Here is a 54,596-nt window from a genome sequence, read left to right on the forward strand (position 1 = left end):
ATCGTTGGCCTGCTGGCGCTGCTCGGTGACCTGTTGGGTGACCTGTTGGGTGACGCTGCTCAAAGTGCTCTGTATGCGCGTGTCGATATTGCCTTCGCGCGAGCGCAGCCGGTTGTTTTCGGTTTGCAGCGCATCGTTGCCTTTCTTCAGCGTCTGCATCTCGCTACGCATCGCCTTGACCTGGCCAATCAGCGTAGCCACGGTGTCGCGCGGGGTATCGCCCGCGATGCCCAGGGCCTTGGCCTGTTCCGCGCTGAGCGTAGTTTTGTCCGGATCGTGCGCGGGCTGGCCGTCCGGAGCAGCCATCCAGGATTTGAAGATGATCAGCCCGATGCCCAGCAGGACCCCGGGCACCAACCACTTCAGCAGGCCGTTAGCTTTCATGGTCGTCAGCCTCCGGTTTTGGCGGGGGTAATAGCAGCGCGTGCTTCAGGTCGCTTCCGCGGGTGACGAGGTAGGCCACGGTGGTGTCTTCAGGCGTGCCGGCGAGGCCAAGGTCTGCGTGCTGGAACGTTGCGGCATACAGCGTGGCCTGCAGGTGACGCGGGTCCAGCGCCACTTTGCCGGGGCCACGATTGACGATCTTCACCGCCGTTACCCAGTAATCGCCCAACCGCCACGCAGCAAGCGCCTTGATCGAAACCCGCTCGGTGGGAAGCAAGGTGCTGAATGCGATGGAGTCGGTTAGCGGCACACGCCGTACGCCAGGCAATGGCGCCACGGTACGCAGAGGCGCATAGAGGTTCTGCGCGGCATAACGAGTAAGCACCACCGCTACCGGCGTCGCGGCGGGTGCTGCATCCTTCTCGGGCTTCGAGTCCGGCGCCTGAGCCTGGGCCACGATCTTGACCGGCTCCAGTGACTCGCTGCCCTCGAGCGCCTCGATATCGATCAGGATGATGTCGCCCGTCTTCACCGACTGCAGCTGCAGCCGGGTAGGGGGGAGCGCTTCGGCGGCGCGTAGATATACCGTCCCGCCGACCGACTGCACACGCAGTTTGCCGGCGATCGCAGTGGGCAGCCCGACGCGAACGTCCTCATCCAGCATCAGGACTCGCTCCTGGCCCACCGTGAGCGGAACGGCCAATGGCAGGCGGTCCCAGTATTTGACCTCGACGGCGCCGACCGCTGAACACCAGCCGCTGGCCATCACCAGAATCAGGATCAAGACACGCATCATCACGCACCTCCCGGCAGCGTCAGCTTCTGCGGTGTACCTACGTAACAGTCGAGGGCCAAGCCCCATTTGTTGCGCTCGGGGTCGACGTCGAAGCGCACCACCCGCAGCGGATAGCGCACCACCACGCGCTTCACCGGCTCGGCGGCGTAGTATTCGTCGGCGTTGAGGTCGAGCTTGACCAGCCAGCTGTGCTTATCCAGCTGCTTCACCCGCAGGTCGGGGTCATCGCTGTAGCCGCGGCCCAGCACCTCATACACCCCGCGCACCCGGCCACGCAGTTCGCCGGCGGCCTTGCGGTATTCGAAGTCGCCGTCGAAGAACGTCTTGCAGGCTGGAGTCAGGTAGGGCTGCAGGGCAAAGATGGCGCGGTGGTAATCAACCTCACCGTCGGTGGGCCAGCGGTTGAGTTGCCCGAAGATGTACAGGGCGAAGGCGTAGATGTTTTCCGGTGGTACATCCCACCACTTGCGCGTGCTGCCTGAGCGCAGATCAGGCGGTACGTGAATGGTGAGCTCGGAGGGCGCGGCCTGCCAGCCGTACCATAGCCCACCGCACAGCAGCGCCAGGATGGCCACGGCCAAACGCAGGCTGAAGATGTGCGCTTGCTGCGCATCCACTTTGTTGCGAAAACGGCTCATGGGTTGGCCCTCCTATGCCGGCGAGTCCGGCGCACGGTCCATGGCCCCGAATGCAGGATCAGTTGGTGCGAACCGATGCCCCAGTGCACTGCCAGGTGCCACTGCAGGCGCCGGTACAACCAGGTTTCCGGGCGGGCGCGCTTGGCCCGGCGCAGCAGCTTGCCGCCGCCGAGCAGCACCAATGCCATGCACAAGAACATGCAGGTGGGTAGAGTCGCTATGGAGGCGATGGCCACCGCCAGCGGCGCACCGAGGATCACGCCCAGCGCGGCACCGACGATCAGGGCGACCCACATCTCGTCGTTGGTGAGGCCGCGCAGGACGGCCGGGTCACGGTTAAGGCGCTCCGGCAGGAAGGTCAGCGTGCCGTCAGGCAGCGTGGCAGGGGGGGCGGACATAAGGAGCTCAAAGAATCGTCGCGGCTTTGGTGAGGAACCACAGGATCACCACCACCAGCAGTGCGCCGACGCCGACCACCGCGCCGAGATCCTTCCAGGTCTTGCGCTGGTTCTGCACATCGGCGTAGACGGTGAGCGAATGCCAGGCCACGCCGAGGAAGGCGAGAGTGGCGATCAACAGGCCGAGCAGGATGCCGCCGTCGTAGGCGTAGTTCTTGATGGTGTCGATCAAGCCCGAGCCCTCGCCGCGAGAAGGTGCCTCCATGGTCGGCAGGTCGGCCCAGGCGAACGTCGAGCTCAGCAAAACCACACCGCCGAACAGTGCTTTTGAACAGGCATGCCGCAGCAGGAGAAGCGGGCGGTGGCAATGGTGGGAGAGTTTCATGGCAAGGTCTCCTGGTTACGACAGCATGAAAAACATCAGCACGATCAGGGCGAGGGCCAGCCGCAGCGTGCTACCGCCCAGCGCGCCGAAATTGAGGTTGCCGGCCGCCCAGCCGCGGTAACCGGTCCGCAGCGCCCAGGCGCACCAGAGCAATGCGAGCACTAACACCGATGAGCGCCACAGCACGGAACTGAGCTGCGGGGTGAACCCGGCAACGGCAGAGAACGCGCTGAGTTGGGCGTCAGTCATGCTCATCGGAAGGGCTCGAGTGCGGCGCTTCAGCACGGTAATCAACAGTCAGCTCGACCAGGTCAGCTGGCTGCGCACGTGAGGGGGATAGGTAGTTGCTGATGCCGTGCCGGACGCGCTCCAAGTCTGCCGTTAACCTGGGATAGTCGAAGCGATAACGAACTCGGTCAGTGCCGGTTGCGCTGCTGTGTGCTCGATCAGCCAACAGCTCGATGGCATCGATCTGCCGCTTCATCAATCCAAGATCCGAGCGCTCGCGCACGTCCTGAGCGGCGGCCGTGAGGGCAACCAAGCAGACTATGAGTAAGGGGTAGGGAGAAAGCGTCATGGCAGAATCCAGCTGGTAACTGGTCTTCACCATGATCAGTTAGGCTGGCGTTGGCATGCGCTAAAGGGAATGTAGAGGGCTCGGTTTTATCGCACCGGCAGCGGAGTCGCTAGCAGGGGCGAGATACCTCAGTCTCAAAAGGGCAGCTCAGCTTGAATCGCGCCTGTGTGTGTGGCCCTTGGTGCTCTGGCAGAGGAGCGCCTGAAGCATTCGCCGCAGCACTGGGTTGAAAAGAAGCCATCCTTTTCTGTCTGGCGTCACTTGTTTTTTTCAAGACGCGCTCTGGTGGTTTAGCAATGTCCGCAATCGACCCATAGCAGACGCTCATGTTGCGGCCTAAAGACCCAATTTCTTGGGCCTGCCACCGGAGACTATCTGAGTTCCATCCGTTCGCTGTAGTAGCCCGGGTTTCAACCTCAGCGCACCGGTGTACTTTTCTGACACCACTTAAGCGCGCGCAGTGCTTCATCTTGGGTTACCAGGGCGTAACGGAAATAGAACGGGCTAAGCTGATAGTTGGCGTGGGACTCCAATCCAAGCAACTGGCCGTCGGCTTTGAAGGGCTCGGTGTCTTCCTGGTCGGCGATGAAGTAGGTCTTGCCACTCTCAACCTGCAGATCGAAAGCGCTATTGTCCCGGCTTGCAAGCAGGGGCGAGGTTGACGACTCGATGTGGTACTTGCCAGCTGGCAGGTGGGTGACGAAATAGCTTCCACCTAGCAGTTCGCCGGCGGTGTTGCCGTTGACGGTGATGGTTGCCGGGACCTTGGCTGCGATGGTGGGCATGACTCGGTAGAAGTACAGGGTGGCCTGGTCGGCGCGTGGCGCTTCGAGTGTGTCGAAGAATGGGCGCCCCTCCAAGGTGGAAGTGCTGCAGCCGGCGAGGAGGAGGGAGGTGGCGACCGCTACAACGGCCAGGAAGTGCTTGATCATCGTGGGGGGATACTCGATCAGAAGTTGCAGAGGCCTTTGCCATTGTCACGGGCATCAGACGTTGGCCAGGGGGCGAAGGGGGCGCTCTCGGCGACGTTGTTGATGGGGCGGTCTTTGAGTATCGGGAACTTCTTCACCAAAGTCTCCACGGCCGTCTCCAACTGGCTGTTGCGGGTCAGACAGTAGCTCAGGGAATTAGCGGTGTAGTTGCCGATGTAGGCTACTTCTCCAGCCTTGACAGTGAAATGGTCGGCGGCGCGCCTGGCCATCGACTTGCCAGCGTAGTACTGGTACTGCCAACCGGTGACTTCATAGGTACCTGGTGGGACCTGGTACATGAAGTGTTCGCCCAGAACGAAACGGCCGTGGACGTCTTTGTTGTTCCCGAGGGTCCTGAGCTGGATACGTGTGGCGGGCTCGCCCTGACGTTGGATGTCTATCTGCAGACCGTGCGGTTGCGTGAGGAAACCTTCGGCGATGCGGCCAACTATGACGGCTTGAGTTGGGTCCAGGGGTTTGCTGTTGTCGTACTGGTTGGCTGTGCATCCGCTGAGGATGAGGGCGACCGTGACCAAGATAAAGCGGGCATACATAGGGCTCTGTTCCTTGAGGTGATCGAGGCCATTAGGCCTGTGAGCGTCCGTGTAGATCAATTCGACCTTGTTCGGGTAACGATTCAAGCGGATATGCATGTCTTGCCTCGCAACGTCTGCGAGGCGTTAAGTTGAATAGCTTTTAGTTTCGTGGGTTCCTCCTACCCTCAAATTCTGGCCATCGTGAGCGTCCGCCCCTGGCCGTTAGGTGCCCATGCTGACGGGCAGCTATGGGTCGATAGCGGACAGTCAAAGGTATTTTTTGAAGGTTGTAGCGGTGATTGCCACCATTCACCCAAGCAACGCAGCGCATGGCAATAGCACCCAATAGGGATTTACGGAGTTGGGAAGGGAGGGGTGGATCACCCCAGGGCTCACCGTCAATGACAACAATGTCCGCTTCGCTTATGTGCTGAAGGGTCGATGGCGTGGGACAGGGGCAGGCATTCAAAGTCAGTACCCGAATGGAGTATGCCGAGAGCCCCAGCCCGCTCTGCCCGCTATCAGTAGCTTCACCGGGCACATGGAGATTTGTTCATGTAGCGCCACGGGCGATACCTCGGCATAGGCTGGCTGACCCATGCCGAGTTGAGGGCATGTTCAGCGACTGAAGTCGATCACCATGCGGCCTTTGATCCTGCCTTCTTGCATCTCGTCGAAAATCTGATTGATGTCTTCGACCGGGCGCAGGGTCACCTTGGGCACGACCTTGCCTTGCGCGGCGAACTCGAACGCCTCGTGCAAGTCTTGTCGCGTGCCAACCAACGAGCCGACCACTTCGATGCCATCGAGCACCAGCCGTGGAATGTCCAGGCTCATGGCTTCTGGCGGCAAGCCTACCGCGACCAGGCGGCCACCGGCACGCAGGGCATCGACCGCGGAGTTGAACGCCGCTTTGGCCACCGCCGTGACCACCGCAGAGTGGGCGCCGCCGGTCTTCTCCTGGATGATTTTCGCGGCATCCTCGCTATGTGAGTTGATCACCAGATCCGCGCCCATCTCGCTGGCAAAGCGCAGTTGCTCATCGTTGACATCAATAGCAATGACCTTGGCGTTGAACACGTTCTTGGCATACTGCAGGGCCAGGTTACCCAGCCCGCCGAGGCCGTAGATGGCGATCCATTGACCGGGGCGGATGTTGGAGATCTTCACCGCCTTGTAGGTGGTGACACCTGCGCAAGTAATGCTACTGGCGGCGGCAGAGTTCAGCCCATCCGGCACTTTGACCGAGTAATCGGCCACCACGATGCACGACTCGGCCATCCCTCCGTCGACGGTATACCCGGAGTTCTTCACCTCGCGACAAAGCGTCTCGTTACCGCTATTGCAGTACTCGCAGTGGCCGCAGCCTTGGAAGAACCAGGCCACGCTGGCGCGGTCGCCTGGCTTGAGCGAGGTCACGCCGGGGCCGACTTCCTGAACGATACCGATGCCTTCATGGCCGAGGATCACCCCGGTCTTGTCACCGAAATCGCCGTTCTTGACGTGCAGGTCGGTGTGGCAAACGCCGCAGCACTGCATTTTCAGCAGTGCTTCACCGTGTTTGAGCGGGCGCAGGGTTTTGTCCACGACCTCGACGCGACGCCCTTGGGCAACAACAGCAGCTTTCATACATGCCTCCGTGTAATGCTGAGTGAGCTTGAGTTATTGCAGGGTCATCATAGCCAATACGCGTGAAGCGTCGGCTGCGAGCACGACCCTGCTCGGGTTTACATCCAGCCCAGCCAGGACCAGTAGGTGCTGGCGAACACCAGCAGCATCGCATAGCCTATCGCCGTGACCCACAGGCCGACCCGGGCAAACTGGCGCGGCGTGAACGTGTCGGTGCCCAAGCAGACCATGTTCTGCGGGGCGTTGATCGGCAAGATGAAGCCAAAGCTGACCACAAAGCCGAGCAACATGGTCATGCCGATGCGGCTGAAGTCGCCCGGCAGGGTTTGCAGCACGGCGATCAAAATCGGCAGCAGCGCCGAGGTCAGCGCGGTGGCGCTGGCGAACCCCAGGTGGATGAGGATCAGAAAGGCGCCCAGCACCGCGAGCACTCCTAGCGAGCTGAGCTGATCCAGGCCGGTGTGCTGCACCACTTGCGCGCCCAGCCACTGCCCAGCCTGGGTGGTGAGTAAGGTGGTACCCAGGCTGATGCCGACGCCGAACACGATCACCGTGCCCCACGGGATGCGCGCTTGTACATCCTTCCAAGTCATCACGCCAAAGCGTGGTAGCAACAGCACCACCAGGCCGGCGTAGGTGGTGGTCGTGGTATCGAACGGGTGCAGGCGACCTTCAGTGGCCCAGGCCAACAGCAATAGCAGCGAGACCACACCCAGGCGTTTTTGCGCGGCGCTCATCGGCCCCAGCTGGGCCAGGCTCTGGCTGACCCCGGCCATGCCGCCGGGCACGCTGTCACTTTCCGGCGGCAGCAGCTTCAACACCAGCACGATCAGCACCACCGACATGATCAGCGCCCAAGGCGCGCCGGCGATCAGCCAGTCGAGCCACGACACCCGCGCGCCCAGCATCTTGTCCATAAAGCCGATGGTCAGCAGGTTCTGCGCCGCTGCGGTCTGGATACCGACGTTCCATATGCTGGTGCCCTGGGCGACGATGATCATGATTCCTGCAGCGATGTTGGAGCGCGCCGGCACCCCGAATGCGGCGATCACCCCCATCATGATCGGCACCACGCAGGCACTGCGCGCCGTTGCGCTGGGCACCACTAGGCTGAGCAGGACGATGACGATCATCGCCCCTAGCAATACCCGTCGGGTGCTGGCACCGACCTTGGTCAGGGTGACCAGGGCGATGCGTTTGTCCAGCCCGGTATGGGTCATCGCCGCGGCGATGAATAATGCGCCGACCACCAGCGCCAACGTCGGGTTGGCAAAGCCTGACAACGCCATCGACACGCCCGCTGAAGAGCCATAGCTCACCGATGGGTCGGCCAAGGTCGGCGCGGTGCCCAGCAGCACGGCCATCAGCGAGGTGATCATGATCGCGCTGGCTTCGTAGGAAACTGCCTCGGTGATCCACACGATCACGGCAAATACCAGGATCGCTAGCATGCGCTGGCCTGCTACAGGCAAGGTCTCGGGAAACGGCAGGAATAAGACCCCGGCCAACGCCAGGCAGGCGATGATCAGCCCGGGTGGAAAGCGCACAGCAGCAGGCGAGTGCTGCTGTGAGGCATGGTCCGTCATGGTTCGCTCACTGGCTGCAATAAAGTGTTAGGCAGCATAGCGCGGGTTGCGCACGATAAAACTGCTTCAGGTCATGGGGTGGCTGAGTGGTCAGACTTACGTGCAAGGCTGCGCCTCGTGGAACCGCAGCGCGGAGGAGAAAACGTTTACCCCGTAGAGGATGAGAACTTGATGAGGCGGGCATTACACTGGCGGTTGTGGTGTCGAACTGGGCTTTGCCACTCATCACGTTCCAGGACGACATGGGTATTTTGTTGGCGTTCATGTTCCAGGTGAAAGTGTTCGATACCTTGATCCTCATTTTTGCTGCTGCCGTAGAAGGTTTTTGCAAAAAAGCCTGAAGCGACACTGATCACGGAGTTAGTCCAGCAGCGCTTCAGCATTTGACAACGTGGCACGTCGCGGCATTGCGCCGTGAGTTCCGCAGCGCTGTCGCATTCGGACCGATTGAACAGCCAAGAGGCTGGCTATGGCCGGAAACATTGGATTCACCAGCTCTAGGCTTTGTCGCAGAGCCTTAACGACAGCAGAGAGGAGCGTTCCGAAAATGATATAGTATGGCTGGCTTTATTCCACCGGACCTTAGAGACTGATAAGCGTTTGGCTAGTACCATGATACTCTGATTCGCTATAAGCTGTGTGAGCTCGCCATAACATGCACCCGAGTGCATGAGAGCGATTTTCCATGCCTGTGTTTCAGACATGTGGTAACGAGACACACGAATTACCTCTTTGTGCCCTGAGCGGATGAAATGGATCTCATATTGGCTATCCATGCATGCTTCCTTCGCTATTTATCAATTCTTACGTTGCCACATTACAGATTAGAGTCAATGGTGGCTATTTACCTTAATCAATGGCGGATATTGGAGTTCTCTATAAGCTGCTATTCGGCTTGTTGGGTGTGACCTCACAGGCGAGGTAAGTGTTATGATCAACCGCAAAAAAGAGGTCAGCTTGGCCCATTGGCGTTAACGTGGTCTGTGGGCGCGCTCAATAACGGTAGAGCGTGACGCAGTAGACTACCTTCGATCTCTTGGTTTTAAACGCTGCTGATGACGGTGCGGGTGTATTTTTGACTTGGGTTGGCAGCACTTTCTCGATCACTTGGCGTTCTGTAAGGATGGACCTGTGTAGATTCGCTAATGCTGAGTAAGCCGTAACCACATCAGTGAATGGTTAATCAAAAATCCCCGTAATCTATTATGAGTGAAGATGCTTTTGAAGGGGTGAGGTTCTCCCCAGTTAGACATGATTACAAGGCGAGCAATGATATTGCAATAAGGGCGGGAAGATAACGCTCATCGCGTTCATATAGCGCGACGCTAGGGCTCCCGTGGGCGGTAGGTGTATCACCGTCGCATCGCTCGACAAGACCCGATATATCTAAGCTTTTTACGAAACCCCGAGAAAATCACCCAGCCGCTAGAAGGCTGAGATTCTGTCTGTCTTCAGTTATCCAAGGGGAGAACTTATGATCTGTGCCAGCATTAACTAGAAACCGGAAGCAATACAACGACGTGCCAACACAAAAAGCTTTAATGTTGTGTTCAAGCGCCAGCGAAAAATTTTTGAGCCCAGGCTTGAGGGCGAGGACACCATGAGCACCTGGTGTACTTATCCAAAAGTCTGGGCTCCGACGTCGTGCGAAAGGAGCATGACATTCCGTTGTAGCTTGTTTAGGTAATCCCTACATTAGTCCTGCACTTATGACCTTTATGTCCAAGTACATCCCGTCTCGTGCGCCTTATCCGACCCAACCTATCGCACTATTGAGAAACGAAATCAGACTCATCCAGCTTTGAAGCAAACATGCTCACAGCCTCAACGGCATCACTCGTTCCAGTGCGGATTTGAAGAATAACGAGGCCGGCCTGATCTGCTAGCGTGACACCTCGCTGCGCTCCATCTTGGGTTGCACTCATACTGGTTACAGCGTCTCTGGTTTCAGAAAGTATCTTGCTGATTAGATCGGCAATTTCGGCTGTTGATCGACTTGTTCGTCATGCCAGTTGTCGTACCTCATCGGCGACCACGGCAAATCCTCTTCCTTGTTCGCCTGCTCTGGCAGCCTCAATGGCTGCGTTGAGGGCAAGTAAATTGGTTTGATCGGCGATGCCTCGAATGGTGTTGACGATGGCAGTTATTTGTTCAGAGCGATCACCCAATTGTCCTACCAGCCGTGCCGAAGTACCAATGTTCTCTGCAATCAGGCGCATCTCTCTTGCCGTCTGTTGAATAACTTCAGCACCTTGTCCGGCGACCTTTTCGGTTTCGCTGGAGATATGGTACGCCCGCGATGCGCGGCGTGCATCCTCTTCAAATCGCTCAACCCGTTCGGTGATATCACTGGCAAACTTTACGATTTTTCCCAATTTTCCATCGGCGTCGTAGACAGGGTTGTAAGTCGCTTCCAGCCAGACAACCCTACCGTGTTTACCGATGCGTTTGAACTGGCCGCTGAAAAATTCACCTGTATTCAAACGACGCCAGAATTCGCCATACTCGTTGCTGTTAACTAAACGGGGCTCACAAAATAATCGGTGGTGTGTGCCCTTCAGTTCCTTGGCGGTGTAACCCATTGTATTAAGGAAATTGTCGTTTGCAGTCAGAACATTCCCGTTCAAATCAAACTCAATCACTGACATGGCGCGATCCAGCGCTGCCAGCTTCGCCCGTGATTCCGCATCCTTAGTCACTTGTTGGGTAACGTCCAGCGCGTACTTGACCACGTTGAAGACCTCCCCGCGCTCATCCTTCACGGGGTTATAGCTAGCTTCCAACCAGATACTCCGCCCTTTCCCGCTGAAGCGTTGAAACGTTCCTGACACAAATGTTCCCGCTCGCAGTTGACTCCAAAAATCGTTGTACTCAGCACTGCGCACCAAGGCGGGGGAGCAGAAATCACGGTGCGACATGCTTGACACTTGATCTGCTCGGTAACCCATGGCATTGAGAAAATTGTCGTTGGCTCGCAGAACCTTGCCATCCAGACTGAACTCGACTATCGCCATTGAACGGTCTAAAGCAGCAATCAACCCTTTGTAAGCAGCAACCTCTGATGTCCTGGCTGCCAATTCACGTTTCAGCGCCCGATTGAACATGACATTACTCCAGAATGTAGATTGGCTTACGGTCTGATTTGGCGGTTAGCAATGAAACCTTATGTGACGTCACCCACCTCACTGCACGGGGTATTCGTTACTCGGTAGGGAAACCGGAATAGACTTCAGTGATTTTGTCGAGGTAGCAGCCAATCGGCATGACTACAATCAATGTATTTAAGCCGCTCTAACAGGTCGAAAAACTCCTGCTCACCGCTGAGTATGCGCGTAAAGGCAGCACACTGACAGACAAGCGAATCCAGCAGCAATCGCTGCTCTAATGCAGTGCTGCACTCTATAACGCCCGAAAGAATGAGCGCGTATGCACGCTCCGCATGAATGCTGGGCTTGGTCGCATTTTCGGCATGATCCATACCGGCACCTCCATGGTTGCTTGAGCCACCGTCGAAAGCGAATGGTGGCGACCCGCAGGGGTGAGAAACCGGCAAGAGTCCACCGGCCAGGCGCGAACGCCTGCCCTGCGGACCGCCATAACGCGACCCGCAGACTCTTGATCGGGTTCTCACACCCGGCGCCGATGAGCGGCGCCTAGCAAGGATTGCACAAGGCCATTTGCCTAAGCAACTAAAAGCTTGAAATCTCAAGGTTATAGTTGGTGATGCAGCCCATCTCTGTCGTTCCAAGTGGTAAGTCCAGCAGGCGGGGGAACTCGCTTGCATTGAATCTGCCGTGAGCTTGTCGAGACTTTCGAATGGCTGGGCTTGGCCACTTGTTGTTCTCAAGGGGGAAGAGGGGCAATAGCAGCCACTCAAAGGTATTTTTTGAATGTCGCCGCTGTGATCCCCACCATACATCCAAAAAGCGCAGCACATGGCAGCAATACCCAGTTGGGATTGAGCGACCATGGGAGGGAAAGGTAGATCACCCAAGGGGTGACGATCAGGGGGAGTAGTGTTCGTTTCGCTCGGTGGTAGACGAAGCTGCTCTCACGGCCTGCCCCAAACTTACGCAGATCGCGGCGCATCAATCCGTCGACCGCGCCGGTGATTGCAGCCAGTAGGAACAGGGGCATGGCCAGCGTCAGGACGGCCACGCGAACTATAAATGTGAGGACGGTGAATAAGGCTGCCAGCAGATAGTCCTGTACCGCAACGTATGCCTGAGCAAGCTCTCCCTGTAGCGACGTCTCGCGGCTGAGTAGCTTCAGTTGGGCGTCGGTTCGAGCCCATCCAGACCGAGCCCAAACCCAGTCATTCAGATGCTCAAGAATGATCGCGATCGCTTGCGCTGGGTCTTGTACGAGCAGCGATCGCTTGAAATGGTCGCTCAGCCAGCCCAGTTCACGCACCCACATTGCATGGCTGTGATGCCAACCTTGTTCTGGCCAGAGCCACAGCATACCCACAAGCTCTGATCCGATGGAAAATAACAGCGAAGCAAACAACAGGCCGAGCATACATAGGCACAGCTCGACGAAGCTGATGATGAGTCCTGGGCGTCGCGGCACTGGACGAGGACTGGCTGCGGTGGTGGGCATAGGAACTCCACATAATCGACTGTTGGCGCAAGGCTCATGAGGCACGTTTGCCCCCAGGTGGTGGTATCCCGGGATCGAAGTTGATCGTCGGCTCACCGCCTCCGCTGCTCCACCAACTGCCCGCGCTGGCGTTGTACGATTCGCGCATACGTGCGACCAAGGTCAGCAGATCCGCCGGCATTGCATCGTCGCGGGCCGGTTTGGGCAGCGGCATTCGCACCTTCCACAGTTGCCCGCCTTCTTGAAAGGAGAACATCTGGCCTTTGGGCAGTGCGATGATGTGCGCGGGCTCGATCAGCGGCACGGCAGTCGTGGTGACCCGATCCTGCGACGACGAGGTGAAGTCAGTACGGGCATCGGGATCGGCGGTATCCGTCGCCCCGGAGACCAAGGTGCGTGTCTGCACGTTGACCTTGGGCAATTGATTGGTCAGCAGTTCAGCCGTCGCTGTTTCCCGTACGCGCAGCATCTGCAGAGTGTTGAAGTTGCCGATGACCTGGCCGGCCTTGGCCCGGTTGCCGATGCGTGCCTCAATGTCGCTCAAGGTCTGGGTGTAGGCGGTAACCTGGATACCGGCACCGCCGCCCTTGTTGATCAGCGGGATGAACTCGTCGCCCATCAACTCGTTAAACTCGTCGGCGTGCAGGTTGATGGGTACCTTGTCCGCCGCGCTGGAGGAGCCAGGCAGGCCATGATCGATACCGTGCTTGTAGATGTGGCCAGCGACGGAGACCAGGTCGGCGAACATCGAGTTACCAACCGCGGCGGCTACTTCGGCATCCGACAACGCGTCCAGGCCGACGTAGACGATGCCGCGTTTGCGGATGACCTGCAGCCAGTCGAAGATCGGTCGCGGGTCGTCCAGGTCGGAATAGTTCGGGGCCAGCAGTTGCGCTGTCTTACCGCTGGTCAGCTTTTCCAGCAGTGGCAGCAGCGACGCCACGATCTTGTCGAAGTAGGTGCGGTCGTAGCGCGCGGCCGAGCGCAGGCCGTCCATGACGGGGTCGAAGATGCGCTTGGCGCTCAGGTGCTGCTCGATGGCGACCACGCGCTTTTCCCGGCCAACCATGTGCCGCGGAATGTTCTTCTCGTTCAAGCGGCCTTCGATCTGCACGATCACTTCCCAGGCCTGAGGATCATGGCGGGCGAAGAAGTGTTGGGCGTACTCGATGAACAGAGCATCGATATTCACCACGTGCCGCTGGATCTGCAGGTAGTCCGGGCGCCGGCCGAGCTCGATTAGCGCCCGGGCGATGATGTTGACGAAGCGCCAGACGAACTCGCGGAAGGCCGCCGAGTTACCCTCGCCACTCAACTGGCCGGCGATCCGGGTGGCCACCTCCGAAATTCGCCCGAAGCGGCCGATGGCGTTGTAGCGTGCGGAGATCTCCGGCCAGCCTAGGTGGAACACATAGAACTCGTGCTCACGGCCGGCGCGACGGGCCTCGACGTACATGCGCTTGAGCAGGTCGGCATCGCCCTTGGGGTCGAAGACGATGACCACTTCCCGGCTCGGTCGATGGATGTCCTGGGTGATATACACCTCGGCCAGGCGCGTCTTGCCCACCCGCGTGGTGCCCAGCACCAGGGTATGGCCGACCCGCTCGCCGAGCGGTAGGCTGGCTTCCTGTTCCTTCGGTTCGACGCCGTGCAGCAATGGCGAGCCACCCACCGGTGGCAGAGGACGTACAGGGTTGAACGGGCTGTCCCAGGCAGTCAGGCGAGGGAGCAGCGACAGCCCTGGCGGGGCCTTCTCCAGCAGATGTTCCATCCGTCGCGCCCACTGGTGGGCAGCTGACTGGTTGACGTAGTGGGCCAGCGCCGGGTCCTGAGCTTCTAGGAGGCGCTGTGTGTGCAGGCGAGTCCAGCGGAAGCCGCGGCCCATGAACAGGCGCTTGCTGCTCACCGGAATCTGCCGGCTGGTCAGCGAGTAGCGCGGCAGGCGGCGGATGTTGCGCCGGTAGCGCAGGACGATCCGCGCCTCATTGAGCCGCTTCAGGCCGAACGCGGTGTAGGCCAGCGCCATGCCTGTCCCTACCTCAGGCGATAGGGCCACGGCCCAGGGCGAATGCAGGCACAGCGCACCGGCGCCGGCGCAGATACCCACGGTGTACAGTTCCACCGCAGGTCGCAGCAGGGATTCCATCGCGTGCTCACTCATGAAGTTCCCTTACTGTTCCAGGCCGGTGGGCGTGATCAGCACCGGGTAGTGCTCCAGATCCAACCGCTCGGCGATGTCGTCACCACTGACTGGCCAGATGTTCAGCCCATGCGCTGCCGTCTGGATGCGACGCAGCGCCCGCACGTCGTCGACCTCGACCGCCAACCCACTGGCACCTAGCGCTTGCAGCGCCTGGGCGTGCCGCGACAGCCACTCCAGCGAAGTGGTGTCCTGGCCAACCAGGAACAGCGGCGTCATGCCGGGCAGGCTCAACGCTCTGGGTGGCACGGCACCTGGCGAGAGGCGTGCGCTGCGCACCGGCAGCACCCAGTTCAGCGTGATGGGGTCGGGTGAGCTGCTGGGTTCAGCGCACGTGGCAAACGACAGCCAAGGGCAAAGGGCCAGGGCCACCAAGCGCAAACCGCTCATGGCTGTGTCCGTGCCGGTGCCGACGCGACAGGCTGGACGCGTTGCCAGTGACGGGTGAACTGACGGCGATAGTGCGCCGCAGGAGGACCACCGGCAGGCCGGTGATAGCGGCCGGCGGCGACAACCCAGTCACCGGTGTCGGCATAGTGCGCGCGCAACAGCTCGGCGGTGACCGCGAGGTTGGTGCGGGGATCGAGGGCATCGCAGGCGCTGGGGTAGCGGTCTGGGTGATAACCCAGATTGGTTTGTCCCAGCCCGACATCGATACGCTTGGAATCGTGGTGGTTGAGCGCCTCTTTCAGTGCGGCACACGCCTCGTCGCGCCGGCCAAACCGTAGTGGTGAACCTGCAACATTCAGGGTCCAGGGCCAAGGCATGAGCTGCCCGCGCAGCGGCGTGCCGCTTTCCTGCAGTGCGATGGCGAACAGCACCGAGGCGGGAATACCGGCGCGCGCGGCCGCTAATTGATACGCCGGCGGCGGCAAAACACCTGCGTGAGCGGCGGTGGCGCCGACCATCGCCAGGGCGAGAATTAGTCGACACGCTGCCATTTTCCGTCCACCTGCTGATAGCGGGCTGGCAGGGGCCGGCTGGCGCCCAAGGCAAACCAGCGGCCGCGGTCATGGTTCAAGGTGACCTGGCCGCCGCTGATCTGGGCGGCAGTGACGCCTGCGCCCTGCGCCCATTGGCGCAATCGCGTGTCGTTGCCTTGGCTGCCGACCAGGTACACATCCAGCCGCGCACCGGCCTGTAGCCATCGCTGGAGGCTGGTCACGCAGGCGGCGCAGTGGTCTTCCACAAAAAGCGCCGTGCGGCTGCTGCTTGAGGGAGCTGCATCGTCGGTCATGCCTTGCACGGGCTGCAGGCCCGGGAACAGCCGCGCCCAGGCAGCGGTGTAGGCTTTCTGGTAGGCCAGTTCGCGCTCGGCACGCTTGGCTTCCAGGCGGACCTGCAGCTCGGCGTAGCGCTGCCGCTCCTGATCCGAGTTGGCCTCGACACCCAGGGTGGTGAGCGGGTCAAGTTGCGGCGACCAGTAATGGCGGGGGCCGGTCTGCAGGCGCTCAAAGGTGGCCCATTCGTCATCTGTCAGACCCCATACCTTGGCCTGGTCTGCTGCAGACGCCTGCCGTGCCAGCGGCGACTGCTCGCTAAACTGCACCTGAGCGTCGACATGCTTGGCGACAGTCGAGCCCTGGTCGGCGAACACGTAGGCCGGCAACAGGATGAGCGCAACCGCGGAGAACCTATGCACGTTCACCTCCTCACGGGATGGGCAGGGTGCGATCGCCATGGCCCGGGACGTGGAACACGGCCTGGCCCTCGCGAATCGCCAGCAGTTGCCAGCCGTTCAAGCTGTCACCGGGCTGGAGCAGGTGCACGGTGGACAGTGCATGGGTGCCGGCAGGCGACGCGGTCACGAACCTGATGGTGCCGCGCGTCTCGATACCCTGCAGGGTGAAGGGTGGCTGCGGCGCCTTGGCTTTTGATTTTTCACGGATGGCGGCAGATTGGGATGCGGCGGTAGCTTCTGGCACCTTAGGAGCGGTCGAGAGCTTCTCGAGCGCCGCTTCTGCCGCCCTCATGCGTTGCGCCAAGCCGGACAGATCGGCGCTGCTCGGTCCTGGCGGTAGCGCTTGCAGGACCCTGACGGAGGTCGCCAGCTCGTCGAGTTGCTGACCGAGCGTTGCTTGCGCACCGGTGTGCTGGTGCTGGGCGTCTTTCAGGGCCGCGACTTGTGACGACAGCGTGGACAGCGTGGTGTGCAATTCGCCGATGTCGCGGCGCAGTGAAGGGCTGGGGTCAGCCGGAGCACTGCGTACGGCGGCCTGCAGCTCAGCCAGTTGCTGGTGCTGGTTGTAGGTTTCGGCGGCTAGGACGGCAGCACTCAGACACAGAGCGCCGATCACCAAGGCCTGAAAATGGTGAACCTTCATGGTGTGGTCTCCAGCGTCGAGAAGGGTGGTTCGGGCGGAGGCAGGCGCAGGGCGTAGCACACTCTCCGCTCGACCGGATCTATGTCGAGTCGCCAGGCGGGGCCGCCGATGATGGTCAAGGCATCCAGCAGCGAGATCGGCCCGAGATCGTGATGCACGGCAGGCAAGGGGCGGTGGAACAACCGCGCCACGGCAGGGTTGTTGGGACAGAGGGAGTAGCCCGAGTGCTGCAGCATGTGGCGCAGCGTCTCACCGACCGTCGCGTGCAGTGCGGGGGTGATCTGGACGTTGATCAGCTGATACAGCGGTTGGCGCTGCTCCAGCGTTGGCCGGGTGCTGGCGAGGGTGTAGCGATCCTGGCGGACCCAGGCGGGTACCGGGGACTTTGGCTTGGCCACTGAGGCCGGTGCGGGTGGTGCAGGGGTGGGCACTGGTGGCGGCGTGCTGCAGCCGAGCAGCGTGAGCATCAGTCCGAGCGAGAATAATGTGGGGGTACGCATGACCAGGTCTCGACAAAAGATGCCGACACCTTGGCGAAAAGCCAGAGCGCGCGCCCACTGAAAAAACGAATCTCGCCGACCGGAATATGCTGGCGCAACCATGAAAAAGGCGCCCAGAAGCGCCTTGAGGTCAATCGTCGGTGAACATGGGTAACTCGGAAAGTGGCGTTGCATCGGTGTCGAAGATCAGCAGGCGGGTGTCGGCCTCACCGGCCAGCAACAGCAGGCGCCGCAGCACCGGTGGCACGTGATCTGCGCGCAGGCGCGCAGTCACTTCCTCGGCGCTGCAGTAGCTGCCGTCTGCGGCGATGTTTTTGAGCCAGGGCGTCGAGTACAGCTTGCAGCCCACCGCGTTGTTGCTGCTCAGCTCGAAGCACTCGAAGTAACCCGACGATGAGCGACACCAGGCGCACACCTGCAGGAACTCGAACTCATCTGCTGGTAGGTGCGCACTGCTGATTTCCCAGCTGCGGCTGTAGTGCCCGGTGGAGAATGACAGCTGCTCAATCAAGTGCTGTGCAGCTTCTTCGCTGGGGAGATCGCTGACGTGTTGCCGGCGGCCATGGTGCACACCTGTGACCTGATAGAGCACCTGGCTGACGATGCCGTCGGCAGGGCACTGCATGCGGACAAACTCGGGTACGCTTTCGCCGTCGGTGATCACCGCGAAGTCATCATCGAACAGGCACGGCTGGAAGTTGATGCGGTCATCCGGCAGGTCATGCAGCGCAGGGTGAAGGGATCGGTAGCAGGGCGGGCAATCGTCGGCGTAGCTGATCTGCACCACGCGTTCGTAACTCAGGTCCTGGAAACCGCGGAGGAAGGGATTGCGAAGAGGAGTGGACATGATGGCGCTCCAATAATGTGAAGGTCACCCCTTACAGGCGGTGACCCTCCAAGTAGTGGGAGTGGTCAGACCCAGCCGTAATCGGCCAACGACAGCGGCGTGCCTTCGCCCACGATAATGTGGTCCAGCACACGCACTTCAACCAAGGCCAAGGCTTCAACCAGGCGATTGGTGAGCGCCCGATCGGCGCCGCTCGGTTCCGAACAGCCGGAGGGGTGGTTGTGGCTGAAAATCACCGCAGCGGCGTTCTGCTCGAGTGCCTTGACGACGACCTGTCGCGGGTACACGGAAGCACCGTCGATGCTGCCGGTGAAGAGGATGTCGAAGCTCAGCACGCGGTGGTGCGAGTCCAGGCAGAGCAGCGCAAACACCTCGTGGTGATAGGGTGCGAGCTGCAGTTTCAGATAGGAAGCTGCATCGCACGGTGAGATCAGTTGCTCGCCGCGCTGGAAATAACGTTGATCCAGCAACTCCAGCGCTTGAGTCAGCAGCGCATCTTCGCGGGCACGCTGAGCCAATGCAGGGTCGAGACGCTCGACCCGATTGTGGGCAATGTTCATGGGCAATTCCTCGTGGGAGACGGAGCGCCCCTGGGGGAGTGCCCCAGGCTGGTGAGAGAGGTGAGTCACAGACGTGTAAAACGATGACGCGCACCGTGCAGCGGGCTGTGGCAGCCCTCGCACGGGTGGGTGGAAAAGGCCTGAATGCCTGCGCCGGTGTGCGGATCGAAATCGGCGCTTAGGGGCAGCAAGGCCTGCAGTTCGGTACGCATATGGGTAATGCGTTGTTCAACTTCAGCCTCGCTGTAGTAGAGCGACAGCGCGCTGAAGTCGTCGTAGGCAACCGCCTGCAGGCAGTCCTCACAGAGCCAGAAGCTCTCCATGGCGACCTCCGACGTGAATGCAACAGGCGCTCTTGGGAGCGCCTGTTGCTGGTGGTCAAACTGCCTCAGGCAGACTGACGGGCTGCGGTGGGTTTGCGCGCGGCGGTCGGAGTTGGCTGACCTTGATCGGAGTCACCGTCAGTGTCTGCCTTATCTCCATCCGTCTCCGCGTGCTCAGCTCCCTCAGCAACGGCGGCAGCGTCGGTGCGGGCGGGCGCACGGTAGGTGAACTGGCCATCGACCTTGATCCACTCGATGAAGATCAGTCGGCCTTTGAGGCTGGCGCCGGGTTGCCCCTTGCGTTCGCCTTTCTCGTACAGGAACGGATCGACCCAAAGATCGCCGATGCGAAACGCGATGAGTACCTTGCGTTCCGCGCGGACGTCCTCCAGATGCTCACGGATCAGCCGGTCGGCTTCACCGCTGGCGACCTTGCAGTCGAAGCGGGTGTACTCGACGTCGTCCGAGGCACCGTGCAAGGCAGCGATGTCACAGGCCATGAACGCTTGTCCACGGCGGACCGGGACTTCGCGAACACGGTTCAGGTAACCGATGCCTTGGGTGTGCAGGTTGAAGTAGGTGGTGGGGGCGTTATTGCTTGCAGTAGTCATGGTGGAGTACCTGTTCAGCAGAAACGCGGACATCCACCGGCCCTGGCGGCTGGTGAGTTCCGCAAGGGAGAGGTGCAAAAACGTGATCGGTATGGAGGGCGCTCATCATCGATGGGTCGATGACCGTGCGAGCTGCCGAGCGCGAGTCGCACTTGGGGAGAACCACCCGAAGCGGGCGTAGCCTTCAAGGTTCTGGCTACCTGGGTGCTGTCAACGACAGCGGTACGCAACCCATCTATAGGACGGGTCAAACGTGTCGTCAACAGGTGATGCATGGCGCTGCGGAAGCCCGGCAGTGGGTGGCGCTCGGTGGATTGTTACCGGCGAAAAAAAAAGCCCGACGGTCATCAGGCTAGGAGGAGAGGGACCACCTTTGACTCGTATCCGGACAGCCAAGTCATCGCAAACCTCTAGCTGTCGTTCCGCGCAATCAACCGACCCTTGTCGTGGCCTGGGTCGGAACCAACTGGCACGCATCCGCGCACAAAAGGTGCCCAGTCTTTCGCCGGCGGGCACCGGGGCTGAGCATGGCCGCCGAAGCGGATGACCCCTGCGGCCTGGGGGCAAGCCGCGCGGGTCATCCGCTTCAGTCAGACGCTGATTACGGAAAGTGGGCGCAGGGCGCGCTGGAGAAGAGGGCTCCGAACTCAATGAGTCTGACCGAACTGCCCGGAGCGAATCGGTCTGGGATCGCCAGGGGCGATGGGCAGTCCCACTACAGCAGCGCCGCCGGTCGACGTCAAGCGTTGGCGCCACCGCTACTTGGATCTGACCGGGCGCTTGCTCGTCTTCACGGGCTTCGTGCCCTTGCAGTCTGGGTAACGCGTGCACGACCAGAAGTCTCCGGTCCGGCCCTTGCGCTGGCGCATGGCACTGCGGCAAACCGGACAGCTTGGGCCCTTCGGGACGGGCAGTGGCAGCGTGAGCGAGCGGTGGTTGTGCACCAGCTGAGTCAGCCATGCCGCCTGCTTGGCGAGGAAGGTATCGACGCTGAGCTGGCCTGACTCGATACGGTCCAGCGCCTGCTCCCAGAGAGCGGTCAGCACAGGGTCGGCGACCTCCCGGGGTACGGCCTCTATCAGCGTGTGCGCGGCGGCCGATGCCGCGAGGCTACGCCTTTTTTTCTGCAAGTACCCGTGATCAATCAAGCCTTGGATGATCGCCGCGCGGGTGGCTTCGGTACCAATGCCGATACTGTCCTTGAGTTTCTGCTTGAGACGCGGGTCGTCCACCTGGTTGGCAATGTTCTTCATCGCTTTGACCAGGGTGCCTTCGGTAAAGGCTTTCGGCGGTTGGGTGCGCTGAGCGGAGACAGTAGCCTCCAGCAGCGTGATGTCAGCGCCTTCGCGCAACGTGGGCAGCGGTTGGCTGGGTTCTGGCCGATCGCTGTCACCGAGCTCGTCGATCACGGCTTTCCAGCCGCGTACCTGGATCTGCTTGCCGCGGGCGAGCAGGCGGTCCTGACCCGCCTGCAGCAGCACCTGGCTCTTCAGGTATTTATGATCAGGGAGGAATTGGGCCAGGTAGCGGGCGCGGATCAGCGAATACACGGCGCGCTCCTGCTCGGACAACTGCGTCAGGTCGATGACCACTGCGGTGGGGATGATGCCGTGGTGGGCGGTGATTTTGGGCGTGTTCCAGGCGCGCGACCGTCGCGCTGGGTCAGCCGATTTCAACCACTGCGCCAAGGCCGGCGATGCGGCGGCGAGGGCTCGCAGTACCTTGGGCACGTCATCTAGCATGCTCTCCGGGAGAAAGCCGCAGTCGGTCCGTGGGTAGGTCGTGGCCTTATGGTTCTCGTACAACGCCTGTGCTGCGGCCAGCGTTTCTTGAACGCCCAGGCCCAGCTTGGCGGAACAGACTTCCTGCAGGGTGCCCAAGTCAAAGGGCAGGGGTGGACCTTCGCGGACGGCCTCGACCTCGACGCTGCTGACCTGCGCCGAGGCTCGGTGCTCCAGTCGTGCAGCAGCCACCTGGGCAGCGGTCTCGGTGAGGCAACGACCGCTGTCATCGCAGGCATTCGCCGGGGGCTGCCATCGTGCGCGAAAGCGCGTGCCGTCGGCCTCCAACGTGGCTTCAACGGTCCAAAACGGTTTGGCGACAAAGCTGGTGATGGCGCGATCGCGCTCGACCACCAAGCGCAACGTGGGTGTCTGCACCCGACCCACCGGCAGTATCCCGTCAAAACCCGCACGCCGGCCCAGGAGGGTAAACAGGCGGCTGAGGTTGATGCCGATCAGCCAGTCGGCCCGCGATCGCGCCAGGGCGCAATGATACAGCGGCAGGGTCTGTTCACCTGGGCGGAGCGCGGCCAAGGCCCGGCGGATCGATGCCTCATCCAGGGCAGACAACCACAGCCGCTGGATCGGACCGCGGTACTGGCAACGCTCAATGATTTCGTGAGCGATCATCTCACCCTCGCGATCGGCGTCGGTGGCGATTACCACCTCGGTGCATGACTGCAGCAGGCCCAGGATGACCTTCAGTTGATTGGCCGCCTTCGGTTTGACGACGACTTGCCACTGTCTGGGGATGATGGGCAGATCCTCCAGGGTCCAGCGCTTGTAGCGCTCACCATAGCTTTCCGGCGGTGCGGTCTCCAGCAGATGGCCCACGCACCAGGTCACCGTCACTCCCGACCCCGCCAGACAGCCGTCGCTGCGCCGCGTGGCTTGGAGGACGCGGGCGATATCGCGCGCTTGCGAAGGCTTTTCACAGATGAACAGACGCATGAGCAGGCACTCCCAATCGGTTCACCACAGCGTGCCGGGGGGGGAAGGCGAGGCCAGCGGAAAGCCGAATGGGCGCAAGTCACTTCAGCGATCGGCCCGAGGGGGAAAAGGAGGGGAGTGCGCGGATCAACGGCGGGCGAGGTGGGTGGCGAGTTGGCGCAAATTCTCCACGGCATACAGTCGATTGGCTTCATTCAAGTCTTGCAGCAGCTCAGCGATCACCAGCCCTTGATCGAGAGGCCGGCTGCTCGCGGTCAGCAACAGTTGGTCTGCCGTGCATTGGTAGATGTCCGCCAACCGTAGCAGCTTGCTCACTGACAGGTCGACCTGGACCCGCTCCATGCGGAAATGGCCTCGCCGATTACATTCAGCCGCACGCCCACTTCTTCCTGTGTCAGATTGCAGGCACTGCGGACCTTGGCCAATTGGCGGCCAATATGATGGCGTAGGCTAGGCTTTTTCGCGGGCAATGGGGCGTTCTCCAATTCGACCCATATGGTTGACCATCAACCTGCGCATATGAACGCCTCATAAGGTTAACTATCAACCTTATGAGGCGTATCAACCAAATAAAGTGCAGTTGCCAACTCTCGTGGAGAGTGGGACATGAACGAAAGCAAGGACGGTGGGGCCGAGGCTCTGCAGTTGAAGGCGTACGAGTTGTTGCTGGCCACGCACCTGGAGCCGGACAACCCTGACGCTCGCACCCGGCTTGAGATGTGGCTGCGCGAAAGCCCCGAACACTGGCGCGCGTTTCGCACTTTGGATGAATACCTGGAGCAGGCCTCGTTGCTGCTGGCCCATAGCAGACTCGCGTCATCATCTCGCCATTGAGCGACCACATGCAGAGTGTACCGCACTCGATGGGTGGCCGTTCTGAACCAGCTTCGCGCCGGCTTGGCCAGTCCACCGAGTACCACAAATCACCCTACTTACGCGGGCTCTTCTTGCTCGCGGCTTTACGGCTAGTGCTGGCGCCGACGCCTTTGCCGCCGTCCTGGTTCTTTTCGCGCATGTTCACCGAGGCCAGGCGGTGGGGTAGGATGCCAATGCGCCGGGCCTCGACCTTGAACGTCACCCGCGCGTTGTCCTCGCTGTCCTCCCATTCCTCCTTGACCGTACGGCCCTCGACCAGGATGCGCATGCCCTTTTGGAACAGCGTGCTCCAGTGCTCGGCATCGCGGTGCCAGAGTTCGACCGGGGCCCAGTAACCGCCGCGGTCCTCGTAGTTGCCGTCACGCGGTACCGGGTTGTCGAAATACACATTGAGCCGCAGCAGGCGGCGCGGTTCTTCGGGGTTGGTGTTGAACTCCTGAAACTCGGGGGCGCTGCCGATGTTGCCTTCGCCAACAAATAACGTGCTCATGGGATTCACTCCGGGTGGGGGGAAACGGAACCGCCGAGGGTAGCCTCGGCGTCGAGTAGCTGGTGGGCGGACGCCGAGGCCTGGCGGTGCAGTGAGTGCAGGCTGCTCATTTGCAGGTTCAGCACCACGCGGTTGACCTCCAACTGGTGCAGTGCCTCGCGCACGGCAGGTGCCAGGTGCGGCTGCTCCATCGCCTGTTTCCACACTTCCGCGCCCATGCGGCTGAAGTCCCGGCTGCGCCAGCGTAAAAAGTCCGTCCCGGCTGCGCTGTGCTGCACCACCAATCGCAGGTCCAGCAGCGAGAAGGGCGGTTGTGCCACGATCGTCAGCATGCCCGCCATCAACCCGGCGACCTGGGTACGCAGGCGCAGGATCGATTCGGCGAACTGCTGTAGCTCCCCCTTACCCTTAAAAGGCTTTAAAAGGCCTTTTAGGGAGGCACCCTGTTCGAGCTGACGATAAGCATCCGTTGAAAGGCGACGTGCGATGGCCTCGGCCAGGGTCATGCGTCACCGCCTTCCGACGCGGGCGGCGGGATCAGGGGCTCGTCAGCGATCTCAGCCGGCGCAGTGGCAAGACTGGGGTCCATCGGCTGGCGCAGAATGGGCGGAGCAAAGCGGGAGCGACGCGTGCCCTCGAGGACGTCTTGCGGGGGTAAGCCGAACTTGTCCACTGCCTCCCGCGCGCGGGCGTTGTTGGCCGCCACGTCGTCCCGGCTGACGCCGGCCAGGCGATAGCGCTGGGCCAGGCCGAACACGCTGCGCAGCAGGTGCGCGCCGCGGTCGATCCAGATCTCCATGTCGCCCCGGCCAATCAGCGCGGTGTGGTGCGCCAGCAATACCTGCCGCACCAACGTGTCGTAGTCGGTCAGCAGGTACACGGCGAGAAAGCCTAGCTGGCTGCCGATGAACAGCGGCAGGGTCACCGGATGAATATTGAGGTTGTCGCCGACATCGACCTGCGTGGGAAGGCCGCGTTCCACCAGACTGACCTGTTCGGTCAACATCTGCAGATCAGCCTTCGCCTGCAGCAGCTTGTCTTCGAGTTGCAGCATGAACCAGTCGGCGAAGGGATCGTCCTGGCTGCTGGCCTGCTTGAGCAGGTTGGTCACGCTGATGTAGCCGGCCATGCCGAGGATGCCATGGACGCCTTCGCGGGCGGCGCGTCCTTGCCATAGTCGCGCGGCATGGTGGGTGTGCAGGGTGAGCGTGATGCTGCTGCGCAATGAGCCCAGGTTGAGCTGGTAGTGATCGACCATCGCCGGATCCTCGCCGTTGAACTGAGGCAGACGATGAGCTGTGTCATCGCACTCGGCGTGGATCAACGCGAACGTGCTGGCCTCGCATTTTCAAACAGTGGACGTCCGTGGATTTGATCACACTCAGCATCAAATCCATTGTGTTCCGGCGCTAGGTCGATGCAGCAGGGACGCGGCAACGCAGTTTGAGTTCTTCCAGGCAGGCGAGGGCAAGCGGCGAGGCGGTGCGCTGCTCGCCGGGCTGCCGGCGTTCACGAGGTGGTTCAGGTTCCGACACAGCGGCTGGCGGGCGCCGAGGTGTGTGCTCTGGGGCAGTCGTATCGCTGCGTGCGGCCCACAGGTTGAATTCGCCGCGGCACGCCCGCTTGATCAACTCCATGAGATAGGCGACCGGCTTTCGGATCTCGCCGCGGGCGCAGCGCACCGCCGCCTCATTGATTACCGCTTGTTGCTGTTCCGGCTCCAGACGGCGCATCGCCTGGGAGGCCATGCGCCGCTCGGCAGGGCTCAGTTTTAAATCCTCTGGCCAGCGCGCTCGTCCAGACTCCACGTGCGCCAGTACTGTACTTTTTATGCTTTTGTCTTTCTGTACTGTACGGCCATCGTCGGCATTCCGAAAGGCAGCGGAAACAGGGGTTTTTCTACTGGATTCGGAATCTGTTGCCGGCGCCGGGGGATTCCGAACCGGGTGGCATTCACCGCATTCGGAATCCGTCGCCCGGTCGTTGGTCAGCGGCAGCGAGTGTTGCTCCGCCACGGCCTGGGGGGGCGCAAGGATGGCTTTGTCGGCAGCGGGGACCTTGGGGTCGGTCTGGATGTCCGTGATCACATGCTCGGCGACATCCCTGACGCCCTTCGTGGCATGAGTCAGATTTTGCAGCAGCAGTGATCGGTAGCCACTGTCGAGCTCGAGCTGCTCGGCCGCCGTCAACGGATCTCCGTGCAGCACATAGACGCAGCCGCGCAGACAGCCATTGGCATCCCGCGAACGCTCGACCAGGCTGAGCCAGCGGGTGGTGCGCAAGACATTGAGCGCCCGGGCGATCGTTTCACGGGAGGCCTGGGTGCCACAGGGGCTGGTGGCCAGGTAGGGCTGAAGGTCCTGATACCGCGCTGTCCGCACCTTACGCTCGGTAATCAGCCAGCGCAGGATCTGCCAGGTGTTGCGCTCCAGCGGCGTGAGGCGGCGGTCGAGCAACAGCTTTAGCGGCAGTGGATCGTTGTCGCCATAGTAGATCGTGCGTACCGGTGCCTCTGCAGCAGCGGCCTGTGCCAGTTTTGCCTGGGCGGCCTGCCATTCTAAGCGCCGCCGAAGTGCGTCGTAGCACTGACGCACGACGTCCTGCCAGTCGACCTCGTAAAAGCTCAGCATGGGGCACCTCCGTACAATTCGATCTGTTGCCAGATCAGCGTCAGGCTGATGTGCTGCTCTTCGGCGAGCATCATCATCGCGTCGAGGGGATCATTCTCCGGGTCTTCCTTACGCAACTGGCTCCAACGGTTCCACACCGCATGCTCCTGCGCCTCGGTGAGTTGTACCGGTCGACCTCGGTGAGTTTCGATTTTCAGTACCCGGCGGCGCAGGGCGGTTTCCGAATGGTCCAGGCCGAAGCAGCGGTACATGATGCTGGAGCTGGCGCCGAGCTTCAGTGCCCGGTTGATCAGTCGCTCGTTCAGCTCATCCCGTTCGGCTTGGGCGATGAGCCGTCGCAACACGGTGGTGTCGACCTTGATCTCGACCCAACTGATTGTCGAATGCGCCAGCTGCGACAGCGTGGTCGGCGGCAGCGACTGCAGCACCTCAATGTCCTCATCCGCCAGGCCGAGCGCTTTGCAGCGTTGTAAACGTCCGTGGCGCAGCTCATGCAGCACCTGGTTCAACATGGCATGGTTCAGCAGGTTGAAAGTCGTGGTCATGAGGTGGCTCCTCACGTTAACGAAGGGTCGACAGCGTTGTATCGATCAGCTGCCGAGCATGGCGGATCAGGGCAAACAGCTGCTCAAGCTGTTCGTCAGGCAAGCGCTCGAGGCCAATGGTCAGGGCTGGGCGCTCTGCAAACGGAAGGTCGTACGCGCCAATCAGCAATTGCCCAAACAGGGCGGCAGGGAGTTGTTGGCGTTGCGCCCAGGCCACGTCATCCTGCAGGCGCAGCAGCGCCGAGAGCAGCAGTTGGATGCCCGTGCGTCGAGGGGTGAGAGTGGCGTCCTGGTCCAGAGCGAGGATGAATCCGAGCCCCTCTGGTTGCCGCAGTACCAAGTCGTCGGCATCGGCGTAAATCGCCAGGTCGTGGGCGAGCTCGGCGCAGCGTTCGCGCAGGCTGCTGATGTCATGCTCTGCGCCAGAACGATTGTTCGCCGCACTCGGGGCAGCGCGGGGTGAATCACCGACTTCAGACTGCCCAGCCTCGGGCGATTCGCTTCCAAGCACTTCCAGGATATGCGGCAACCGAGTTTCCGGGTTGGGAGTGTCTTTTACACTGGCCACGCTTGGATCAACGTGCGGCAACTTAGAAATCTTCGCTGACTCGAAAACCTGATCCGCTGACGGTGCTGGGCTGGGGTTCGCGTCTTGTTGCGATAGGCTCGGCATTGGCGGAGCCGGGTTCGGCAGCGCGCGACGGTCCTGGTGGATATCCAGCGCCAGAACTCGCGGCGATTGGTTCAGGCACACGGCCATTTTGGCGATGAGTTCATCCTGCAGCTCGCTGGCATCCAGCTCGGGTTTTTCGTCATCGAAGGCAGACAGCACCTCCATCCAGAGCAGCGCGAACTGCTGGGGCTGACCGAGATACTGATTCCAGGTCGACTCGGCTCGGCGGCGCAGGGTAATCACGCGTTCGATGTTGGGTTTGCCGAGGCCTGCATACAGCACTTGAGGGATGGAGGGCAGGAGAAACTCAAGCGCATCGAACATGCGGCTGATATGCGACTGAGAAATGGGGTAGCCACCCTTGCTCAAGCGGGTGGCGAGCTCACGCTGGCTGAGGGACTCGCCAGGCTCTTGGAGCATGTCCAACAGCTTCGCGACCGCCAGCGCCCGCTCGACAAACGTCAGTTGGCCATGCAGATCGCTTTCCGCCAAGTGTCCGAGCAAGGCATGCGACTCGGATTGCCAGGGTCGGAACAGGCAGTTGAGACGAAAGAATCGTTCCTCACGGGTTTCCTGCCATAACTCGCCGAGGATGCTCAGGCGCGTGTTGCCGCCATTACGAATGATGAAGTGCTGCTCGTTGGGCCGGCGGGTGATGGAGGGCGGATGGTCCAGGCCCCGTTCACGGATGGAGGCTTTGAGCTCATCGTACAGCGGATTGCGCACGACACGAGGATTCAACTCGTAAGGGCGCAATTGCTCCAGCGTCACGACCATCGCCGTTTCACCGACCGGGTTGGCCGACAGTTCTCGGCTCTTCTGCGGGAAGTGCGCCTGCTGCAGTTGCCGCGTGACGTCTTCGGAGGTTGGCGGTTTCATCTCGCATCCCCCGATCAGCTACGTCCAGCCAGTCGAAAGCCGCTGGCATCAGCTCTCCGGCGACCTTTTACGGTCGCCCGGCAGAGCATGTCCGTCCACTCCGGAAACAGCTCGATCGCCAAGCTGGTCATGACGGCCGCCGCGCAGCGGCTTCGGCTACCCGGTGGAGGCCTGGCTTCGACACGGTGCACCGGTAGGCCCAGCGACGCGGCGTTGAGGTACGCCACCCGGTCCGGGATGACCGTGTCGCACACGCTGACATGCGGATCATCTTCAAAGGTGGCCTGCAGGCTCTGCATGATCAAGCGGGTGTCGCGGCGGTTGGCATTGACTTGGTTGAGCAGCAGTTTCACCGAGGGTAGTGCCACGCCCAAATACCGGTACGGCTCCAACTCTTCGACCAGCCCCAGCGTGCCGCGACGAAGTTCGCGTGCGGCGAGCATCTCCGGGGGGAGGGGACACAGAGCGCAATCGGAGGCAAGCACGGCCATCTCTACCACCACACTGCGCGCACCTTGGGTGTCCACGATCATCACATCGAACTGATCGGCGAACGCCGGCAGCAGATTGCGCAGACGCAGCCGGCCGTCGGCGGCGTGCAGCAACAGGGTGCTCAAGTGGCCCGCCCGGTCGTTGGAAACGATCAGCGACAGGCGCGGGATGACCGTAGCGGTGATGACCTGCTCTGCGTCCGTGAGGCCTTCGGTGATCAGTTCGTAGCACCCGATGTCACACGGTGCACTCAGGGCGAAATAGCTGGACAGCGTCGGTTGACTATCCAGGTCCAACATCAACACCCGGAGCCCCGCATCGGCTAGCAGGCCGCTGAGATTGGCGGCGACCGTGGTCTTGCCAGCACCGCCTTTGGTTGAGATCAATGAGAAGACTTTCATGATCTCACTCCCCGGTGGAGAGACGGTCTTGTACCCACTGCTCGATCTCGAGCGAATCCCACCCAACAGCGCGCGTGCCTATACGCCGACACTGCGGAAACAGGCCGGCCTTCATCAGGTTATAGATGTGTGAGCGCTTGAAGCCGGTTTTTTGCTCCACTTCATCGCGGCGCATGATGTAGCGGTCGGCTGAAGCGTAGGTAGGGGCTGTCGGTTGCATGATGTCACTCCTTAGCACCGGATGGCGCACGGTGGGATGTGACACTCAGTGAACAACTGGAATCGGTGAAAGTCATTGCCAGGCAATTGCGCCAATTGCCTGGCAATCGCAGCTCATGCCAACCTGGCTTGGGCGAAACGCCGTCGAGCCTCTGCAAATTTCCGATCAAGGGTGCGTTTGCTCAACCCGTGAACGCCAGGGAATCTCATGGTGATAGCTTCGACAATAGCTGCTTGAGTGGGATAAATAGAATTGACTTTTTTACTGGATGGCTTACTCAATACTACTTCAAGTATAGATCCAATAATAATGTAGAATATAGTGTCGGACGCCTCTGAAGGTGGTGTCAGGTAGTGGTCAAGTGCAAGTGAACCGCTACGCTGGCGATAATTTTCCAAGGATTTAGTTGTTCTTGCTGCAAGAATTTGTCGCAGTCTTAGTATTTCGCGATCGCTCGCCTCAAGTTCAGCTTTCGTTTCTAGATACACGCCAAGGCTGACGGAGCCTAGTGGATTGGTGTTTTTGAATTTGGTTAGAGTGGATAATTGCAAGCTTTTGTTGAGGTCTGTTTTGCCTTGGAGGTGTTTTGGAGGCTTAGACCGAATTGATTCCCTGGCTGGAGGGGTTGGAAAAGGGGGTGAAGAATCAAATTTTTTCTCTAGGTTTATCCTGTGTGGTTGTTCGAGATGAATGATAAGCTGTAACCAATTCCCAGGCAGGTGGAAACTTTGCATGGAAGTGATCCAGTTGACGTTTATGTCTTCGATTCCAAGCTGCGCTGGATTGAAAATAAAGACATCTATTTCTATAGGGGGCGTGAGAGGCAATATCTTCACGGATCGTCACTCCTGTTCAGTGTCCATGGGGTGCCTTCAATTCGCGTTAAAAAGCTCATGTATATAAGCTTTTGTAGAGAAATTGAGTTTAGACCTCTATGCTTGGGTTTGTGATAGTCTGATTCTATAGGGGTGATAATCCCATTTTTGCTCTTTATGTAGATGCCCGAAGGGAGTCGGAAAATAAATTTGCTTAGTCTGCTGAAAACTTTGTGGGGAGGTGCTTGCGTTGTTCTAGAAAATTCCTAAGCGGGAGCGATTGCGGAACGTCTTAAAGAGCTTGGAGTTTTCTGGAATGCTTGGGTGTTGCAGCTGAGCTAAGTATTTAGGGGTCTTCAAGTGGGATTGGAAAATTAGGATATTGTGCGCTTGGCTGAAGTTCGGTGGTACTCTACATAACCCTCAGGTCTTCCACCCGCGCCTCCGTCTTAGAATCATGTGGTGCCTGTTTTTTTGATGTCAGCTCCTCGTACGACGGGTAACGGAACAATTCACGAGCGGGAATTTAACGGCCTGTTTCTGTTGTTTTTTTACGTTACAAAGCATTTTTGTAACGTTAATAAACCGTTCTTCAACTTGTCAGCGTATCGTCGTGTTGCCTATCGTCCGTACAGGCCATTGAAGTGTGCTGTCCAACATGGCCTTTACGGCAAGATTTACGGCAAGAGACGAGAATGAAGGACGAAACGAAGCTGTCCAACCCTATAACAATATAAAGAATGGCGAGGTAGTTATGATGACGATACATAATATCTGGGAAGCGATTATCACGTTTTACGAGCCGACACTTGAGATCATGACCCTATGGTCTTTTGGACTTCCGCTTTTTGTCACTGTCATCGCAGTGATGTTCATCTGTTCACAGAAGTTGAAAGGCCCGTTCAACCTTCGCGCCCTGAAAAACGCGGCGTTTCCAACCGAGCAGTACGACCACGCCTCATCGCGCGTGGACATGTGGAACGGCATCATCCTGCTGCTGCTTGGCTTTCCACTGGTGGGCGTAATTGCTATCAACGGCATCGCTATTGCCGAGCAGGTTGGTAGTTACTTCAACGCTGAGTTCGGGCCTCGAGAGATCCTGATGACGTCAACCGGGCTGATCGTTGCCGTTCAGTTTCTGGTGTACTTCCTGAGTGTCGATTTCGTCGGGTATTGGGTCCACCGTTGGTGCCACACCCACCCGTTGTTGTGGCACCTGCACAAGCCCCACCATACGGCTGAAACCCTGACGCCCTGGACGCTGTTTCGCCAGCACCCCATCGAGTTCTTCGGCTTGAACGTGATCCCCGCCGTGGTCGGTGGCGCGTTCACAGGCCTGGTGCTGTACGCCACCGGCACTCAGTTGCACCCGGGCATGATCGTTGCCGTCACTACCACGGCCTATGTCGCATTCTTCGTGATCGATGTGTTCTCTCACGTGCATATCCCGATTTCCTACGGGTGGTTGAACAGGATCGTGCTGGCCCCGGTCATGCACAACCTGCACCACAGCATGGAACCCCACCACTGGGACAAAAACAACGCCGTCATTCTGACCTTGTGGGACTGGATGTTCGGCACGCTGTACCTGCCCAAAAAAGGCGAAACCTGGCGTTGGGGCTGCAACGACGAGGAATACGGGGACAATAACCCGCATCGCACCCTGAAAGGGTTTTACATCGACCCGTTCAAAACCCTGTGGCGCCATTTGAAAGAAGGCGAGAGCCCGAATCTTTGAGCGCAGCGGCCGATATCCAACTCAAGGCTTCATGCACCGTTTCACGTACGCCAGGACCGTTCTGGCGGCATCAACCGAAGGAATTGACCATGGCATTGAATGACAGGCTGCTTTGGCGCTATGCGACCAAAAGCTACAACGGCAACACCGTCGAGCAAGACAAGATAGACCCGATTCTGGAGGCCATACGCCTCGCTCCCAGCAGTTCTGGCCTGCAGCCTTTCAAGGTAATCGTCATCGCGGACCCGGTGCTCAAGGCGCAGTTGCAGCCGATCTGTGCCAATCAACAGCAGATCACCCAGGCCTCGCACCTGCTGGTGTTCGCGGCGTGGGACGCCTACACGCCTGAGCGCATCAATGGGTTCTTCGAGTACAGCAATGGCATCCGTAATCTGCCTGCCAGCGTCACCGACGACTATCGGCGCTCATTGCTCGATTCGTTTGGCAGTTTGAGCCAGGAGCAGCAGCACGTCCACGCCTCGAAACAATGCTACCTCGCCCTGGGCTTCGGCCTGCTGGCAGCGGCTGAGCTTGGCGTTGACGCCACGCCCATGGAAGGGTTCGACAGCCAGGCGGTGAATGCGCTGTTACAGCTGCCCGAACAGGGGCTGAGCAGTTGCGTACTGCTGGCCTTGGGGTATCGGGACATCGAAGGCGACTGGCTGGTCAAACTGGAGAAAGTGCGGCGCACCAGGGCGAATCTGTTCGTGGAAATTGGCTAGGCCTGATGCTCAGGGGGCGGTACCAGCCGCCCCCTGAGCACTGGAATCGGGCTCGCCCGCAGTGCTGGATGCGCCTCCTGCGCGCCACATCCGTGTGACATCCAGCGGGCGAACCATCAGCAGTTGCGCCGAGACATTCGAGGGGCCGAAGGTGCGCACCTCGTACAGCGCAACGAACGCCTGGCTATCCCCTAGCTGGGCCTGCAAGCGCTCGAGCGCGGCCCTGTCTGCGGCAATTTTCGAAGCCTCCACCAGCGCCGGGTCCATGAGCCCGGCCACCATCACCACCTGATTGCCGGCAGGCCCCGGGAAGCGCGCCAGGTAGGCGTAATCACGGCGCATGATCCGGTCGGTGGTAGGCTCATCCCAGTCGGACTGAAACCGGCTAGCGCTGTTCAGGTCGATCAGCGTGTCGCCACCAGGCGACAGGGCAAAACCGCAAGCATCGAAGAACGGCTCCTGCAGCTCGCCAAGGGTATCGAGCAGGCCGACGTAGACGATATCGTGAGCGCTGAGCATTTCGTTGGTGAAGCGTGACGTGGTGACCTGCTTGATCAGGCCCGGCTTGCCAGGCCTGGTCGCCGCCACGATGGGCGTCACCGACACCAGGGCCGATGCCAGCCCATTAGGCAGGTGCGAGGTGTTCATATCGACATAGTGCGCGGCGGGAGGGGCCTTTTGCAGGTACTGGCTGAGCGCCTCGCTCGAAGCAATCGCAGGGTCTGCGATCATGCGCTGAACGCGGCCGTCGGCGCCCTGTTCGCCGAACACGAAGAAGTCACCGGACACCACCAGCACCGGGTTCGCATCGTCGCTCAACCCACGCCACAGCACGCTCTGTACACGCGCGTCGGCCGTATCGCCCGTCAGCCAGAACCAACCCAGTGCGTTGAGCAGCACGCACGCCGCGCACGCAAGGTAGGGCCAGGCGCGCAAGGTTCGGCGTGCAAGACCCGGGGCCGCGCCTTGCGCCTGGGCCACCGCGACCACCAGGCGATACTCGCCACGCGGCAGCACCAGCCGTTCGCCGTGCGCATCGGCCGGCAGATCATCGAGTTTTTTGCGCAGCCGATGCACATGCACGCGCACGGTCGCGTCAGCCGCCAGATCGGCGTCGATGGATTTGCCGAACACGATCTGCGCAATCTCGACTTCCTTGGTAGCGGCCCCGCTCAGGGACCGCTCAAGCAGCAGTTCGAAAAGCCGCAGGGTCTGCCGGGACTTGCCAAGCGCGCCGCTGTCTAGAATGCGCTGCCCGTGGGCGGCGAGGTGGTTGTTCTGGTCGTCTTCATGCGACTTGTCCATCCCGGATTACCTCGTGTTCACATATCGGTGGCCTGGATCCAGAGCACAGCGTCCTGCGACAGCGGTTTCCCGTTGTGGGTTTTTGTCGCGCCGATGTCAAGTGCGGCGATGCCCCACCACCCGGCCCGTGGCAGGCCGATGGTGACGATGCCCAGATCGTCCGAATAGGTGCTCAGGGTGTTGAATGAAGCCTGGGGGGCTTTGACCAGGGCCTGCGGGCCGAAGGCATTGGCCTTGAGGTCCATTGGATGGTTCAGGTATTCGATCTCGACCTTGGCATAGGGCACCGGCTTGCCGTCTGCCAGCACCCGCGCGCGGAACACCCCACCGGTCCAGTTGGCGTAGGGTTTGCTGAGTGGCTGGATCTCGACCGGTTGCCCCTGGGGTTCGGACCAGTTGCCTGGCACGCCACCCACGTTGACGATCAACTTGGTGAACTGCTGGATGTACAGGCCTTCTTCGGCCTCCAGATAGGGCTCGGGTTCGAGCAGGAAGGTATGGTCGCCCATGGCGCGCATGAGTTCGCGCGGTACCGAGGCGCGATAGGCCGCTGCGCGGTTTTCCAGGCTTTGCCATTGGATCGGGTGCAGGTAGCCGAGCAGGTCGGTCTGCTTGCCGTCTGCGCCGGTGTGGGTGAACAGGCGCGGCTTGCCCATGGCCATGGTCGGCCCGCCGCTGAAGGGGTGGGTGAAGACGGCCGCAAGTTCCACAGGGGCTGCCCGCTGTAACGCCGTGTCGTCGACATACAGCACCTGGAAATGCGCCTGGGCCGCGCAGGCCAGGCACAGCGCGCTGGCGCTGCCGAGCATCTTGCAAAGTCGTTTGAGGTTCATGCCGGGGTCACCTGGTGATATCGGTGGATTGGATAACCGTTTCGTGGCCTTCGCCACCGTGGAATATCGCGGAGTAGGCACCGGTTGGGGCCTGGAACGAATAGGTGCTGTCGGGGCCGACATCGCCTTCGCGCAGGACTTTGTTGCTCAGGTCGCGGACCTGGACCTTGCGCCCGACAGCCGAGCTGCCATCAGTGAATCCGGCCTCGCATTTGACCCAGTCGTCGTGCTCGATGTAGCAGTCGAAAACCGGGCCATGGGCGAACGCTGCCTGGCCGCATAAAAGGGTGCTCGCCATCACGAGCCGAGGTACTGCACCGAAAGGTTTCATTTGAGGTGTGGCTCCAGGGTCGACGTTGTCGTTGAGTCGGGGGAGGGGGCAGCACCGGCAGTGGTGCTGCCTTGCGCGCTGAACGCTGCCAGCAAGGCATCCAGGTTTGCCCGCAGCAGGGCTTCGTAGCGGGTTTTGGGGTCGGCCAGGATGCCGGGGTTGCCGGTGTCCAGAATCAACAGCTGAGCACCGGCGTCACTGATGGCCCTGGCGATTTTTTCATCCGGTGCCCACTTGTGGACCACCACGCGGATGTCACGCTCGTGCAGGTACTGGGTGAGGGCGCTGCGGTCGGCATCGCTCCACTCGATGTCCTGGCGCGCGAACCAGCCGTCGACGAACACGCCGAATTCGCCGAACAGGTAGATGAACTCATTGGCCAGTGACAGCACGCGAACATCGGGCAGTGCCACCATTCTCGCCCCGTAGGTCGCCTTCAGCTCGCGCAGGCGGCTCTCCAGCGCAGCGAGGTTGCCCTCGATGCGCGCTGCATCTGCCGGCGCCAGGCGCGCAAGGTCCACAGCAATCAGGGCGGCCATGCGCATGCCGTTGATCGGGCCCAGCCAGGGGTAGGGCGAAAGGCCGCTGTCCGGGTTGCCTGCGCGGGCCCAGGGCACGTCGTTCGCCGGTACCCGGGCCACGGCGACCCCCGGCCGGATCGGCTCCCATGAGCGCGATGCGTCGATCTCGATGATGCGCAGGTTGTGGTGGCGTGCGGCTGCAAACAAGGGGTCCGCGCGCCACAGGCTGGTGAGGGTCACCACCGCGTCGGCTTGCTGGAACACCGAGGGGGCCAGGCGCGACAGCGCATTGGCCTGGCTTTGCATCGGCACCGACAGGTCCGGTGGCACGCGCACCACGTCGATCTGCGTGCCTTCGCTGAGCGCCGCGGTGATCGCGTACACCGCCGGCAGCGCCACGAGTACCCGCTGGCGATGGGTGTCGGCATGCGCGCAGAGTGACATACTCAACAGCAGGGCAAGTGCCGCCAGCCAGGGTTTGGGTGAACGCTTGATTCGTTTCATACACTCGCGCCTCTGAAGCGCGAGAAGGTCGCGCGGATGATGAGGGTGACCAGGAAGACCTGCGCGGCGACCAGCACGATGGCGCCACCGGTAGGCACCGGAATGTGGAACTGCATGGGCAGCAGGATGCCGGCCACGCAGGCGAAGGTCGCGATCAGCACGGCCAGGCCGACCAGGGCGGGCAGTGAGCGGGTGACATTGCGCGCGGCAGCTGCCGGTATCAGCAGCAGCGCCTCGACCAGCACCGCCCCGATGATCTTCAAACAGGCGACTGTCACCAAGGTGATCAGCATGACGAACACGTATTCCACCGTGCGCACCCGCACGCCGCGCGCGTGGGCCAGGCTCGGGTTCAGGCTGCTCAACAGCATGTGGTTGTAGAGCGGCAGGCCGACCAGTGCGCAGACCAGCAACACCCCAACCAGCACGTTCATGTCGGTGTGGTCCACCGCAAGGATCGAGCCGAACAGCACGCTCTCCATGACGTGGGTGTTGATCTTGGCAGACACGAACAGCAGTAAAGAGGCGCCAAGGGCCAGCGAGATGGACAGGAACACGCCGATCAGTGTGTCGTTGGCGAGCGTCGTGCGGTGCTGGGTGTACTTGAGGGTCAGCGCGAACAGCAGGCAGAAGCCGAACATCGACAGGTACGGCGAGGTGTACGACTCACCGACCAACACGCCGATGGCCACTCCGGTCATCGCAGCATTGCCCACCGACTGGCTGAAGAACGCCATGCGCTTGATCATCACCATCGAGCCCAGTACGCCCAGCAAAGGCCCGATCAGCAATGCGCACATCAGCGCGTTGATCACGAACTCGTATTCGAACGGTTGCGGTAGCCAGTGGCTGGCGGCGAGCGCCTGTAGCTGCTCGCGGATGAAATCGTAGAGGCTGTTCATCGCAGGCTCTCCAGGTGGCTATCGAGCTGATCGGCAGGGCCATGAAACAGCACCTGCTGGTTGATGAGCGTCACCGAGTGCGCGATGCGCCGGACCTGTTCGAGGTCGTGGTTGATCCACAGCACGGTCACGCCGGTGGCGTTGAGTTCGGCGATCAGCCCCTCGACCAGGTTCACCCCCGCTTCGTCGATGCCGGCGGTGGGCTCATCGAGGATCAACAAACGCGGCATCGGGCTGATTGCCTGGGCCAGCAGCACCCGCTGGCGCTGGCCGCCGGACAGGCTGCCGAACGCGGTCGCCCCCAGTTCGCCCACCCCGGTGCGTGCCAGGGCCTTGGCATACGCTGCCCTGGCACGTCGGCTCGGGCCCAGGAAGGCCGGTTTGCGCTGGCTCAACAAGGCCATGACGTCATCGACGGTCATCGGCACATTGCGGTCGAAGTCCAGCAGTTGCGGCACGTAGCCCAGCGGGCTGGCGCTGCCTTGCAGGCGGATGCTGCCGGTATGCGGCATCTGCCCGAGCAAGGCGCGCACCAGCGAGGTCTTGCCGCCACCGTTAGGGCCGATCAGGCAATGCAAGGCACCAGCCGGTACGCTGAAACTCACGTTGTCGAGCACCTGCGTACCGCCCAGGCGCAGTGAAACGTCGTCGAACGCGATGGAGGGGCCGCACAGTTGGGTTGGCAGGTTCATTTTTGTGTGTACTCGACGGCGTCAGCCAGGGTTTCGAGGTTCTCGCGCATGGCGGTTTCGAACTCATCGGCGCTGTAGCGCTCGCCGGTTATATGCGACAGGGCGAAGACTTTCACGCCCGTTGCGTCCTCGATGGGTTTGGCCAGGCCCATCGAGAAGTTCTTCTCGGCGAACAGCACTCGCACGTTGGCTTTCTTGATGGTGTCGATGGTGGTTGCCAGCTGGCGGGCGGTCGGCGCCACACCATGTCGGGGTTCGATGACCGCGCTTACGAACAAGCCGAATTCCTGCATCAGGTAGTCGTAGCCGGCATGCGTAGTCGCGCAGCGAAACTTCGACAGGTCAAGGCCGGCAAACCGGGTCATGAACTGCGCGCGCAGGGCACGAATGCGCCCGGCGTAGGTCAGCGCGTTGTGGCGGTAGGCGCTGGCATTGGCCGGGTCCAGTTCGCCCAGCCCGCGAGCGATTTCGAACACCTGCTGGATGGCAGCGGTGGTGGACACGAAGGTATGCGGGTTGACGATCTTGGCACCGTCCTGGTCACCACCAATGGGGATCAGCGCAACCGAAGCATTGGCCTGGATGATCGGCAATTTGTCTCGGTTGCCGGCTGCCTTGAGGATCTCGAAGGCCCATTCGTCATGGCCGATACCGTTGACCACCAGCACATCGATGTTCATCGCGCGGGTGATGTCATCGGGTTGCGGCTGATAGTTGTGCGGGTTGGCCTCAGGCGGAATCAGCGCGACCACGTCGGCGCGGTCACCGACGATGTTGGCCACGAAACTGTAGTACGGGTGCAGCGTCACGCCGACTTTGAGGCGCTTGCCTGTGGCAGGGTCGGGGTTGGCCAGCACGACGAGGGGGAGCAGCATCAGCAGCGCGAGGCAGCGCTGTAGCCGTTTGCGGTAGTGGGCGAAGATGTTCATGGCTGGGTTCCTTTGACGCGTTCGAGTTCGCGGGTGCCGTCGTAAGGGATGACCTGACGCCAGCCTTCGCCAACCAGCGACTCGGGCTTGACGATGGCGGGGTAGGGTGCGTTGGGGTTGGCGTGGACCCAGATAGTCGCCTGGTTGGCCCACATCACCCCGGCACGCGCATGCCCGATCACCAGTAGGTAGGCGCTTTGCCCCGGCATGCTGCCGCCCGAGCCGTAGTACACCGTGGTGCCCTGGCCCTGGGTGGCCTGGGAGACGTCGCTGGCGGGCGGCGTTGCATGGCCGGTTTGGGTGCCGGCAGCGTCGAACAAGTGGGTACCCGGCAGGATCAGTTGCCAGTGGACGCTGCCGTTGGTTTTCCAGAACCCGTCCCGGTAGAACGGCGGCAGCAGCAGCTCCTGGGCACGTTCCAGGCTGATCCAGCCACCGGTATCGTTGTTGTTCCAGATGATTTCTTCACCGGCAGGCAACAGCGCACTGTGGATCGCCTGATCGACCGGCTTGAGCCCATCGAACGAGCGCACCTGCCAGCTCAAGGGAACGGGCGGGCCGACTTGCTGCGGGCGCAACAGCAGGTAACCCGCCACGCTGGTAACCACCGCCAGTACCGCCAGCAGCAGGCCGAGTGTTTCCCAATGGCTCGAACGCGGTGGTACCTGGGTCAGGCCAAGGTTCGAGCCGAGGTGCGATGGCCGGTCCATCAGACGAACGCGATCCAGCGGCCGAGAAAGATCACCCCGATCCACAGCGCCATCGAGCTGAACCCGGCCAGGCGTGCGCGGCCGGGCGGCGGCAGGGTGGTGTCCCACTCGCGGATGCGCCGGAACGGGCCCAGGTGAAACACCGCCATGTTCAGGCCGGCGAGCATCAGCACGCACATCTTCCACAGGAACATCGGGTTTTGCAGGTACGTCGTGGCGTTGGCGGCGAACATCAAGGAGCCGGTGATCAGACACGCGACGAAGGCCACCCAGGTATAGGGCAGCAGTTCCTGAATGAGCTTAAACGCACTGCGCCGATGCGCAGCAACGCCCAGCAGGCGCAGGTCGACCACCGTGATGCTGCCGAACACCAGGGCGATGCCGATCACATGCACCGACTCCAGGATCGGAAACGCAGCGCTGGATTCACGCACCAGCGTGGCCAGCGAGGAGGCCTCGACGGCTTGCAGCAATGACTGAATATCCATGGCAAGAAACTCGCAAGAAGGTTGAAAGTGGGCTCAAGGCCTTCAGATGGCGTAGGCGATCCAGCGACCGCAGAAGATCACCACGCACCACAGCCCGATCGACAGCCAGGCCAGCGCCTTCACAGGGGGTGTCTGGTCAGTGCCCTGGGCCAGCTCGGCCGGGCGCAGGTACGGGCGTCGTATGCCCCAGGCGAGCAGGAAAGCGGTCATGACCAGGCCCATCTTGATCCAGAACACGCTGTTGACGAGTACGCGGTCCGGCTCGCCGATGGCCATGATCAGGCCGGTGGCGAGCAGCACGATCAACGCGTTGCGCATCCAGGGGTAGTAGCGGCGGATCACCCCGGACAGGGGCTGGTCGGTGGCCAGCACGCCGGCCAGCCGCAGGTCGGAGATCACCGCGCAACCGAACAGCGCCGCGAGGGTGATGATGTGAATGCTCTGCACCGTGGGTACCACCCAGAGCAGATCCCTGATCGCGCTACTCACCGGTGTTGCATAGAGCCAGGTGATCACAGGTATGGAGGCCATTTTTATTGTTCTCTTGCAGGGGTAGGGGTTAGAAATCCTCGGGCTTGGCTATCGTGCCCAGGCCCGGAGCATCCTCCGGCAGCAGGTAGCCTTGCTCGACCGATACGCGCTTGGCGGCTTCGAATGCCTGCTGGTACTGGCTGAAACTGCCGTAGCGCTTGCGCAGTGCATCTGGCGAATAGGCCACCTTGGTGTCGTAGATCAGGCCGCAGCCGGTCTCCTGGTCGGTCAGGTAGGTTGCGCTGGGCACCTGGATCCAGGGTGGGCGAACACCGCCTTGCAGGTTGCCGGTCGCCGGGTCGCGCACTGCCACGCGGCCGTTGCGCACCACCCGTGGGGCCTTGGGCATGGGTTTGCCGTCGCGTACCCAGTGGTCCATCCCATCGAGCAGTGCCGACACCACCAGCTCGGCCGGTTCGTCATACAGCGTGCGACACTGCGGGTCGTCGCCCTTGCCAACGTCGGCGGCGACATGCTCGGTATGTTCGGTGCCCAGGTCGGCCAGGCGCAGGTGCGGGATGCCGGTCACTTCGTAGTAGCGCAGCTGGGGGCTGTCGGTGTCGGCCGGCAGGGCGATGCCTTCGATCACGTCGTGCATGAGTTCCGACTGGCTGTAGACCGTCACGAACGGCGCGTCTGCGGGCATTTGCCGCGGTACCCGGAGCACCTCGCCGCCCACTTCGCCGTACGCCATGCGCCCGGTCATGTAGGCGTCGATCAGCGCCCGGCCATCAGGCATGCGCCATTGCTGGTGACGGCCCTGGTCGAGGTAGTCCATCCATACCTGGGCGGTCACCGCCCAGCTGTCGACATAGACACGCTGCACCGGCAACCCGGCCAGCGGGCCGTCTGCGGCATTGCTCTTGAGCAGTAATGCCAGCTGCGCGCCGATGCCCTGGGATTGCGGAGTGAACGGGTCGGGCACCTCGCCGCGTGCAAAGCGCCGCGCGTCGAAGTACCCACCCAATGGCGCATAGCGGGCATAGTCGAAGCGGCGCATGAACTCGAAGTTCACGATGCGCCCGTACTGGGCTATCTGTGCGGCTTCGTCGGCCGGGGTGGGCGAGATGAACTTAGGGTCCACCGGGGGCTGGTTGATGTTCAGCGTGTAGCCGACATACGCATAACCACGGCGCAGCAGGTAGTCACGCGTGAGGATCCAGCCAGCGGCGCGTTCACCGAACCAGCTGAACGGCTCGATCACCACCGTGCCGTTGAAGCGCGCCGGGTCTGCCGGTTTGCGTACCAGGATCCGGGTGGTGTAAGGCGCCTCCAGGATCTTCTGGCCGGTAGCATCGATCGCCGGGGCGACACCTTGCAGGTAGAACTCCTGTTCCACGTAGCCATGGCGCTCCAGGTCGGCGTACTCGGTGCCGGCACGCCTTGCGGACGACAAGGGCAATTGCCCGGAGTCGGGAACCGCGATTGCAGTGGGCATGCGTGGCACTTCGGCGCGCGCATGCGACACCAGCAGCAGGGCGATCAGGCTGCCCAGTAGCGAGGGCATCAAGGATTTCATCCGGTCATCTCCGCAAGACAATCGTTGAGCGTCGAGGTCAATCGCGCTTGAGGCTGGTCTTGCCTTCGCTGTCGATCACGATCTGGTTGTTTTCGCAGACATACTCATGAATGCGGTAATCCGAGCGCTTGTAGTCGAACGTGAAGCGGTAAGGCGTGTTGAGCACCTGCGGGTCTTCGATGAGTACCTGGTTTTCGAGCAGGTCGGGAGCCTTGAGCCGGATGCGCTCGGTGATCTTCATGTCCTTGCCGTGGGGCACGTCGTAGAACATCACGTCGGTGCGCACGCCCTGGGTCTGCACCACCAGCGTGTCGCCCTCCCAGTGGCCGCGCGAGTAGCCCTGGTAACTGGGGTCAAGGGTGTCGAGGGCCGGCATCGCTTCGTTGAGGACGATCCGGCGCACCTGTTGCAGGTATTCGCCCAGCACCATGACCTGCTTGTCGTCATGAATGATCTGGATCGGGAACAGCGCGGCCATCATCACCGGCATGCCTTCAGGCAGGCACATCGAGCTGGTGGTGGCGAGCGGCGTGCCGGCTTCGTTGGCCGCCGCTTGGCGTTTTTTCAGGGCGGCGTACTCACTGGCGTAGGGCGCCTTGAGGTCCATCGGCCCGCCAGGGTGGACCGGGTCGTCCGGGTTTTCACCGAACCAGTCGTCCGGGGTGCGTTCCCAGGTGCCACTGATGTCAGGCGTGTTGGCGTGCTTGGGGGCTTTGGCGTGCGACTCGGCGGCGATGCTCGATCCGCTGAACGTCATCATTGCCAGGCTCAGGCCAAGGCAGGCCGCAGCCAGGGTGCGGGTTGGTTTCATTGCAGGCGTCTCCAGCCGGTTGGGGCGTTCGGTCAGGGGGATACGACGACAGCAGCGCTTGATCAGCCGCCGCCCGACATCACCACGTCACCGATCTTGATATCCACCAGCAACCCACCGGGGTCGCCATTTTTCAGGGGTTTGAAGGTGACCTCGGCAGTGTCGCCGGCTTTGATCGAGCTGGCCTTCCAGCCCATGCGGCTCAGCGCGTTGACGCTGCCGGTCTCGATCTTCAGCTGCTGCGGCGGTGGGCCGGGGGTGTCGAAGTAGATCGACACATGCGGGTTGGTCCAGACGAAGCGCCCGACCACGCCTTTTACCGTGACGGTTTTGGTCTGGTCGAAAATCGCGAAGGAATGGTGGGCCTGGACCACCGGGGCAAGCGCAAGGCAACTGACGATGGCCAGCAGCGAAACGCCTCTGCGGACAAGCGGGGAGGACGACAACGGTTTCATGGCGACTGCCTCTGTTCTTATACGTTGTTATGGCCCCAGCATAAGATCAGGTCCCAGCGCGCCTCTATCCCAAAATGGCAACAACGCAGGCGGCCTGAGCGGTTTGCCGGCTGGCGCGTGCACCACCTTGGATAACGCCTGCTACCGCCGTCCGTTCGTGCTGATTTGGGATACCGTTCGCGCGCTGCACATCCAACACTGGGGGCTCGCCACACAACTATAAAAACAGGAGAGAACCCATGCGCACGCCCCCTTTTGCCCGGTGTTTTTCGCTGCTTGCACTTTGTGCGATGGACCCCGCCGCACAGGCTTACGAGCTGTACAACGAAGGTGATGGTGCATCGGTACTGAATGCCGACTTGAGCGCAGGCTTCGGTTGGTTCGGCAGCAGCCACAACTACCTCGGCGACCCGCAGAAAGAGCCTGGGCGCATGCGCTGGCAAGAGGGCTACGTCAAGTACGGCCTCAGTGGCGCCACCGACAAGATCAGCGCCGGCACGCTGTATGGCGGCTTTGCCTTGCTCAGCTCCGGTACCTGGGGCGACGGCGATGCCGGCGCGATCACGGCGGGCAATGAGCGCCGTACCGCCGTGGAGGACGCCTACCTGGGCTGGCGCTCCGGCGACCTGATGCCGGCGTTGGGCCAGGACGGCATCGACTTTTCGTTTGGCCGGCAACTGGTCACCGTGGATGGCTTTTTGATCACCGATGATGGGTTCAACCCAGGCAAGGCCTTCAACCCCGTTGCAGGGGGCCGGGAGGGGCATTTCGACCGTGGTGGTGCGTTCTACCTTGGCCAGCGCCTGTCATTTGGCAACACCGCCGTGTTGAAGATAGGGGGCAGCGAGGGCCTGCACGGCAGCCTGATCTGGTTGAAGTCGGATAACCCCGGGCAGTCCAAGACCGAACTTGCGGTTGCGACCGTCGACTACACCACGCCCGTGGGCTCGATTGGCTCGACCTACATTCACGGCCTGGATGTCGACGAGCGCTATGTGTTCGCAGACCGCGCCGAGCGCAAGGGCATGAACGTCTACAGCATTCGCGGCCAGGGCAACGCAGGCATCGAGAACGCCGATTTCGCCTTCGAGGTGGCGCGTCAGGAAAAGCGCTCGGGGTCGCAGCGGGCGATGTTCTTCGATGCGGGCTACACCTTCGCCGACGTCAAGGGGCAGCCGACGCTCAGCTACCGCTATTCGCGGTACTCGGCAGGGTGGGATTTCCTGTTCCAGGGCGGTTACCGCAAGCGCTACCAGGGCGAGGTGGCAGCCAACTACGCAGGTTCGGTGACCTCGAACATGCAGATCAACGACGTGCTGTTTTCGCTGCAGCCGAGCAAGAACCTGACACTCAACGCCATGGTGTTCGACTACCACCAGCTCTCGCGGCGCAACGAACAGGACTTCAGTGCCCGAGAAGTGGACCTGTTTCTGGATTGGAGCGTGACCGAGCACATCACCTTGTCGCCGCTGATCGGCTTCTACACCCCGGACAAGTGGCTGGGCAACGGCGGGAATCAAAGCGGCAGTGCGGGCACCAACACGTACTTCCAGTTCATCGTGTGGGCTAATTTCTAGGGCTTGGGTACACAGGGCGTTGGCATTGCGCCAACGCCCTGGCTGCAATTACAGCATGCGCCGCAGTACGTCCTTGTGTGGGTCGCGGTCAAGGAACCGATGCTTGAGCGCGCCCACCACATGCAGCACGATCAGCCCGAGCAGGGTGTAGGCGAGCACCTTGTGCAGGCCCTGGAAGACTTCGAACCAGTTGTCGTTCTTGGGTAGCAGTTCGGGCAGGTTGGTGCCGAAAAAGAACACCCCGTCGCTCATGGTATAGGTGCTCGACATCGAGTAACCCATCAGCGGCACGATGACCAGCAACACATACATCAAGCGTTGCGTCAGGGTGGACAGCATTCTCTCGTAGGGCGCCAGTGCGGGCAGCGGCTGGGGAACCGGCAGCTTGCGGCGCAGGCCGATCTGCAGCACCGCCAGCAGGAACGCCAGAATGCCGAAGGACTTGTGCCAGGGATAATACAGCTCGTATTTGCCGGGTACGTCGTCACTCAGGCCGGTCATGTGCCAACCCGCCCAGAGCAGGCCCAGCACCAGCAGGGCACGCAGCCAGTGCAACAGGCGTAGTGCGGTTGGAAACCGATCGAGCGTCGGCTGATTCATCGAGTTCATGTCAGGCTCTCCAGTCACGGATGCACGGGGGGGGCGCCACCGCATCGGCGCACGGCCGCGCGGTGGCGGGGTCAGGGAGGGGCGGGTGCTCAGCTGGGTAGCAGCACCGTGATGACTTTTTCTTCGGTGTAGGCCAGCGCACCGCTGATGCCGCCTTCGCGGCCGATACCACTGGTCTTGATCCCGCCCCACGGCAGGTTGGCGTCCAGCGGGCTCCAGCAGTTGATACCCACGGCGCCGGCCTTCACCGCTGCGGCGATGCGGTGGGCGCGCACCAGGTTGGTGGTCCACACGGTCGCGGCCAGGCCGTAGCTGGAGTCGTTGGCCAGGGCGATGGCTTGTGCTTCGGTGTCGAAGGTGATGATCGTGCCTACCGGGCCGAAGATTTCGTCCTGGGCAATGGCCATGTCGTTGCGTGCATCGGTGAAGATCGTCGGGCGCACGAACCAGCCGCGTTCGTGCTGCGAGACGCCACCGGCGAGCAAGGTGGCGCCTTGGTCGATGCCCAGCTGAATGTACCGATTGACGCGCTCGAACTGCGCTTTCTTGGCCACCGGCCCCATCTGCACGCCGTCCTGGCGCGGATCACCGACGTTGACCGACTGCGCAGCGTCGGCCAGCGCAGCGGCAAAGCGTTGGGCGATGCTGCTGTGCACCAGAATGCGCGAGCCGGCCGCGCAGACCTGGCCCTGGTTGGCGAACAGCCCCAGTGCACAACCGCGCACGGCGTCTTCGAACACCGCATCCTCGCACACGATCTGCGGGCTCTTGCCGCCCAGCTCCAGTGCCACGCGCTTGAACAGCACGCCCGCCGTGCGCTGGATTTCACGGCCGGCCTCGGGGCTACCGGTAAAGCTGATCTTGGCAACGTGCGGGTGCTCGCAGAGTGCGCGGCCCACCTCGTTGCCATACCCGGTGACTACGTTGATCACGCCGTCCGGGAAGCCGGCCTCTTGCGCCAGTGCTGCAAGGTGCAGCGCCGACTGCGGGGTCTCCTCGGAGGGTTTTATGACCACCGTGCAGCCTGCCGCCAGCAAGGCTGCGAGCTTCCATACGGTGATCATCAGCGGCGAGTTCCACGGCATGATGGCGCCTACCACGCCCACTGGCTCGCGCACGGTGTAGGACAGGGTCGGGCTGCCGAAGTAGCCCCCGGTGGGAATGGTACGGCCTTCGAGCTGGTTGGCCCAGCCTGCGGCTGCGCGCAGGTTGGCGATGGCATTCGGCAGGTCCATGCGGCGCGGTTCCATGGGCGATCTGCCGATGGCGCTGGCGTCCATGTCGGCCAGTTGTTCGCTGTCACGCTCGACCAGGTCGGCCAGTCTGGCCAGCAGCCGGCCCCGTTGAGCGCCGCTGAGCTGGCTCCACGGGCCACCTTCGAGCTGGCCATGCGCTGCGGCAACGGCGCGCGCCACATCCTCGACGGTGCCGCGTGCGGCGCTCGCATACACGTGTTCGGTGACCGGGTCGATCAGCTCCATCCGGCGCCCGTCGGAGGCCGAGGCAGACTCGCCGGCGATGAAGTGGTTCAGGTAGTCAGTCATTTTGCGATCCTTGAGGGTTGGGCGCGATCACGCTTCGAGGGACTTGAGCGCATCGCCGAAGATATTCAGCGCCTTGAAGAACAGGGCACGCGAGATGGTCAGCGACGGCATGATGCGCATCACGTTGCCGTAGCGGCCGCACGGAATCATCAGCACCCCATGGCCGAGCAGGTAACCCATCAGTCGACCGATCTTTTCGCCCGCCAGAGGGGCTTTGCTGACCGGGTCTTCGACCAGTTCGATACCGATCATCAAGCCTCGCCCGCGGACTTCACCCAGCAACGGGCTGCCAAACCCGCGAATCATCTCCTGGGCTTCCAGCCCCAGGGTGTGGGCGCGATTGAGCAGGTCGAGCTGCGGATCCTGCAGGATGCTGATGTTGGTCAGCGCCACCGCCGAGGACAGCGAGTTGGCCGCGAAGGTATTGGGCATCGAGCCGTCGGGGATCTTGCTGGCGAGGTCCGAGCGCATGATCAGGCCAGCCATGGGCAGGTCGCTGCCGATGCCTTTGCCGAAGGTGAGCATGTCCGGCTTGACCCCGGAGTGCTCGACCGCCCACATCTTGCCGGTACGCCCCGCGCCGGACTGCACTTCATCGACGATCAGCAGCGTGCCGCTGCGGTCGCAGGCCTTGCGCAGCAATTGCAGGAACTCAGGCGATGGTGGCACGTAGCCACCTTCACCTTGCACCGGCTCGACGATGACCGCTGCCACATCATCGGCAGCGGTGTACGGGGTGTTGAGCAGGTAGTCGACGTATTCGCCGGCAATCTGCTCGGCGCTCTTGTGGGTGGTGTCGAAGGGGAAGCGGTAGGCGTAGGGGTAGGGCGCATGGATAGCGCCGCCCATCTGCGCGCCGTAGCCCTTGCGGTAAGCGGTGCCGGTGGTCAGCGAACCGGACGCGTGCCAGACGCCGTGGTAGCCTCCATGGAACGCGATGATCTGGTGCCGGCCGGTGATGCGTTTGGCGAACTTGACCGCCGCTTCCAGGGCGTCACTGCCGCTTTGCGTGAAGAAGGTGATGCAGTCGCCGCGCAGGCCCTCTGGGGCGATTTCGGACATCTTGGCGGCGAGTTCAGTGCGTCGGGTGCTGTTGATTTCGAGTGCATGCATCAGTACTTCGGACTGCTCGCGAATGGCCTGTACCACCTGCGGGTGACAACGGCCCACGCTGCTCACGCCTACGCCTGCCGACAGGTCGATGAAGGTGTTGCCGTCCGGGTCCTTGAACGTCGCACCGAATGCGCGGTCCATGGCGACCGGCATGCGCCCGCCGCCGCGCGCCATCGACTCGGTACTCGCCGACAGCGCCAAGGCTTCACGGGTTTTCGGGCCGGGCAGCTCGCTGGAGATGATCGACGGAGCGTCCGCGAAGTGCAGGGCTTCCAGTTGGGCTTCATTCATGACAGTTACTCCGGGGTATCGATTGACGTATGCCGATCATCTGCGCGGCGCTTTGCGGGCCGGTATCCCGAATTGGCACTTGAGCGAGCTGTGCCTGCACAGCACGCTGAATATTTGCATAAATCTCATAATGTGCGACTATTGAGCAATACGGCGACCCAGGTTGTGCACCACGCAACCTCACAAAAATAATGCTGTTAGAGGCCTCTGATCCCATGAAGACCCAGACGATCAGCCATTGTCATGACATCCATGTGCATGCGGCCACTGTGCAGCAGTGGAACCAGGACTACAGCCAGTTGACCGCAGGCTCCGCGGAGTGCTCGCTCAAGCAGATGACGACATCCGGTTGCCATGTGTTTCTCGAGCAGATCAACCAGCGTGTGGTGCAGAACGGCGTGGCCCCTCGCGACAAGATGTGCTTCGCCATCCCCATCAGCGTGCCCGGATCGGTGCGCATGCAGGGCCGGGAGGTGGATGACAGCAGCCTGTTCTTCCTCAATGGCGGTGAAGAGTTCATGTTCCATATGCCAATGGGCATGGAGCTGCTGTCGATCACCTTCGAGCGAGAACTGTTCGAGCAGGCGCTGGAGCAGACGGCATTCGCCCGTCAGCTCAAGGTACTGCTGCGTCAGCCAGTGATCCGGGTGTCACCGCAACGCTTCGCACAGGTTCGCCGCCGACTGCTCGGGTTGTTCTCCGAGGCCTTGGTCAACGACGACCTCGGCAGCCCGGGCGAGGTGGCGCTGGAGCAAGCCATGCTCGACGAGCTGTTGCAACTGATGACCGACCCTGCCTGTGACAAGCAACAGCGCAGCCCCAGCTCGACGCGCAGTTTCATCGTCGAAAAATGCCACCGCATGGCGGTTTCGCAGGTCATCGACGCGCCCAGTGTGATCGACCTGTGCAACCGCCTGCAGATCAGCCGGCGAACCGTGCAGAACAGCTTCCGTTCGGTGGCCGAAACCACGCCGCTGAATTACATGCGCGCGGTGCGCCTCAACGGTGTGCGCCGAGCGCTGATCTCGACTCGCGCCAACGAGCTGTCGATTGGCGATGCGGCTGGCCAGTGGGGCTTCTATCACTTGAGCCATTTTGCCGAGGAGTACCAGGACCTGTTCGCCGAGTTGCCGTCCCACACGCCTCGTGCGGCGCTCAGCGCCAGACCACTGAGCTGACCACACCGGCTGATCGAGCAGATCAGCCAGCGCTGAGCGCAGCCCTTCACACACGGAAGTGGCCGACCAGTTGTTGTTGGTGATGGGCCAGTCGATGCAGGGCGGTACTGGCCGAGGAGGCATCGGTCATGCGCAGGGTCAGTGTCTCGCTGATGCCACGGATATGGCACACCCGCTGGTTGATGTCTTCGACCACGCAGCTTTGCTCCTGGGCTGCGCTGGCGATCTGCAGGTTCATCTGCTGGATCATGTCCACGGCGTTGGCGATGTTCTCGAGGGCCAGCCGGGTTTGCTGCACTTGCAGCACGCTGTCTTCGGCCTGCTGGTGAATCAGCTGGGTACTGCCGGCCACCTCGTGGCTTGAACGCTGCAAGGTTTCAATCACCTCACGGATCTGTTCGACCGAGCGCTGGGTGTTGCTGGCCAGATGCCTGACTTCATCGGCCACCACGGCAAAGCCGCGCCCTTGTTCGCCGGCCCTGGCGGCCTCGATGGCGGCGTTCAAGGCCAGCAGGTTGGTTTGCTGCGCAATACTGCTGATGACGTCCAGTACCTGGCCGATCTGAGTGCTGCTGCTGGCCAGGGCATTGACCTGCGCGAGCGTGTCCTTCAACTGTTGATCGAGGCTGACGATGCTGCGCTCGGTACTCGAGAACACCAGGTGGCCGGAGCGGCTGGCGTTTTCTGCGGCGGTAGCGGCGTCGGCCGCGCGGGTGGTATGCCGGGCCACCTCCTGGGCGCTGGCGCTCATCTGGTGCAGTGCGGTAGCGGCCAGCTCCACCTCCTGGTACTGGCGCTGCATGCCGGTGCTGACTTCCTGGGCCACCACCGATGACAGGTCGGCGCTGTTGCGGGTATCGACCGAGGCGGTCTGAATGTCACGAATGATGGGCTGCAAGGCATCGAGAAAGCGGTTGAACCCATGGGAGAGCTTGCCCAGTTCGTCGCGGCGCCCGGCTGGCAGGCGCTGGGTCAGGTCGCCGTCGCCGTCGACGATGGCATCGAGCAGACCGGCCATCTTGACCAGCGGACGCGTCACGCTGTACGCCGCCAGCCAGATCAGCAGAATGCCCAGGCTGCTGGCGAGGATGCCTAGCCCGAGGTTGAGCCAGTTGGAGGCGCGGCGCTGGTCATCCAGCTCGCGCTGCATGTGCAGGGCCGGCTCCTGCACCAGTGCCTGCGGCACCTTGATCTGCAGTTGCCAAGGCTGTTCGCCGGCCACCGGCTGCACGCTCTGGCTGACGTCCAGGCTGGCCCCCTCGAGCGTACCACTGCGCCCGGCCACCTGGCCCAAGGTCGAAACGATGGTCACTTCGCTGTTGCCCTGGTAAATGCCCTGGCCAAGGGTTGCGGCGAGCTTCTGCAGCGTGTCGAGGCTTACGTCCATACCCACGACACCGAGCACCTCACCGTCTGCGATCAGCGGTACCGACACGCTGCTCATCAGCACTTGATGGCCTTCTACCTCACTGGTGTAGGGCTCGACCACACACGTACGCTTTTGCGTTTGCGGGCAACTGAACCAGACGTTCAGCGGCGGGCTGCCGGGTGGTGCGGTGTTGGCATCGATCTGCGCCTCGCTCAGCACTTGTTGCACCAGTTGCCCAGGCTGGCTTTGCGACCAGTACAAGGCAAAGCGCCCGGTTTCATTGGCGGCGACGTCCGGCCGGTCGCGCCACCCGGCATCGGTTGCGCCCAGCGCATCGGGTTGCAGGATCACGTACAGCCCGAGCACGTTGTCGCGCCGCTTCAGGGCTTCGCGGGCGGCCTGGATGATCGCGCCGCGCAGCTGCTGGGGCGTCAGGCGGCCCTCCAGCGCTTGTTTGCGCAGCAGCAGGACCTGTTGCGCAAACCCTTCGCCGTACAGCGCGGTCTGGTCGAAAAAGCGTTCTACCTGCTGGCCATGGGCAGCGGCCTGGGCCTGCAAGCGCTGCTGCGCAGCCTGTTCGAGCAGGCGGATGCTCAGGGCGTTGAGTGCCGCTGCACTGTTTTGGGTCTGGTGCACGCTGGCGGCGGTCAGCACACCAACCACGCCGAGCAGGCACAGCCCGCTCAGCAGGGCGATACGCCATTGAAGGGTAAGGTGAAGTGAACGCATCGTCGGGCTTCCTGGTGGGGGCTTTGGCATCGATGGGCGGCAGATCGGCCCTTGCTCTTGTTGTGCGGCCAGCGTCAGGACACAGCGCCGGGCGCGGCTAGCATGCGGTCACCGGGCACAGGGGGCGTATCCCGAATCGGCAACCTTCGCCAGCCTGCACGCGGTTGGGTCGGCGCCGGCTTGAGGGCGTTTTTTAAGTTACCGATTTGGGATAGCGAGGGCTCTGCAGGCGGGCATAGGATCAAAGCCAGCGTGCTACCTGAACACCGTGCAGAGCCGGCTCCAGCCTTTCTTGCGCGGGCTACCCTATTAGCGACTGCCTCATACAACAAGGTCAAAAAAATGAGCGTATTTATGCCAGTCAACGGCTCAACGGAGCTCAAGCGTGGTGCCCTGGGTGTGGGCTTCATCATTTTCTTCGTGGTGTCGGCGGCGAGCCCGCTGAGCGTGATCGCCGGTGGTTTCCCCATCGGCATCATGCTGGGCAATGGCGCAGGCACCCCGGCGTTGCTGCTGTTGGCGCTGGCGGTACTGATGGCCTTTTCGGTGGGCTACACGACCATGGCGCGGCACGTGGTCAATGCCGGTGGTTTCTATGCATTCACCTCGCGTGGCCTGGGAGGCCAGGCCGGTGGTGCTGCCGGGGTGCTGGCAATGTTCGCCTACAACATCCTGCAGGTCGGCTTGTACGGCATGTTCGGCGGGGTGGTCAGCGGCACCATGGAAAGCCTGTTTGGTTGGGTCATGCCGTGGTGGTCGTACTCGCTGTTGGCCATGGTGAGTATCGCCATTCTCGGGTACCGCAAGATCGACCTGTCGGCGCGGGTGCTGTCGGTGGTGGTGATCGCTGAATACCTGGCCATTCTGATCCTGGATTTTGCCATCCTCAAAAGCGGTGGCGACAGCGGCATCAACCTCGACGCGTTCACCAGCAAACAGGTGTTCAGCGGTACGCCGTCGATCGGCTTGCTGTTCTGTTTCGCCGCGTTCATCGGCTTCGAGGCCACGACCATCTATGGCGAAGAAGCCAAGAACCCGCAGCGCACCATTCCGATCGCCACCTATTGCTCGGTGTTGCTGATCGGCGGGTTCTACGCGTTGTCGGTATGGTCGATGGTAGTGGGTGTGGGGGCGGACAAGATCGTGCCGCTGCTGCAATCGCTGCAAGACCCCACCACGTTCATCTACGGTATGTCGGACCACTATGTCGGCCCCTACCTGACGCAAGTCATTCGCGTACTGTTCATGGTCAGTATCTATGCCGGGTTGCTGGCCTTCCATAACGCTGCGGCTCGCTACTTCTATGCCATTGGCCGCGACGGCCTGCTGCACAGCCTGCTGGGTACCACCCACCGCAAGCACCAGAGCCCGCACATGGGGTCGGCGCTGCAGAGCCTGATCGCCGCGGTGGTGATCCTGATTTTCGCAGCGATGGACGCCGACCCGATCCTGCAACTGTTCGCCTGGTTCTCCAACCTGGCCACCTTGTGCGTGATCTTGCTGATGGGGATGACCTCGGCGGCTGTATGCGTTTACTTCCACCGCAACCCAGCCCACGGTGTCCGGCTCTGGCGTGGGCGCATCCTGCCCGGCTTCTCGTGCCTGGCGTTCCTGGCGGTGCTGGTGCTGGCGGTGGTGCATTTCGATGTGCTGACCGGCGCCAGCCAGCTGCTGTCCTACAGCCTCTGTGCGGTCATTCCGCTGGCCCTGATCGTAGGTGTGGTGCTTGCCGTCAGGCTGCGCAAGCTCTCGCCACAACGCTTCATCGCCTTGGGCAGCCACAAACTCTGACCCGCTACCTGGTGTGAAACCTGGGTCGATCATTTACAGCCAGCGCCATTGGGGGCTGGCTCGGCAATACAGCAAAGGAAGTTGAAGATGGACAGCTACAAGATGCTCATCGATGGACGTCAGGTCGACGGTGAGAATGGCGTTTTCGATGTGCTGAACCCCGCCACCGCCGCCGTATTTGCCCAATGCCCGTCAGGTTCGCTGGCGCAACTCGATCAGGCGGTCAAGGCGGCGCAGGCAGCATTCAAGACCTGGCGCTACAGCAGCCACGCGCAGCGTCAGGAACGTCTGCTGGCGATTGCTGCGGATATCGAACACGAGGCCGAGCCGCTGGCGCGTTTGATCGTGCAGGAACAAGGCAAGCCCCTGGAACTTGCGTTCTCCGAGGTCATGGGGGCGGCGGCATGGACCCGCTACGCGGCCGGCCAGGAACTGAGTGTGGAGTTGGTAGAAGAAACCCCGACGCAGCGCGTCGAGTTGCATCGCAAGCCGTTGGGGGTGGTGGCCTCGATCACGCCCTGGAACTGGCCGTTCATGATCGCGGTGTGGCACATCATGCCGGCGCTGCGCGCTGGCAACTGCGTGATCAGCAAACCCTCCAGCCTGACGCCGCTGAGTACCTTGGGCCTGGCGGCCATCATCGCCCGCCACGTGCCCCATGGGGTGATCAACTGCGTGACCGGGGAACAGGGCTTTGGCAGTGCGATCACTGCACACCCCGGTATCCAGAAAATCGTGTTCACCGGCTCCACGGCCACCGGGCAAAGCGTGATGCGTGGTGCTG

At 61.7% G+C, this 54,596-nt stretch carries 59 protein-coding genes and 3 pseudogenes (2 of these 62 only partly in view); 7 read left to right on the top strand and 55 right to left on the bottom strand.

Annotation, left to right across the window (positions count from 1 at the left end; translation table 11 throughout):
* The 28 genes and pseudogenes from ACPFMA_RS12540 to ACPFMA_RS12675 form a co-directional block, all read right to left on the bottom strand.
* A protein-coding gene (locus ACPFMA_RS12540; protein ID WP_425930354.1) for a TIGR03752 family integrating conjugative element protein crosses the window boundary here: on the bottom strand, positions 1-384 show its beginning. It extends 1,137 nt beyond the left edge of the window; only the first 384 of its 1,521 coding nucleotides appear in the window; the start codon lies at positions 382-384; its stop codon lies beyond the left edge, outside the window.
* A complete protein-coding gene (locus tag ACPFMA_RS12545) occupies positions 374-1,180 on the bottom strand; it encodes a TIGR03749 family integrating conjugative element protein (RefSeq protein ID WP_425930355.1) in 807 nt (268 codons plus the stop codon). Before ACPFMA_RS12545 ends, ACPFMA_RS12540 begins: the two co-directional genes overlap by 11 nt.
* Positions 1,180-1,818, bottom strand: a complete 639-nt coding sequence (locus ACPFMA_RS12550; RefSeq protein WP_425930356.1) for a PFL_4703 family integrating conjugative element protein — start codon at positions 1,816-1,818, stop codon at positions 1,180-1,182. Before ACPFMA_RS12550 ends, ACPFMA_RS12545 begins: the two co-directional genes overlap by 1 nt.
* Entirely contained in the window at positions 1,815-2,216 is a 402-nt protein-coding gene (locus ACPFMA_RS12555; protein ID WP_425930357.1) for a TIGR03750 family conjugal transfer protein, read from the bottom strand. Before ACPFMA_RS12555 ends, ACPFMA_RS12550 begins: the two co-directional genes overlap by 4 nt.
* 7 nt (positions 2,217-2,223) lie before the next feature.
* Positions 2,224-2,601, bottom strand: coding sequence for a TIGR03745 family integrating conjugative element membrane protein (locus ACPFMA_RS12560; RefSeq protein ID WP_425930358.1), 378 nt, complete (start codon positions 2,599-2,601; stop codon positions 2,224-2,226).
* Between the two features lie 15 nt (positions 2,602-2,616).
* Positions 2,617-2,856: a TIGR03758 family integrating conjugative element protein gene (locus tag ACPFMA_RS12565; protein WP_425930359.1), complete on the bottom strand. Its 240-nt coding sequence runs from the start codon at positions 2,854-2,856 to the stop codon at positions 2,617-2,619.
* On the bottom strand, positions 2,843-3,178 hold the full coding sequence (locus ACPFMA_RS12570; protein WP_425930360.1) for an RAQPRD family integrative conjugative element protein: 336 nt from the start codon (positions 3,176-3,178) through the stop codon (positions 2,843-2,845). The genes ACPFMA_RS12565 and ACPFMA_RS12570 overlap by 14 nt, the downstream gene beginning before the upstream one ends.
* Before the next feature lie 416 nt (positions 3,179-3,594).
* Positions 3,595-4,110: a DUF2846 domain-containing protein gene (locus ACPFMA_RS12575; protein ID WP_425930361.1), complete on the bottom strand. Its 516-nt coding sequence runs from the start codon at positions 4,108-4,110 to the stop codon at positions 3,595-3,597.
* 17 nt (positions 4,111-4,127) lie between these two features.
* Complete coding sequence (locus ACPFMA_RS12580) at positions 4,128-4,802, bottom strand: hypothetical protein (RefSeq protein WP_425930362.1); 675 nt, start codon at positions 4,800-4,802, stop codon at positions 4,128-4,130.
* 501 nt (positions 4,803-5,303) lie between these two features.
* Complete coding sequence (adhP, locus tag ACPFMA_RS12585) at positions 5,304-6,314, bottom strand: alcohol dehydrogenase AdhP (RefSeq protein WP_425930363.1); 1,011 nt, start codon at positions 6,312-6,314, stop codon at positions 5,304-5,306.
* Positions 6,315-6,412: 98 nt separating this feature from the next.
* Positions 6,413-7,900, bottom strand: coding sequence for a DASS family sodium-coupled anion symporter (locus ACPFMA_RS12590; protein ID WP_425930364.1), 1,488 nt, complete (start codon positions 7,898-7,900; stop codon positions 6,413-6,415).
* Between the two features lie 146 nt (positions 7,901-8,046).
* Complete coding sequence (locus ACPFMA_RS12595; RefSeq protein ID WP_425930365.1) at positions 8,047-8,256, bottom strand: hypothetical protein; 210 nt, start codon at positions 8,254-8,256, stop codon at positions 8,047-8,049.
* A 1,650-nt stretch (positions 8,257-9,906) separates the two neighbouring features.
* Positions 9,907-10,275, bottom strand: a pseudogene (locus ACPFMA_RS12600) (methyl-accepting chemotaxis protein); the annotation flags it as partial.
* 9 nt (positions 10,276-10,284) lie between these two features.
* Positions 10,285-11,004 (bottom strand): annotated as a pseudogene (locus ACPFMA_RS12605) (PAS domain-containing protein); the annotation flags it as partial.
* Positions 11,005-11,129: 125 nt separating this feature from the next.
* Entirely contained in the window at positions 11,130-11,378 is a 249-nt protein-coding gene (locus ACPFMA_RS12610) for a hypothetical protein (protein WP_060498924.1), read from the bottom strand.
* 395 nt (positions 11,379-11,773) lie between these two features.
* Positions 11,774-12,502, bottom strand: coding sequence for a TIGR03747 family integrating conjugative element membrane protein (locus ACPFMA_RS12615; RefSeq protein ID WP_425930366.1), 729 nt, complete (start codon positions 12,500-12,502; stop codon positions 11,774-11,776).
* Positions 12,503-12,536: 34 nt separating this feature from the next.
* Positions 12,537-14,663 (bottom strand): type IV conjugative transfer system coupling protein TraD, encoded by a 2,127-nt coding sequence (traD, locus tag ACPFMA_RS12620; RefSeq protein WP_425930367.1) that lies wholly within the window; start codon positions 14,661-14,663, stop codon positions 12,537-12,539.
* 9 nt (positions 14,664-14,672) lie between these two features.
* Positions 14,673-15,092, bottom strand: coding sequence for an integrating conjugative element protein (locus ACPFMA_RS12625; RefSeq protein WP_425930368.1), 420 nt, complete (start codon positions 15,090-15,092; stop codon positions 14,673-14,675).
* On the bottom strand, positions 15,089-15,643 hold the full coding sequence (locus tag ACPFMA_RS12630; RefSeq protein ID WP_425930369.1) for a transglycosylase: 555 nt from the start codon (positions 15,641-15,643) through the stop codon (positions 15,089-15,091). Before ACPFMA_RS12630 ends, ACPFMA_RS12625 begins: the two co-directional genes overlap by 4 nt.
* Positions 15,625-16,299 carry a TIGR03759 family integrating conjugative element protein gene (locus tag ACPFMA_RS12635; protein WP_425930594.1) on the bottom strand — a complete coding sequence of 225 codons (675 nt, stop codon included), beginning with the start codon at positions 16,297-16,299 and terminating at the stop codon, positions 15,625-15,627. Before ACPFMA_RS12635 ends, ACPFMA_RS12630 begins: the two co-directional genes overlap by 19 nt.
* A gap of 55 nt (positions 16,300-16,354) precedes the next feature.
* On the bottom strand, positions 16,355-17,026 hold the full coding sequence (locus ACPFMA_RS12640; RefSeq protein WP_425930370.1) for a hypothetical protein: 672 nt from the start codon (positions 17,024-17,026) through the stop codon (positions 16,355-16,357).
* On the bottom strand, positions 17,023-17,526 hold the full coding sequence (locus ACPFMA_RS12645) for a PilL N-terminal domain-containing protein (protein ID WP_425930371.1): 504 nt from the start codon (positions 17,524-17,526) through the stop codon (positions 17,023-17,025). Before ACPFMA_RS12645 ends, ACPFMA_RS12640 begins: the two co-directional genes overlap by 4 nt.
* A gap of 130 nt (positions 17,527-17,656) precedes the next feature.
* The gene (locus ACPFMA_RS12650; protein WP_425930372.1) at positions 17,657-18,373 is read right to left on the bottom strand and encodes a hypothetical protein; all 717 of its coding nucleotides are present in this window, start codon (positions 18,371-18,373) and stop codon (positions 17,657-17,659) included.
* A 65-nt stretch (positions 18,374-18,438) separates the two neighbouring features.
* Positions 18,439-18,933: a JAB domain-containing protein gene (locus tag ACPFMA_RS12655; protein ID WP_425930373.1), complete on the bottom strand. Its 495-nt coding sequence runs from the start codon at positions 18,931-18,933 to the stop codon at positions 18,439-18,441.
* Between the two features lie 65 nt (positions 18,934-18,998).
* Positions 18,999-19,256 carry a hypothetical protein gene (locus ACPFMA_RS12660; protein ID WP_425930374.1) on the bottom strand — a complete coding sequence of 86 codons (258 nt, stop codon included), beginning with the start codon at positions 19,254-19,256 and terminating at the stop codon, positions 18,999-19,001.
* A 65-nt stretch (positions 19,257-19,321) separates the two neighbouring features.
* On the bottom strand, positions 19,322-19,867 hold the full coding sequence (locus ACPFMA_RS12665) for an STY4534 family ICE replication protein (RefSeq protein ID WP_425930375.1): 546 nt from the start codon (positions 19,865-19,867) through the stop codon (positions 19,322-19,324).
* A gap of 758 nt (positions 19,868-20,625) precedes the next feature.
* A complete protein-coding gene (locus ACPFMA_RS12670) occupies positions 20,626-22,599 on the bottom strand; it encodes a DNA topoisomerase III (RefSeq protein ID WP_425930376.1) in 1,974 nt (657 codons plus the stop codon).
* A gap of 126 nt (positions 22,600-22,725) precedes the next feature.
* Positions 22,726-22,914, bottom strand: a complete 189-nt coding sequence (locus ACPFMA_RS12675) for a hypothetical protein (RefSeq protein WP_425930377.1) — start codon at positions 22,912-22,914, stop codon at positions 22,726-22,728.
* A gap of 291 nt (positions 22,915-23,205) precedes the next feature.
* On the opposite strand from ACPFMA_RS12675, the gene ACPFMA_RS12680 reads away from it, so the two are divergent.
* A complete protein-coding gene (locus tag ACPFMA_RS12680; RefSeq protein WP_425930378.1) occupies positions 23,206-23,433 on the top strand; it encodes a hypothetical protein in 228 nt (75 codons plus the stop codon).
* Positions 23,434-23,527: 94 nt separating this feature from the next.
* Here the strand turns inward: ACPFMA_RS12680 and ACPFMA_RS12685 are convergent, their stop codons facing one another.
* The 9 genes from ACPFMA_RS12685 to ACPFMA_RS12725 all read right to left on the bottom strand — a co-directional run bounded on the left by ACPFMA_RS12685 (position 23,528) and on the right by ACPFMA_RS12725 (position 30,641).
* Positions 23,528-23,965, bottom strand: a complete 438-nt coding sequence (locus tag ACPFMA_RS12685; RefSeq protein ID WP_425930379.1) for a single-stranded DNA-binding protein — start codon at positions 23,963-23,965, stop codon at positions 23,528-23,530.
* A gap of 5 nt (positions 23,966-23,970) precedes the next feature.
* Positions 23,971-24,471 carry a DUF3158 family protein gene (locus ACPFMA_RS12690; protein WP_425930380.1) on the bottom strand — a complete coding sequence of 167 codons (501 nt, stop codon included), beginning with the start codon at positions 24,469-24,471 and terminating at the stop codon, positions 23,971-23,973.
* Positions 24,468-25,223: a PFL_4669 family integrating conjugative element protein gene (locus tag ACPFMA_RS12695; RefSeq protein WP_425930381.1), complete on the bottom strand. Its 756-nt coding sequence runs from the start codon at positions 25,221-25,223 to the stop codon at positions 24,468-24,470. The genes ACPFMA_RS12690 and ACPFMA_RS12695 overlap by 4 nt, the downstream gene beginning before the upstream one ends.
* A 151-nt stretch (positions 25,224-25,374) precedes the next feature.
* The gene (locus tag ACPFMA_RS12700; RefSeq protein WP_425930382.1) at positions 25,375-26,595 is read right to left on the bottom strand and encodes an STY4528 family pathogenicity island replication protein; all 1,221 of its coding nucleotides are present in this window, start codon (positions 26,593-26,595) and stop codon (positions 25,375-25,377) included.
* Positions 26,589-27,140: a DUF2857 domain-containing protein gene (locus ACPFMA_RS12705; protein ID WP_425930383.1), complete on the bottom strand. Its 552-nt coding sequence runs from the start codon at positions 27,138-27,140 to the stop codon at positions 26,589-26,591. Before ACPFMA_RS12705 ends, ACPFMA_RS12700 begins: the two co-directional genes overlap by 7 nt.
* A gap of 16 nt (positions 27,141-27,156) precedes the next feature.
* A complete protein-coding gene (locus tag ACPFMA_RS12710; protein ID WP_425930384.1) occupies positions 27,157-28,692 on the bottom strand; it encodes a ParB family protein in 1,536 nt (511 codons plus the stop codon).
* A gap of 14 nt (positions 28,693-28,706) precedes the next feature.
* A complete protein-coding gene (locus ACPFMA_RS12715; RefSeq protein WP_425930385.1) occupies positions 28,707-29,585 on the bottom strand; it encodes a ParA family protein in 879 nt (292 codons plus the stop codon).
* Positions 29,586-29,589: 4 nt separating this feature from the next.
* Positions 29,590-29,805 carry an AlpA family transcriptional regulator gene (locus ACPFMA_RS12720; protein WP_425930386.1) on the bottom strand — a complete coding sequence of 72 codons (216 nt, stop codon included), beginning with the start codon at positions 29,803-29,805 and terminating at the stop codon, positions 29,590-29,592.
* Positions 29,806-29,918: 113 nt separating this feature from the next.
* Positions 29,919-30,641: a hypothetical protein gene (locus ACPFMA_RS12725; protein WP_425930387.1), complete on the bottom strand. Its 723-nt coding sequence runs from the start codon at positions 30,639-30,641 to the stop codon at positions 29,919-29,921.
* A 736-nt stretch (positions 30,642-31,377) separates the two neighbouring features.
* On the opposite strand from ACPFMA_RS12725, the gene ACPFMA_RS12730 reads away from it, so the two are divergent.
* Both ACPFMA_RS12730 and ACPFMA_RS12735 read left to right on the top strand, forming a co-directional pair.
* Entirely contained in the window at positions 31,378-32,358 is a 981-nt protein-coding gene (locus tag ACPFMA_RS12730) for a sterol desaturase family protein (RefSeq protein ID WP_425930388.1), read from the top strand.
* On the top strand, positions 32,355-33,080 hold the full coding sequence (locus ACPFMA_RS12735) for an NAD(P)H-dependent oxidoreductase (RefSeq protein WP_425930389.1): 726 nt from the start codon (positions 32,355-32,357) through the stop codon (positions 33,078-33,080). The genes ACPFMA_RS12730 and ACPFMA_RS12735 overlap by 4 nt, the downstream gene beginning before the upstream one ends.
* A gap of 9 nt (positions 33,081-33,089) precedes the next feature.
* Here the strand turns inward: ACPFMA_RS12735 and ACPFMA_RS12740 are convergent, their stop codons facing one another.
* The 13 genes from ACPFMA_RS12740 to ACPFMA_RS12800 form a co-directional block, all read right to left on the bottom strand.
* Positions 33,090-34,385 carry a helix-turn-helix domain-containing protein gene (locus ACPFMA_RS12740; protein ID WP_425930390.1) on the bottom strand — a complete coding sequence of 432 codons (1,296 nt, stop codon included), beginning with the start codon at positions 34,383-34,385 and terminating at the stop codon, positions 33,090-33,092.
* A 17-nt stretch (positions 34,386-34,402) separates the two neighbouring features.
* A complete protein-coding gene (locus tag ACPFMA_RS12745; RefSeq protein WP_425930391.1) occupies positions 34,403-35,218 on the bottom strand; it encodes a DUF4198 domain-containing protein in 816 nt (271 codons plus the stop codon).
* Positions 35,219-35,225: 7 nt separating this feature from the next.
* Positions 35,226-35,549 (bottom strand): hypothetical protein, encoded by a 324-nt coding sequence (locus ACPFMA_RS12750; protein ID WP_425930392.1) that lies wholly within the window; start codon positions 35,547-35,549, stop codon positions 35,226-35,228.
* A complete protein-coding gene (locus tag ACPFMA_RS12755; RefSeq protein ID WP_425930393.1) occupies positions 35,546-36,574 on the bottom strand; it encodes a metal ABC transporter solute-binding protein, Zn/Mn family in 1,029 nt (342 codons plus the stop codon). The genes ACPFMA_RS12750 and ACPFMA_RS12755 overlap by 4 nt, the downstream gene beginning before the upstream one ends.
* Positions 36,571-37,476: a metal ABC transporter permease gene (locus ACPFMA_RS12760; protein WP_425930394.1), complete on the bottom strand. Its 906-nt coding sequence runs from the start codon at positions 37,474-37,476 to the stop codon at positions 36,571-36,573. The genes ACPFMA_RS12755 and ACPFMA_RS12760 overlap by 4 nt, the downstream gene beginning before the upstream one ends.
* Positions 37,473-38,168, bottom strand: coding sequence for a metal ABC transporter ATP-binding protein (locus ACPFMA_RS12765; RefSeq protein ID WP_425930395.1), 696 nt, complete (start codon positions 38,166-38,168; stop codon positions 37,473-37,475). Before ACPFMA_RS12765 ends, ACPFMA_RS12760 begins: the two co-directional genes overlap by 4 nt.
* Positions 38,165-39,097: a metal ABC transporter solute-binding protein, Zn/Mn family gene (locus tag ACPFMA_RS12770; protein WP_425930396.1), complete on the bottom strand. Its 933-nt coding sequence runs from the start codon at positions 39,095-39,097 to the stop codon at positions 38,165-38,167. The genes ACPFMA_RS12765 and ACPFMA_RS12770 overlap by 4 nt, the downstream gene beginning before the upstream one ends.
* Positions 39,094-39,807, bottom strand: a complete 714-nt coding sequence (locus tag ACPFMA_RS12775) for a hypothetical protein (protein ID WP_425930397.1) — start codon at positions 39,805-39,807, stop codon at positions 39,094-39,096. The genes ACPFMA_RS12770 and ACPFMA_RS12775 overlap by 4 nt, the downstream gene beginning before the upstream one ends.
* Positions 39,807-40,280, bottom strand: a complete 474-nt coding sequence (locus tag ACPFMA_RS12780) for a DUF6644 family protein (protein ID WP_425930398.1) — start codon at positions 40,278-40,280, stop codon at positions 39,807-39,809. The genes ACPFMA_RS12775 and ACPFMA_RS12780 overlap by 1 nt, the downstream gene beginning before the upstream one ends.
* Before the next feature lie 57 nt (positions 40,281-40,337).
* Positions 40,338-40,826 carry a DUF6644 family protein gene (locus tag ACPFMA_RS12785; protein WP_425930399.1) on the bottom strand — a complete coding sequence of 163 codons (489 nt, stop codon included), beginning with the start codon at positions 40,824-40,826 and terminating at the stop codon, positions 40,338-40,340.
* A gap of 28 nt (positions 40,827-40,854) precedes the next feature.
* Positions 40,855-42,345: an alpha/beta hydrolase domain-containing protein gene (locus ACPFMA_RS12790; RefSeq protein WP_425930400.1), complete on the bottom strand. Its 1,491-nt coding sequence runs from the start codon at positions 42,343-42,345 to the stop codon at positions 40,855-40,857.
* Positions 42,346-42,382: 37 nt separating this feature from the next.
* The gene (locus tag ACPFMA_RS12795; RefSeq protein WP_425930401.1) at positions 42,383-43,156 is read right to left on the bottom strand and encodes a hypothetical protein; all 774 of its coding nucleotides are present in this window, start codon (positions 43,154-43,156) and stop codon (positions 42,383-42,385) included.
* A 62-nt stretch (positions 43,157-43,218) separates the two neighbouring features.
* Positions 43,219-43,611 (bottom strand): DUF6152 family protein, encoded by a 393-nt coding sequence (locus ACPFMA_RS12800; RefSeq protein ID WP_425930402.1) that lies wholly within the window; start codon positions 43,609-43,611, stop codon positions 43,219-43,221.
* A 239-nt stretch (positions 43,612-43,850) separates the two neighbouring features.
* On the opposite strand from ACPFMA_RS12800, the gene ACPFMA_RS12805 reads away from it, so the two are divergent.
* Positions 43,851-45,188, top strand: coding sequence for a hypothetical protein (locus tag ACPFMA_RS12805; protein ID WP_425930403.1), 1,338 nt, complete (start codon positions 43,851-43,853; stop codon positions 45,186-45,188).
* Positions 45,189-45,236: 48 nt separating this feature from the next.
* Here the strand turns inward: ACPFMA_RS12805 and ACPFMA_RS12810 are convergent, their stop codons facing one another.
* The 3 genes from ACPFMA_RS12810 to ACPFMA_RS12820 all read right to left on the bottom strand — a co-directional run bounded on the left by ACPFMA_RS12810 (position 45,237) and on the right by ACPFMA_RS12820 (position 48,745).
* Positions 45,237-45,797 (bottom strand): cytochrome b, encoded by a 561-nt coding sequence (locus tag ACPFMA_RS12810; RefSeq protein WP_425930404.1) that lies wholly within the window; start codon positions 45,795-45,797, stop codon positions 45,237-45,239.
* Between the two features lie 89 nt (positions 45,798-45,886).
* On the bottom strand, positions 45,887-47,341 hold the full coding sequence (locus tag ACPFMA_RS12815) for an aldehyde dehydrogenase family protein (RefSeq protein ID WP_425930405.1): 1,455 nt from the start codon (positions 47,339-47,341) through the stop codon (positions 45,887-45,889).
* Positions 47,342-47,368: 27 nt separating this feature from the next.
* Complete coding sequence (locus tag ACPFMA_RS12820) at positions 47,369-48,745, bottom strand: aspartate aminotransferase family protein (RefSeq protein ID WP_425930406.1); 1,377 nt, start codon at positions 48,743-48,745, stop codon at positions 47,369-47,371.
* 215 nt (positions 48,746-48,960) lie between these two features.
* Here ACPFMA_RS12820 and ACPFMA_RS12825 point away from each other — a divergent pair, with 215 nt between their 5' ends.
* Positions 48,961-49,923, top strand: a complete 963-nt coding sequence (locus ACPFMA_RS12825) for a helix-turn-helix domain-containing protein (protein WP_425930407.1) — start codon at positions 48,961-48,963, stop codon at positions 49,921-49,923.
* A 46-nt stretch (positions 49,924-49,969) separates the two neighbouring features.
* Here ACPFMA_RS12825 and ACPFMA_RS12830 read toward each other — a convergent pair whose 3' ends face one another.
* Both ACPFMA_RS12830 and ACPFMA_RS12835 read right to left on the bottom strand, forming a co-directional pair.
* A complete protein-coding gene (locus tag ACPFMA_RS12830) occupies positions 49,970-50,725 on the bottom strand; it encodes a methyl-accepting chemotaxis protein (protein WP_425930595.1) in 756 nt (251 codons plus the stop codon).
* A gap of 102 nt (positions 50,726-50,827) precedes the next feature.
* Positions 50,828-52,051 (bottom strand): annotated as a pseudogene (locus tag ACPFMA_RS12835) (HAMP domain-containing protein); the annotation flags it as partial.
* A 312-nt stretch (positions 52,052-52,363) separates the two neighbouring features.
* Here ACPFMA_RS12835 and ACPFMA_RS12840 point away from each other — a divergent pair.
* Positions 52,364-53,812 (top strand): APC family permease, encoded by a 1,449-nt coding sequence (locus ACPFMA_RS12840; protein ID WP_425930408.1) that lies wholly within the window; start codon positions 52,364-52,366, stop codon positions 53,810-53,812.
* A gap of 87 nt (positions 53,813-53,899) precedes the next feature.
* Positions 53,900-54,596 carry the 5' portion of an aldehyde dehydrogenase family protein gene (locus tag ACPFMA_RS12845; protein WP_425930409.1) on the top strand. It continues 722 nt past the right edge of the window, so only the first 697 of its 1,419 coding nucleotides appear in the window; it begins with the start codon at positions 53,900-53,902; its stop codon lies off the right edge, out of view.

This window comes from Pseudomonas sp. NyZ201 (genome assembly GCF_049860765.1).
Lineage (GTDB): Bacteria > Pseudomonadota > Gammaproteobacteria > Pseudomonadales > Pseudomonadaceae > Aquipseudomonas > Aquipseudomonas bharatica.

Excerpts from the sequence above, each read along its gene's own strand:
- ACPFMA_RS12625 (WP_425930368.1), bottom strand. The coding sequence starts at position 15,092 with ATGAGCGGTTTGCGCTTGGTGGCCCTGGCCCTTTGCCCTTGGCTGTCG.
- ACPFMA_RS12680 (WP_425930378.1), top strand. The coding sequence starts at position 23,206 with ATGAACGAAAGCAAGGACGGTGGGGCCGAGGCTCTGCAGTTGAAGGCG.
- traD (WP_425930367.1), bottom strand. The coding sequence starts at position 14,663 with ATGAGTGAGCACGCGATGGAATCCCTGCTGCGACCTGCGGTGGAACTG.
- adhP (WP_425930363.1), bottom strand. The coding sequence starts at position 6,314 with ATGAAAGCTGCTGTTGTTGCCCAAGGGCGTCGCGTCGAGGTCGTGGAC.
- ACPFMA_RS12730 (WP_425930388.1), top strand. The coding sequence starts at position 31,378 with ATGACGATACATAATATCTGGGAAGCGATTATCACGTTTTACGAGCCG.
- ACPFMA_RS12645 (WP_425930371.1), bottom strand. The coding sequence starts at position 17,526 with ATGCGTACCCCCACATTATTCTCGCTCGGACTGATGCTCACGCTGCTC.
- ACPFMA_RS12580 (WP_425930362.1), bottom strand. The coding sequence starts at position 4,802 with ATGCATATCCGCTTGAATCGTTACCCGAACAAGGTCGAATTGATCTAC.
- ACPFMA_RS12590 (WP_425930364.1), bottom strand. The coding sequence starts at position 7,900 with ATGACGGACCATGCCTCACAGCAGCACTCGCCTGCTGCTGTGCGCTTT.
- ACPFMA_RS12795 (WP_425930401.1), bottom strand. The coding sequence starts at position 43,156 with ATGAAACCAACCCGCACCCTGGCTGCGGCCTGCCTTGGCCTGAGCCTG.
- ACPFMA_RS12785 (WP_425930399.1), bottom strand. The coding sequence starts at position 40,826 with ATGGCCTCCATACCTGTGATCACCTGGCTCTATGCAACACCGGTGAGT.
- ACPFMA_RS12745 (WP_425930391.1), bottom strand. The coding sequence starts at position 35,218 with ATGAACCTCAAACGACTTTGCAAGATGCTCGGCAGCGCCAGCGCGCTG.
- ACPFMA_RS12550 (WP_425930356.1), bottom strand. The coding sequence starts at position 1,818 with ATGAGCCGTTTTCGCAACAAAGTGGATGCGCAGCAAGCGCACATCTTC.
- ACPFMA_RS12715 (WP_425930385.1), bottom strand. The coding sequence starts at position 29,585 with ATGAAAGTCTTCTCATTGATCTCAACCAAAGGCGGTGCTGGCAAGACC.
- ACPFMA_RS12840 (WP_425930408.1), top strand. The coding sequence starts at position 52,364 with ATGAGCGTATTTATGCCAGTCAACGGCTCAACGGAGCTCAAGCGTGGT.
- ACPFMA_RS12705 (WP_425930383.1), bottom strand. The coding sequence starts at position 27,140 with ATGACCACGACTTTCAACCTGCTGAACCATGCCATGTTGAACCAGGTG.
- ACPFMA_RS12555 (WP_425930357.1), bottom strand. The coding sequence starts at position 2,216 with ATGTCCGCCCCCCCTGCCACGCTGCCTGACGGCACGCTGACCTTCCTG.
- ACPFMA_RS12615 (WP_425930366.1), bottom strand. The coding sequence starts at position 12,502 with ATGCCCACCACCGCAGCCAGTCCTCGTCCAGTGCCGCGACGCCCAGGA.
- ACPFMA_RS12700 (WP_425930382.1), bottom strand. The coding sequence starts at position 26,595 with ATGCTGAGCTTTTACGAGGTCGACTGGCAGGACGTCGTGCGTCAGTGC.
- ACPFMA_RS12765 (WP_425930395.1), bottom strand. The coding sequence starts at position 38,168 with ATGAACCTGCCAACCCAACTGTGCGGCCCCTCCATCGCGTTCGACGAC.
- ACPFMA_RS12610 (WP_060498924.1), bottom strand. The coding sequence starts at position 11,378 with ATGGATCATGCCGAAAATGCGACCAAGCCCAGCATTCATGCGGAGCGT.
- ACPFMA_RS12630 (WP_425930369.1), bottom strand. The coding sequence starts at position 15,643 with ATGGCAGCGTGTCGACTAATTCTCGCCCTGGCGATGGTCGGCGCCACC.
- ACPFMA_RS12665 (WP_425930375.1), bottom strand. The coding sequence starts at position 19,867 with ATGACTACTGCAAGCAATAACGCCCCCACCACCTACTTCAACCTGCAC.
- ACPFMA_RS12815 (WP_425930405.1), bottom strand. The coding sequence starts at position 47,341 with ATGACTGACTACCTGAACCACTTCATCGCCGGCGAGTCTGCCTCGGCC.
- ACPFMA_RS12750 (WP_425930392.1), bottom strand. The coding sequence starts at position 35,549 with ATGAAACCTTTCGGTGCAGTACCTCGGCTCGTGATGGCGAGCACCCTT.
- ACPFMA_RS12570 (WP_425930360.1), bottom strand. The coding sequence starts at position 3,178 with ATGACGCTTTCTCCCTACCCCTTACTCATAGTCTGCTTGGTTGCCCTC.
- ACPFMA_RS12790 (WP_425930400.1), bottom strand. The coding sequence starts at position 42,345 with ATGAAATCCTTGATGCCCTCGCTACTGGGCAGCCTGATCGCCCTGCTG.
- ACPFMA_RS12740 (WP_425930390.1), bottom strand. The coding sequence starts at position 34,385 with ATGGACAAGTCGCATGAAGACGACCAGAACAACCACCTCGCCGCCCAC.
- ACPFMA_RS12820 (WP_425930406.1), bottom strand. The coding sequence starts at position 48,745 with ATGAATGAAGCCCAACTGGAAGCCCTGCACTTCGCGGACGCTCCGTCG.
- ACPFMA_RS12800 (WP_425930402.1), bottom strand. The coding sequence starts at position 43,611 with ATGAAACCGTTGTCGTCCTCCCCGCTTGTCCGCAGAGGCGTTTCGCTG.
- ACPFMA_RS12830 (WP_425930595.1), bottom strand. The coding sequence starts at position 50,725 with ATGCAGCGCCAGTACCAGGAGGTGGAGCTGGCCGCTACCGCACTGCAC.
- ACPFMA_RS12760 (WP_425930394.1), bottom strand. The coding sequence starts at position 37,476 with ATGAACAGCCTCTACGATTTCATCCGCGAGCAGCTACAGGCGCTCGCC.
- ACPFMA_RS12560 (WP_425930358.1), bottom strand. The coding sequence starts at position 2,601 with ATGAAACTCTCCCACCATTGCCACCGCCCGCTTCTCCTGCTGCGGCAT.
- ACPFMA_RS12810 (WP_425930404.1), bottom strand. The coding sequence starts at position 45,797 with ATGAACTCGATGAATCAGCCGACGCTCGATCGGTTTCCAACCGCACTA.
- ACPFMA_RS12545 (WP_425930355.1), bottom strand. The coding sequence starts at position 1,180 with ATGATGCGTGTCTTGATCCTGATTCTGGTGATGGCCAGCGGCTGGTGT.
- ACPFMA_RS12670 (WP_425930376.1), bottom strand. The coding sequence starts at position 22,599 with ATGCGTCTGTTCATCTGTGAAAAGCCTTCGCAAGCGCGCGATATCGCC.
- ACPFMA_RS12685 (WP_425930379.1), bottom strand. The coding sequence starts at position 23,965 with ATGAGCACGTTATTTGTTGGCGAAGGCAACATCGGCAGCGCCCCCGAG.
- ACPFMA_RS12650 (WP_425930372.1), bottom strand. The coding sequence starts at position 18,373 with ATGTCCACTCCTCTTCGCAATCCCTTCCTCCGCGGTTTCCAGGACCTG.
- ACPFMA_RS12690 (WP_425930380.1), bottom strand. The coding sequence starts at position 24,471 with ATGACCCTGGCCGAGGCCATCGCACGTCGCCTTTCAACGGATGCTTAT.
- ACPFMA_RS12695 (WP_425930381.1), bottom strand. The coding sequence starts at position 25,223 with ATGGTCGATCACTACCAGCTCAACCTGGGCTCATTGCGCAGCAGCATC.
- ACPFMA_RS12775 (WP_425930397.1), bottom strand. The coding sequence starts at position 39,807 with ATGGACCGGCCATCGCACCTCGGCTCGAACCTTGGCCTGACCCAGGTA.
- ACPFMA_RS12770 (WP_425930396.1), bottom strand. The coding sequence starts at position 39,097 with ATGAACATCTTCGCCCACTACCGCAAACGGCTACAGCGCTGCCTCGCG.
- ACPFMA_RS12710 (WP_425930384.1), bottom strand. The coding sequence starts at position 28,692 with ATGAAACCGCCAACCTCCGAAGACGTCACGCGGCAACTGCAGCAGGCG.
- ACPFMA_RS12805 (WP_425930403.1), top strand. The coding sequence starts at position 43,851 with ATGCGCACGCCCCCTTTTGCCCGGTGTTTTTCGCTGCTTGCACTTTGT.
- ACPFMA_RS12575 (WP_425930361.1), bottom strand. The coding sequence starts at position 4,110 with ATGATCAAGCACTTCCTGGCCGTTGTAGCGGTCGCCACCTCCCTCCTC.
- ACPFMA_RS12720 (WP_425930386.1), bottom strand. The coding sequence starts at position 29,805 with ATGCAACCGACAGCCCCTACCTACGCTTCAGCCGACCGCTACATCATG.
- ACPFMA_RS12755 (WP_425930393.1), bottom strand. The coding sequence starts at position 36,574 with ATGAAACGAATCAAGCGTTCACCCAAACCCTGGCTGGCGGCACTTGCC.
- ACPFMA_RS12660 (WP_425930374.1), bottom strand. The coding sequence starts at position 19,256 with ATGGAGAGCTTCTGGCTCTGTGAGGACTGCCTGCAGGCGGTTGCCTAC.
- ACPFMA_RS12640 (WP_425930370.1), bottom strand. The coding sequence starts at position 17,026 with ATGAAGGTTCACCATTTTCAGGCCTTGGTGATCGGCGCTCTGTGTCTG.
- ACPFMA_RS12655 (WP_425930373.1), bottom strand. The coding sequence starts at position 18,933 with ATGAACATTGCCCACAATCGGGTCGAGCGTCTCGACCCTGCATTGGCT.
- ACPFMA_RS12565 (WP_425930359.1), bottom strand. The coding sequence starts at position 2,856 with ATGAGCATGACTGACGCCCAACTCAGCGCGTTCTCTGCCGTTGCCGGG.
- ACPFMA_RS12825 (WP_425930407.1), top strand. The coding sequence starts at position 48,961 with ATGAAGACCCAGACGATCAGCCATTGTCATGACATCCATGTGCATGCG.